We start from the raw sequence: 55,957 nt of genomic DNA, 5'->3' as shown, positions 1-55,957 counted from the left end.
TGGGTGGACAGGATCACCGCCGTGCCGGCCGCGGCCTGCTCGCGGATCAGCCCGCGCAAGGCCACCGCCTGCACCGGATCAAGCGCGTTCGCCGGCTCGTCCAGCACCAGCAGCTCGGGCCGGTGAAGCAGTGCGCAAGCCAGCCCCAGGCGCTGGCGCTGGCCCTGCGACAGCACGCCGGCCAGGCGGCGGGCCAGTGGCTGCAGGTCGAGACGGTCCAGCACGCGTTCGCGGGCGGCACGCAAGGTGCTGCCGTTCAGGCCGCGCAATCGGCCGTGCGCGTCGAGATGCTCGCTGACGCTGAGTTCTGCCCACACCGGCGCGCGTTCAGGCAACCAGCCGATGCGGCTGCGGGCCAGTTCCGGGTGTTCCAGGAAATCCTCACCACGCAACCGGATGCCACCGCTGTCGGGGCGCAGCGCGCCGGCGATCATCGACAAGGTGGTCGATTTGCCCGCCCCGTTGACGCCCAGCAAGCCCAGCACCTGACCGGCGTGCAGGGACAGATCGAGGCCCCGTACGGCGTGCCGGCCGGCGCGGCGGCGGCTGAGTCGGTCCAGTTGCAGGACGACGGGCGGCGAGGAGGGGATGATCGTGGTCATTGCGTGATTGTCACGGCGCCCCCACTGTTAAACAACAGGGCACGGATGCATGCAGGCTAACGGCCGGTTAGCTTTTTCCGCTTGACCGACTGGTATCATTGTGTTTCGCGCTGGCGCGCTGCCAGTCTCGCGCACGTTGCTCCGTCCACTTCCCGGTATTTTTTCCATGCTCGACGCGGTACTCAATTTCCTCAACGACGGCCTCACCGGCGCCAGTTGGGTGCAGAAGCTCGTTTACCTGCTGATCATGACCCAGCTCACCATCTTCACGGTGACGCTGTACCTGCATCGCAGCCAGACCCATCGCGGCGTGGATTTCCACCCGGCGCTGGCGCACTTCTTCCGTTTCTGGGGCTGGCTCACCACCGGCATGGTCACCCGCGAGTGGGTGGCGGTGCATCGCAAGCATCACGCCAAGGTCGAGACGGCGGAAGACCCGCACAGCCCGATGATCTACGGCATCAAGAAAGTGTTCTGGGACGGCGTCTCGCTGTACCGCGACGCCTGCGAGAACAAGCAGGACATGGTGCAGTACGGTCGCGGCACGCCGGACGACTGGGTCGAGCACAAGCTCTATGGCGCGCACCCGTACTGGGGCCCGGCGCTGATGCTGGTGATCAGCGTGGCGCTGTTCGGCGTGATCGGCGCCGCGATGTGGGCGCTGCAGATGGTGTGGATCCCGTTCTGGGCCGCCGGCTTCGTCAACGGCATCGGTCACTGGGCCGGCTACCGCAACTTCGAGAGCGCCGACACCGCGCGCAACCTGATCCCGTGGGCGTTCTGGATCGGCGGTGAGGAGCTGCACAACAACCACCACGCCTTCCCCAGCTCGGCCAAGTTCGCGCTGCGCAAGTGGGAATTCGACATCGGCTGGGCGGCCATCTGCGGCCTGCGTGCCGTGGGTCTGGCCAAGGTGCTGCGCGTGGCGCCGTCGCTGGACGTGCGCCCCAACGTGCGCCTGCCCGACGCCGACACCCTGAAGGCCGTGCTGACCCACCGTTTCCAGGCCATGACCGACTACTACCGCGGCGTGATCGTGCCCACCCTGCGCGAAGAAGCGACCCACGCCGGCGACAACATCAAATCCATGCCGCGCCGCATGCGTCGCGCCCTGGCCGACGGCGGCCGCTGGCTGGATCAGGACAGCAGCGCGAAACTGCAGGCCGTGCTGGCCCGCCGTCCCACCCTGCAAACCGTCTACGACTTCCGCAACCGCCTCGCGGCCCTGATGGAACAGCGCGGCGCCGACCAGGCGCTGAAGGGTCTGCAGCAATGGATCCACGAAGCCGAGGAGAGCGGCATCCGCGCCCTGCAGGACTTCGCCCAGCGGCTGAAGGGCTACACGGTCGCCAACGCCGCCTGAGCGCTACAGTCATGTTTCAGCAGAACCCGCCGTCTGGCGGGTTTTGTTTTTCCAGGGATCGCCAAGGGGGAAACGGATGGCCTTGCGTGTCGTACTGATCGGCGCCACCGGCGTGTTCGGTTCGCGCATCGCCAGCCAGTTGGTTGGTGACCCACGTTTTCATTTGACACTCGCCGGCCGAAGGAAGGCCAGCCTCGTGGCGTTGCGCGATACGTTGGGGGATGCGTCGGCGCAACTGGCCGTGCTCGACGTGACCGCGCCTGGCGTGGCAGGCGCGATCGCGGCGCTGCAACCACAACTGGTCATCCATGCCGCCGGTCCCTTCCAGCAGCAGGACTATCGTGTGGCTGAAGCCTGTCTGGCCTGCGACAGCGACTATATCGACCTGGCCGACGGACGGGATTTTGTCAGCGGAATTGGCCGTCTGGATGACCGCGCCAGGCAGGCGGGGCGCTTGCTGGTCAGTGGTGCGTCGACCGTGCCAGCGCTCAGCAGCGCCGTGGTGGACAGTTTGTTGCCGCGCTTCGCCACGCTTGAGGTTATCGAGCACGCGATCAGTCCGGGCAACCGCACGCCGCGCGGCGATGCCACGGTGGCGGCCATCCTGGGCTACTGCGGGCGGCCTCTGCAGCTGTGGCGCGATGGCCGCTGGCAACGCGGTCACGGCTGGATGCTGACGCGCCGTCCGGTTTTCCCGTTCGGCCCGCGCTGGGTCGGCTTGTGCGATGTGCCGGACCTGGCGTTGTTCCCGCTGCGCTATCGCGGCGTCCGTACGGTGATTTTCCGGGCCGGGCTGGAGTTGAGGCGCCTGCACTTCGGCACGCTGGCTGCCGCGTGGCTGGTGCGCCTGGGGTTGGTGCGCGATCTGGCCCGCCATGCCCGGGCGTTGCGTCGGGTCAGCGAATGGTTCCTGAGCGCGGGAAGCGACGTGGGCGGGATGCTGGTCGATCTGCGCGGGCGCGACCCGCAAGGGTTGCCGCTGCGGCTGCGCTGGTCGTTGCGCGCGGGGGCGGGTGACGGCCCGCAGATACCCGCTACCCCCGCCGTGGTGCTGGCGCGCAAGCTGGCCGATGGCGGTCTGTCGGCGCGCGGGGCGATGCCGTGCATGGGCCTTTTCACGCTGGAGGAGGCCTTGTCCGCGCTCGATGGCTTCGCCATCGAAACGCAACTGGAAAGGCTTACGGGCTGAAACGCGCGCGCTGCTCGGGCGTGGGTACGAAACAGCTGCGGCGCTGCCCGAAAATCCGGTAGCGATGGCGGGCGATGAAGCGGTAGGCCGGGTCGCTGATGCCGCGTGGCACGCTGCCCACGACATTGCCCAGCCAGCGCCAGCGCCGCTGGCCCAGGCCGCGAAGGACTCGCACGATCGCACGGGTATCGGTGTAGCCCCGGCCCTCGTCGACCAGCAGGAACGAAAGGGGCGAATCCGGGTTCAGCCCGTGCGCCGCCAGCAGCTCGCGGCCGTACGCCGATTGCATCGCGGCAAAGTGATAACGCCCCGCGCGGTCGTGCTTCAGCAGGAAGTTCACCCAGCGGCTGCACAACAGGCAGATGCCGTCGAACACGATCACGGGTGCAGCGGCCTGGGGAGCCATCAACTGACGGCCTGCGGAGCCGTTGGCTCCAGCCAGCCCTGGTAGGCCAGCAACTGGCCCAGCCACGGCAACCGCACGTCGACGCTGAAGTGGTAACGCCCGTCACGGACTCCGCTGCGCGAAAGTACGCGGCCGTGCAGGGCGCGCGGACAGGGCAGGCCGAAAATATGCAGGCTGCGCAGTTGCCAGTCGATGGCTTCGCCATCCCGGCGCAAGGCAAAACCCAGCCTGGCCGGTCCGAGGCGCTCATACAGAAAGGGCGAGCCGGTACGTCGTCCCAGGGTCGAACGCATCTGCCGATTGGCGAAACGGCGGGTCCAGACTTCGTTGCCGTTGTGGCGTTCGATGGTCAAGGCGAGTGCCTGCGCGCGGCCGGGCGGCGGCAAACCCAACAGGCGACGCAACCCGCGTGCAGCGAGATGGTTGTCGCCGGTGATGTCGGCGACACCATTCGCGTGCAGCACGGGCGATGCGCCATGCATGGCCTGCACGGCGGGTGGCAGTTGCCGCCAGCACGCGTCACCGAGCAAGTCGGGAAACAAGGCGGTCATCGGGGCTGCGCTCATCCGGCGATGATGCGAGGCTGGCGTCGGTCCGGCAAGCGGACAAAGAAAACCCGCCACGAGGGCGGGTTTTGGGTGTTTCACTGGATCCCAGCTTTCGCAGGGATGACGTTCCGGCAAAGGCGTTCGCGCGATGCGCGAACGCGCCGTCACGTCACTTGATCTTGCCTTCCTTGTAGATCACGTGCTTGCGCACCACCGGGTCGTACTTCTTGAACTCGAACTTTTCCGGCGTGTTCTTCTTGTTCTTCTTGGTGGTGTAGAAGTGGCCGGTACCGGCCGAGGAGATCATGCGGATCTTGTCTTGTGTCTTGTTAGCCATGGCTCAATCCTCAGACCTTTTCGCCGCGGGCGCGCATTTCGGCAATCACGGCTTCGATGCCATTCTTGTCGATCGTGCGCAACGCATGGTTGGAAACGCGCAGTTTGATCCAGCGATTCTCGCCGGGGACCCAGAAGCGGCGCTCATGCAGGTTGGGCAACCAGCGGCGACGGGTCTTGTTGTTGGCGTGCGAGACGTTGTTGCCGCTCTGCACACCCTTTCCGGTGACTTGACATACACGGGCCATGACGACCTCCGTTGAATGGCTTTTTTGAAGCCTGATTTGCCGCCCGTTGGCCAGGGCAGCATCGGCCCAGCGGCGCCTGGGCGCCCCGCGATGCTGGAGGTGGTGCTGTCGCGTGTCGTGAATCCGCATCGCGTGGCGGATGGCCCAAAGCATCAGGTCGACGTGGCGAGCCGCGTATTCTCCCAGAAAAACAGGGCAATGCGCAATCATCGGTGCGGAATGCGCGTGCGCGAGTGGGGGATGTATGGAACAATCAGCCCCTTTGAATCGACGCAAGCGCGTTCCAAGGGATTTCCGATGGCAGAAGTAGTCAACAACGGCCAGGCCAATGGCCAGGGCAGCCAGCCGCAACTGATGTTGCAGAAGATCTACGTGAAGGATGTCTCGTTCGAGGCGCCCAATGCGCCGCAGGTCTTCCAGGCCATGGGCGAGAACGAGCAGCTGCAGCCGCAGATCCAGCTCAACGTGGGCCAGAAGGCCACCGACCTGGGCAACGACCTGTACGAAGTGGCGCTCAGCCTCACCCTGACCTGCACGCTGGGCGATCGCACCGCGTACCTGGCCGAGGTGGAGCAGGCTGGCCTGTTCGGCATCGCCGGTTTCAGCGAGGAAGAGCACGCCGGCATCATCGGCAGCTACTGCCCGAACCTGTTGTTCCCGTACGCGCGCCAGGTGATTTCGTCGCTGGTGCTGGAAGGCGGCTTCCCGCCGTTCCTGTTGCAGCCGATCAACTTCGACGCGCTTTATGGTGAACAGCAGCGCCGCATGCAGGGCGGCGACGAGGCCCCGACCACGCTCAACAGCTGAGTCGAAAATGGCTGATCTCCCGACCATGGTCGTGCTCGGCGCCGGCTCCTGGGGCACCGCGCTGGCCGCGCTGAGTGCGCGCAACGGGGTGCCTACCCGCCTGTGGGGGCGCGATGCCGCCGCGCTGGCGGCGATCGCGCAAACCCATCGCAATCAGCGTTACCTGCCGGATGTGGAACTGCCGCCGGAACTGCGTTGCGAGAGCGACCTGGCTGCGGCCTTGCGTGGCGCGGACATCGTGTTGATCGCGGTGCCCAGCCACGCCTTCGCCTCCATGCTGGCCGAGGTGGCGCCGCTGCTGGATGCGGGCAGCGCGATCGCCTGGGCCACCAAGGGTTTCGAGCCGGGCACGGGTCGCTTCCTGCACGAGCTGGTGGCGGAACATTTGCCGGGCCGTGCCACCGCGGTGGTCACCGGTCCGTCGTTCGCACGTGAGGTGGCGGCTGGCCTGCCCAGTGCCGTCACCGTGCATTCGGAAGACGAGGCCTTCGCGCGGCAACTGGCCGGCCTGTTGCACGCGCCGAACCTGCGCGCGTATTCGGGCAGCGACGTGCTCGGTGGCGAGCTCGGCGGCGCCATGAAGAACGTGCTGGCCGTGGCCACCGGTATCGCCGACGGCATGGAGCTGGGCCTGAACGCCCGCGCCGGCCTGATCACCCGCGGCATGAACGAGATGCTGCGCCTGGGCATGGCCCTGGGTGCGCGCCCCGAAACGCTGATCGGCCTGTCCGGCCTGGGCGACCTGGTGCTGACCTGCACCGGCGACCTGTCGCGCAACCGCCGTCTCGGCCTGGCATTGGGCCGCGGCGTGGCGATCGACGAAGCCCTGCGCCAGATCGGCCAGGTGGTGGAAAGCATCCTCACCGCCGACGAAGTGAACCGCCTGGCACTCAAGCACGGGCTGGATCTTCCCATCAGCGCGGCCGTGCACGCCGTGCTGCACGGCGAGGTCACCCCGGTGGATGCGTTGCGCCGGCTGATGGCGCGCGAACAGAAAGCGGAATACCCGCCGGGCCTGTTCCGCACCCACTGATCAAACCGCGGCCAGCCGCCCACGTTAGCGCGAAAACGTGCCGCGTGCTCGCGCCGACCGAACCCTGTTTCCGGTGAGTGGCAAGTGTGCCGCCAATGCGCGGCGCGCCTGCTAAGCTCAATGTTTTGCTTGTCGCCATGGACCGCATGCGCATGCAGCAACCGGACGGGAAACAGCGCGCCGGCGGCGCGTCAGCCAACGCTGACGACACGCTTCCGTTAGCGTGGCGACGACTGCTGGCCAAGCCGCGCGTGGCGGCGGCCGACGAGCCGGTCGTGCTCGGCTTTTTCCTTGAAGTGATCCCGCAGGACAACGCCTCCTTCGCTTGCATGGATGCCGCGCCGGTGTTGCTCACCGTGGCCGAACACGGCCGATACGCGCGCCCGGTTCCATTGGACAGCCGCCATCTGGTGCAGGTGACGTTGGCGCCGCACGAACAGCGCCTGGCCGCCACCGTGCTGGGCCTGCCGCAGAGCGTGCGCAAGGGACGCAGCTATGCGCGGCTCAGCGGTCACGTGGGCGACACCCTGCTGGCCGAGATGCTGGATACCGCGCCCTGTTTCCTGGGCGGCCTGGGCGGTTTGCGGCTGTCGCGCAGCCGGCCGCATCCGCTCAACTGGCATTGGTCGATGGCGCCCGACGGCAGCCAGCGCCTGCTGCCGTTGCTGCCCAACAGCCAGCGGCTGCTGCGCATCGATGCCTTGTGGTACCTCGACGCCGAACATGCGGCGCTGGGTTTGCTGGACGCCGCGGCGGAGGAAACCCGCTGGCTGGAATTGCCGCCGCTGAAACCCGAGGACGGACATCGCCTGCGCGACCTGCTGCCGGCCAGCCGGCTGGCCACGCGGCTGCCGCCGCCGCAGGTTTTCGGCGAGATGCGCCGATCCGAACTGGCGCCGAAACCGGTATTGACCCTGCACGCACTGACCCGCCATGCGCGCCTGGCCGCCGGCACGCCGCCGCTGGCCTATGCGCGGCTGGCCTTCGACTACGCCGGCGAGCGGCTCCCCGGCCGCGGCGGCGAGCCGCTGGTGCGGCGCGTGCGCGACGGCCAGCTGGTCGAGATCACCCGCCGCCGCGCGGAAGAACTCTCCGCCATGGAGCAACTCGAACGCGCCGGGCTCACGCCGGGCGTGGATACCGAGGGCCTGCCCTGGGACGTGGCCGAAACCCTGCCCGAGGACGCCTGGCTGTTCCCCGGCACCGGCCACGCCGGCGCGCTGGAGGTCAACACGCCCGCGCGCTGGCTGGCGCTGCGACCCCGGCTGGAGGAGGAAAACTTCCAGCTGGAATACGCGCCCAGCTTCCCGTTCGAGGTGCTCGAAGGCCCGGTGCGCTGGTACGGCCAGGCGGTGGAAGACGCCGACGATCATGCCTTCGACCTGGAGGTCGGCATCGAACTGGACGGCGAGCGCCACAGCCTGCTGCCCGCCGTGGCGCAGGCGCTGGCCGAGCACCAGTTGAACCTCAGCCCCGCGCCGAACGAGCCGGAGGATGCGGTGTGGTACGCGCCGGTCGATGCCCGTCGTCGCGTGCCGGTGCGACTGAAGGAATTGCGCGGCCTGCTGGCGCCGCTGGCCGAATACCTGGAGAAACCGCGCCAGAAACTGCACCTGCCCAAGGTGCAGGCCGGCCGGCTGGAAGAGCTGGCCGCGGCGATGCCCGGTGGCGGCACGCTGGATGCGCCCGAGCCGCTGTTCGGTTTTGCCGCGCGCCTGCGCGATGCGGCCGAGCGCGCCAGCGATGTCGTGCCCGAAGGACTCACGGTGGAACTGCGCCCGTACCAGCGCGAGGGGCTGCGCTGGCTGAACGCGCTGGCCGAAGCCGGCGTGGGTGGCGTGCTGGCCGACGACATGGGCCTGGGCAAGACGTTGCAGCTGATCACCCACCTGCTGTCGCTGAAACAGCACGGCACGCTGACCCAGCCAGCGCTGGTGGTGGTGCCGACCAGCCTGATTCCGAACTGGCAATCGGAAATCGCCCGCTTCGCGCCGATGCTGCGCGTGCTCACCTTGCACGGGCCGCAACGCGCCGAGGAATTCACCCAGCTCGGCGACCAGGACATCGTGCTGACCAGCTACGCCTTGCTGCCGCGCGATGTGGTTGCGTTGAGAAAGCAGGCCTTCGCGCTGATCGTGCTGGACGAGGCCCAGCAGGTGAAAAACCCCCGCACCCAGGCGCGCCGCGCACTGCTGAGCCTGCGTGCACCGCGCTTCGTCTGCCTCACCGGCACGCCGCTGGAAAATCATCTGGGTGAACTGTGGTCGCAGATCGATCTCGCCGTGCCCGGCCTGCTGGGCGACGAGGGCGCGTTCCGCCGTCATTACCGCGTGCCGATCGAGAAACAGCGCGACGAGGAATGCCAGCAGCGGCTGAACCTGCGGCTGGCGCCGTTCATCCTGCGCCGCACCAAGGCGCAGGTGGCCACCGAGTTGCCGCCCAAGACCGAGATCACCCGCCGCGTGGTGATGGAAGGCCGCCAACGTGATTTGTATGAAGGCCTGCGCCTGGCGCTGACCGAGGAACTGCGCGAGGTGATCGCCCAGCGCGGCATCGCCCATTCCGGCATCGTGGTGCTGGATGCGCTGCTGAAGCTGCGGCAAGTCTGCTGCGACCCGCGGCTGGTGAAGCTGGAGGCGGCGCAGGGCGTGCACGAGTCGGCCAAGTTCGAGCTGCTGATGGATATGCTCCCCGCGCTGATCGACGAAGGCCGCAAGGTGCTGCTGTTCTCCCAGTTCACCGGCATGCTCAAGCTGATCGCCGCCGAGCTCGATCGCCGCCACATCCCCTACGTCACCCTCACCGGCGACACCCGCGACCGCGCCGAGCCGGTGCAGCGGTTCCAGAATGGTGAAGTGCCACTGTTCCTGCTTTCCCTGAAAGCCGGCGGCGTGGGCCTCAACCTCACGGCGGCCGACACCGTGATCCACTACGACCCGTGGTGGAACCCCGCCGCCGAAGCGCAGGCCAGCGACCGTGCGCACCGCATCGGCCAGGACAAGCCGGTGTTCGTGTTCCGCCTGATCACCAGTGGCACGGTGGAAGAGCGCATCGAGGAACTGAAAGCACGCAAGGCCGAGCTGGCCGACGCCGTGCTGGAAGGCGGTGGCACCCGCGAAAAGCTCAGTTTCGACCAGCTCGATCTGGATACGTTGCTGGCACCGGCGGGTTGAGCGTCGGGCCAACCTGGCGCGGGGCTACTTTTCGGGCAAATCGGCCTTGTATTGCTCCCGCAACGCGGGCGACGGTGCCTGGACGCGCTCAAGCACGCCGACTGTAACGGTGCCCTGCAATCCTTCGAAGAACCTCTCGGCCTCCTTGTGGATTTTCCGCGACAGGGAAAAGGCGCCCTGCGGAAGTGGCGTCAAACCGTCGATGTAAACCATGTTGCCGCCGACGGCCGCGCTACGGTCCAGCGGCTCCACTTCCCGCACGAAGCGGCGGGTTGCCCGGTCCCCGGCGACGCTGTCGCCATAGGTCTTGCGCAGCTTCAGGTAAATCTTCGAGGCTTCCGAAACGTCGCTTCGCGAACTGCCAAGCACGGCTGTCGTGTAGTCGCGCACGAAATCGCTGTTCTTGCGCTCCGCTGCCAGCGCCAGCCATGCGATGCCCAGCGGCCGATCGGCTGCGATGCCGGCGATGTCGCCATTGACGTAGGCCAGCCCGAGCGCGTGCTGCGCGTCCTTGTTGGCCCAATAGGCCGCTTCCTTGAGCATCTTGACGGCTTGATAAGGATGCTGGCGTTGCAGGTGATATCGCGCGCGGCAGGCGTAGTACTCGCCGGGGAGGAAGCGCTCCCAGCCGCTCATGCAATAGACGCGTTCCTGCGCTGGTGCCGTGGCTGGACCAGCCGCCGCGGAGGCTTTCTCCGCGCTGGCACTCCACGCCATCGATGGCATGCAAACCACCATGCCCAGGACCAGTACGCCGGACCAGTACCTTTTCATGGAACCTCCTTGTGACCTGCCCGAATGAGGCCTGCCAGGCCAAGCGGTCACGGCAAGGGGCGCCGTGACGCGTTTCATCCTACCTCGTCCGGAGAAGCCGCCGGCGGGGTGTGCGTGCTACCGGGTGGCGCCGTCGCGGTGCCCGGCAGGGCGCGGAGTCACGGTTGCGGCGGTACACGCGTGCGCAGCAACGCATCCACCGACTGCTGCCACTGCGGCGACCCGGGCTCCGATTGCGGCGCTTCCTGCCCCAGCTTGTGTTGCACGGCCTGGTTCCATTCGGCGGAGCCGTGATCGGGGCCGTGGCCGTTGTCGCTGATGGCCAGTGTGCGGTCGACCCACGCGTACCAGCCGGGCGAGCCCAGCGCGGCATTCGCCGGTGGGGTGTTGGCTGGCTGGGTTTGCTGTGCGGCGGTGGGCGCGTCGGCCGGCGGCGTGGGCGAGCACGCCGTCAGCAAGAGCAGCAGGGGAATACAGGCGACGAATCGGCGCATGGTCATTCCTGTGGCGGAGGGCGGCTTCGAAGCCTAACCGAGCGGCCTGCGCAGAGAATTAATTTTTCATCAGCAAGCCGTTGCCGGTTGCGGTGTTCAGTTGCGCGCCGCAACCTCGTCGATGTGCAGCAGCAGGTCGGCCGGGTCGTCGTACACGCGGAAGGCGCCCGACTCCTGCAGCTCGCCGCGGCCGTAGCCGCCGGACAGCACGCCCACGCCCAGCGAATGCGCGCGCTGGGCCGCCAGCATGTCCCACACGCTGTCGCCGATCACCAGCGACTGGTGGATGTCCACGCCCAGGCGGCGCGCCGCGGTCAGGAACAGGTCCGGGTCGGGCTTGGCATGGCGCACCTGGTCGCGGGTCACTACGTGCACCTTGGCCGGGTCGACGCCCAGCGCCTCCAGGTTGGCCGCGGCGGTCGCCATGCGTCCGCTGGTGGCGATGGCCCAGGGGATGTCCTGCGCGGTGAGGTAATCCAGCAGTTCGCGCGCGCCGGGCAGCGGGCGTATGGCGCTTGCCGCGTGTTGGCGGTTGTAGGCCTCGGCGTGCCACTTACGCAGTCGCGCGAGGCGCTCTTCGGTGATTTCCAGCCCGGTTTCGCGCAGCAGGATATTGGCGAACAGGCCGCCGCTCATGCCGATCTTGCGGTGGATGCGCCACACCGCCAGCTCCACGCCTTCGCGCTCCAGCGCTTCCTTCCAGGCCAGCACGTGCTGGTAGACGCTGTCGACCAGCGTACCGTCGAGATCGAACAGGAAAGCAGTGTCGCTGCGTGGCATCGGGGTTCTCCAGTGAGTAGTCGACGCCAGTATGACGGTCAGGCGATGAGCGCGGCGACAACAAGGCGCGTGCGATCGCGATTGGCCGTCCAGACGGGCCGATGGTCGCGGGTCGATGCCGGCCTCAGGCTTGCCATCAGCGTGGTTTCAGCGCATCCGGCGTGGTCCTGATAGCGCTGTCAATTTTGCCCGGGAGAAGCCCACAAGGCGTGCCCGGTTTCCTGCATCGCCAGCGCGGCGGCGCCCAGCAGGCCCGGTTCCGAATGGGTGATCGCCACCGTGGGCACCTGCTCCATGGTGTCGCGGAAGCGGCCCTTGGCCTCGAAGCGCTCGCGGAAGCCGCCATGCTGCAGCCACGGCAGCAGGCTCGGCAGTACGCCGCCGGTGAGGTAGACGCCGTCCCAGCCGCCCATGGTCAGTACCAGGTCGCCGGCCACGCTGCCGAAAATGCCGGCCAGCGTCTCCACCGTGCGCACGCACAGCGGGTCTTCGCCGGAGACGGCGCGGGCGGTGATGTTTTCCGGCGTCAGTTCCTCGACCGGCTGGCCTGCGATGTCGGCCAGTGCAAGGTAGAGGTTGACCAGGCCGTTGCCGCAGATCATGCGTTCGTTGGAGACGCGACCGAAGCGCTGGTTGAGCCGGTGCAGGATCTCCACGTCTTCGGCAGTGTGCGCCGCGAAGCCGGCGTGGCCGCCCTCGCTTTCCAGCACGCTGCAGCTGCCGTCACGCAGCAACAGTCCGCCCACGCCCAGACCGGTACCCGGCCCCATCACCACGAAGGTCTGCGAGGCATGACTGCCCAGCCGGGGCAGTGGCGGCGCACCCACGGTCACCAGGTCTTTCGGGGTCAGCAGGGTCACGGCCATGCTCTGGGCGGCGAAGTCGTTCACCAGCCGCACCGAGTTCATGTCCAGCTTGTCGCGCAGCAACTGCGCCGAAACCGCCCAGGGGTTGTTGGTGATCTGCACCGTCTCGCCGTCGGCGATGCGCCCGGCAGCGGCGATGATCGCGTGCTTCGCGCTGAAGCCGGTGTCGGCGAAATACTGCCGGATCGCCTCGGCCAGGGTGTCGAAATCCTTTACCCGGTAGCGGCGGATGCTGTCGGTCAGCAGCGGCGCGGTCAGATCGGTGTCCGCCAGTGCGAAACGCACGTTGGTACCACCGAGATCGGCGAGCAAGGTCGGGGTACGGCTGGGCTGACTCATGATCTTCCTGACGACGGGAAAACCCCTAGCGTGCACGTTGCGGCGGCTGTTCGTCCAGTGTTTTACCCAACCATACGTGGTGGAATGGGCCTTGAAGGCCTTCCAGTCGCCGTTTCAGGGGCGCCGTTTTGCGCCCTGGCGCTAAAATGGCGGTTATCGATTTCGCGAGCCCACACCCATGAATTTCCCCGCCGTCCGCATGCGCCGCATGCGTCGTGACCCCTTCTCCCGCGCCTTGATGCGCGAGCACACCTTGCTGCCCAGCGACCTGATCATGGTGGCGTTCGTGATCAACGGCGAAGGCCAGCGCGAAGCCGTGCCCTCGATGCCGGGCGTGGAGCGGCTGTCGATCGACGAATTGCTGAAACTGGCCGGCGAATGCGTGCGGTTGGGCATCCCCGCGCTGGCATTGTTCCCGTCGCCGGGCGCCGCGGTGAAAAGCGAGGACGCCGCCGAGGCGTGGAACCCGGATGGCCTGATGCAGCGCGCCACCCGTGCGCTGAAAGCTGCCTACCCCGATCTGGGCCTGATCGGCGACGTGGCGCTCGATCCGTACACCACGCACGGCCAGGACGGCCTGATCGATGCGGACGGCTACGTGATGAACGAGCCCACCGTCGAGGCGCTGGTGAAAATGGCGCTGGCGCAGGCCGAAGCCGGCATGGATTTCGTGGCGCCCTCGGACATGATGGATGGCCGCATCGGCACCATCCGCGACGCGCTGGAGGAAGCCGGCCACATCCACACCCGCATCCTGGCCTATTCGGCGAAATATGCCTCCGCGTTCTACGGCCCGTTCCGCGACGCGGTGGGTTCGTCGGCCAACCTGGGCAAGGGCAACAAACACACCTACCAGATGGACGTAGGCAACAGCGACGAGGCGCTGCGCGAGGTGGAGCTGGATATCAGCGAGGGTGCCGACGCGGTGATGGTGAAGCCGGGCATGCCTTACCTGGATGTGCTGCGCCGGGTTAAGGACGCTTTTGGCGTGCCCACGTTCGTCTATCAGGTCAGCGGCGAATACGCGATGTTGAAGGCGGCCTCGCAGAACGGCTGGCTGGACGAGAAGGCGGTGGTGCTGGAGTCGCTGACGGCGATGAAACGGGCGGGGGCTGATGCGATTCTGACGTACTACGCGATCGACGCGGCGCGGTGGTTGCGCGGGGAGTGAACTCCGCCCACTGGCACAATGGATCGCGAGCGGGAGCGCTTCAGTTTTATTTCTCAGGGAAGTTCATGGAATACACGATGGCCGAGATTTTCCAGCCATGATCGGTGCGGACCAGAAGCCAGGATTCGCTTCCGATGTTTTCTGGATTTCCATCGCTTTCGAAAACAAAATCGAAACGGTTGGGGTGAGGGGGACTTTCCGCGGCGCACTACATGCGGAAGGTCAGGGTTCGAATACTTCGACTTGAGCCATCGCATTGCGAGCATGGTGCGGCGCTAAGGCGCGCCGCCGCGCGGCCCGGTCAAGCGAATCTCGTACACATGCGGCCAGCGTTTGCCGGTGACGAACAGCCGGTCATGCGTGGCGTCGTAGGCGATGCCGTTGAGCACGTCGTTGGCGGGGTCGGGTGTGTCTTCGGGTCGCGGTGCCAATCCGCTCAGGTCGATCCAGCCGACCACCTTGCCGCTGGACGGGTCGATGCGGGCGATGCGCTGGGTCAGCCACACGTTGGCGTAGATCTGGCCGTTCACCCATTCCAGTTCGTTGAGGTTGGGCAGCGGATCGCCGTCGGCGGTGACGTCGATGCTGCCGACCTGCTGCAGGGTTTCCGGATCGAGCCGGCGCAGGGTGGGGGTGCCGTCGCTCATCAGCAGGTGCGTGCCGTCGCTGGTCAGTCCCCAGCCTTCGCCGGAGTAGCTGAAGCGCGCCAATGGTTTCAGCGTGGCCAGATCGAAGACGAAGCCTTGCTGGCCGCGCCAGGTGAGTTCGATCAGGCGATCCTTCCAGGCGACGATGCCTTCGCCGAAAAACCCCGGCCCCGGCGTGGCCTGCTGTTGCAGCACCTTGCCGCTTTGCAGGTCCACCTTGCGCACGAAGGATTGCCCCACGTTGCCGGTGCCTTCGTACAAATAGCCGTCCAGATAGAACAGGCCCTCGGTGTAGGCGTGGGTGTCGTGCGGCCACGTGTGCGTCACGGTGTAACCGTAAACCGGCACGTTGCCGGCGGCAGCCGTCGCGCCGACGAGCGAAGTGCCAAGCAAGGCGATAACCATGGCGAGTCGTTTCATGGCGCCATGATGCCGGAGCCGTGCGCCGCTGTGTCAGTGACGGGTCACCCCGGCCGGGGCGGCGCATGGAATAATCGAGGCTTGCGACGAAGCCGGGATACGCGTGGAAAGTCACCAATTTTTGCAGACGGCGGTGGTCTTTCTGCTGGCCACGGTCATTGCCGTGCCGTTGACCAAGCGGTTCCGGCTGGGCTCGGTGCTGGGCTATCTGCTGGCCGGCGTGGTGATCGGGCCGCCGTTGCTGGGGCTGGTCAGCGATACCGAGGGCGTGGCCACGATCTCCGAGTTCGGCGTGGTGCTGATGCTGTTCGTTATCGGCCTGGAGTTGTCGCCGCAGCGGCTGTGGGTGATGCGCCGCTCGGTGTTTGGCACCGGCTTGCTGCAGGTGGTGGCCACCAGCATGGCGATCGGCGCGGTGGCGTATTACCTGTTCGGCCTTACCGGCAAGGCGGCGGTGATCGTGGGCGGCAGCCTGGCGCTGTCCTCCACCGCGTTCGGCCTGCAGATCCTGGCCGAGCGCAAGGAGGCCGGCTCTGCCTACGGGCGCCAGGTTTTCTCGATCCTGCTGTTTCAGGATCTGGCCGCTATCCCGTTGATCGCCGCGGTGCCGTTGCTGGCCTCGTCGACGGCGCAGAGTTTCGACCTGCTGGCGATCGCGCGCACGGTGGCGGTGATCGTGGCAGTGGGCGTGGGTGGTCGCTACCTGTTGCGGCTGGTATTCCGTTTCGTGGCGCGCGCCGATTCGGTGGAGGTGTTTACCGCCACCGCCTTGCTGGTGGTGATGGGCGTGGCCTTTCTGATGGAGCTGGCGGGGTTGTCGGCCACGCTGGGCGCGTTCCTGGCCGGCATGCTGCTGGCGGATTCGGAATACCGGCACGAGATGGAATCCAACATCGAGCCGTTCAAAGGCCTGCTGCTGGGGCTGTTCTTCATCAGCGTGGGCATGTCGATGGACTTGTCGCTGCTGCTGAAACGGCCCGGGCTGATTTTCGGCCTGGTCGCGGCGTTGCTGGTGCTGAAGGGCCTGCTGCTGTGGCCGCTGGGTCGTTTGCTGGGCGGGCTCAACCGCTCGGACACGCTGCGCCTGGTGGTGCTGCTGGCCTGCGGCGGCGAATTTGCGTTCGTGGTGCTGCGCCTGGCGGCGGAGAAGCACCTGATCGCCGTGGCCCAGCGTGATGCCTTGGTGCTGACGATCACGCTGACCATGGCGCTGACGCCGCTATTGGTGGTGCTGGCGTCGCGGGGCCTGCAGCGTGGGCCGAAAAAGCCTTCGCGCGAGTTCGACGCGATCGATACCGATACGCCGCGGGTGATCATCGCCGGCTTCGGTCGCATGGGCCAGATCATCGCCCGCGTGCTGCGCGCGCAGGGCATTCCGTTCGTGGCGCTGGAGCATTCGGCCGAGCAGGTCGATGTCTCGCGCCGCTTCGGCACCATCAACCTGTTTTTCGGCGACCCCGCGCGGCCGGAGCTGTTGCGCGCGGCGCAGGCGGAAAAGGCCGAAGTGTTCGTGTTGGCCACCGACGACCCCGAAGCAAACCTGCGCACGGCGCGATTGGTGAAGCGGCAATACCCGCACCTGAAGATCATCGCCCGCGCGCGCAATCGCCAGCACGTGTTCCGGCTGATGGACATGGGCGTGGACGAGCCCATCCGCGAAACCTTCCATTCCAGCCTCAAGATGACCCTCAAGACGCTGGAGGCGCTGGGCCTGACGGATGAATTCGCGGTCGACCGGGTGGAGCGGTTTCGCCGCTACGACGAGGACCTGCTGAAAAAGCAGGCACTGGTCTACGACGACGAAACCAAGCTGATACAAAGCACCCGCGATGCGCTGGTCGACCTGCAGAAGCTGTTCGAAGCCGATGCGGAGCCGGGGGCGGAACGGGAGCGCGAGAAAGGCACGGTGCGGCCCGAGGAGTCCTGAGGGAAGGAGTCAATCAACGGCAGCGTTTAGCCGTCCAAAACGCTCTGCTTGCAGCATAAAGGCAAGAGCGCCCTCATCCGCCTGCGGCACCTTCTCCCGCGCAGCGGGAGAAGGGAAGACGGTGCTCAGTCGGCCGGTTGTGCCGGCTGGCGCAGGGTCTGTCGCACGCTGGGGATGGCGCTGGCGCGGGCGGCCAGTTCGTGGGCGATGTCGATGTAACCCAGTTGCCGCGCTACGTCGGCGGCGGTGCGGCCGAACGCGTCGGCCGCGTTGCGATCGGCGCCGCGTGACAGCAATACGCGGGCCGGCGGCAGCAGGGCGTGCATCGCGCAGGCATGCAGCGCGGTGACGCCGCGCTGGTCTGCATGCCCGGCGCGCGCGCCGGCTTCCAGCAGCACCGGCACCAGTGCGCCGATGTGGGTGGCGTCGCATTCGCTGCCCGGCCGCAACTGCGCGCCCAGCAGCAACAGCAGCGGCGTCATGCCTTCGTTGTCGGCGCGGTTGATGTCGGCGCCGTGCTTGAGCAGCACGTCGAACAGGCGCCGTGCCCGCAGGCTGTCGTTGTGCTCGAAACCGAACTGCGCCGCCGCATGCAAGGCGCCACGTCCGCGCGCATCGACGGCGCCGAGTTCGGCGCCCGCCTCCAGCAGCATTTCGACGATCTCCGGATAACCCATCGCGGCGGCCACCATCAACGCGGTCGCTTCGTTGGGCAGACGCTGGTCGACGGCCACGTCGCGTTGCAGCAGCAAATTGACCAGGACTTCGCGGCGCGCCGCCACGGCGGCGCCCAGCGGCGTTACGCCATTGCTGGCGGCCAGCGTGGCATCGGCACCGGCATCGAGCAGGTGGTTGGCGATGTCGCGATGGCCGGCGCCGCAGGCGTGCAGCAGCGCGGTGGCGCCGTGCGGGTCGGGCGTGTCTACGGCGAAGCCGAGTTCCAGCAGCCGCTGCACCGCGGCGGTGGCGCCGGCGGCTGCGGCCAGCGGCAGGTCGCCGGCGCGCAGCGGGCGTCGCGGCAGGCGCCAGTCGGCCCAGTTCAGCCAGCGCTCGATGGCGGGGTCTTCCAACGCCAGGCCCAGCGGGGTTTCGCCGTTGGCGTCGGCGGCCTCGGGGTTGCCGCCATGGGCGATCAGCAGGCGCACCAGCGGCAGGGCTTGCGGGCCGTGCTCGAGTGCGGCGAACAGCGGCGTGCGGCCTTCGCGGTCGCGGGTGTTCGGATCGCAACCGCGCGCCAGCAATGCTTGCAGTACGTCGGTTTGCGCGTTGACCACGGCGAGATGCAGCGGCGAACGTTCGCGCGCATCGGGGCCGAACGGGTCGGCGCCGCGCTCCAGCATTTCCAGCGGCAGCGCGTTGAAGTCGGTGCTGCCGTGCAACCGCACCAGGGCCTGCGCCAGCAGCCCGGCGCCGGCCGGGCTTGCGCCGGCCTGCAGCAATTCCCCGACCGCCTCGGCCGAACCCGGAAGCCGCTGCAGCAGGGCGTCGAACAGCCGCCGCCCCAGCGGTGAAAAAGCGGTTTCGGTCGGATCGCCGGCATCGGTTTCGGCGTCGTCCAGTTGCTGTGTGGGCAGGCGCGCTTCGGCGTCGAGGCCGTGATCCAGCAGCCAGCACCGCGCATGGCGCAGGCCGGGGGTGGCCAGTTGCAGATACAGCTGCGCCAGCTCGGCGGGCGGCCATTGGCGCACACGCTCGGCGAAGCCGGAAACCACGGCCCAATGGCCGAAGCGCAGCGCATCGAGCAGATGCGCCGGTGTGTCGGAACCCTCGGCCAGGGTGTCGTGGCTGAGGTTGGCGGGCAGCGGCGTTTCCGGGTCCAGCAGCGCCACCAGATCCCAGCGGCCGGCGGCGGTGGCATGGTCGAGCGCGCTGCGGCCGTCGCTGCCGGGGAGTTTGGGTTCGGCGCCGAGCGCCAGCAGCGCGCGGACGGTTTCGGCGTGGGCGTGCGGCGACTGGCAGGCCAGGGTCAGCGCGTCGCGCCCGTGTTCGTCGCGCTGGCGCGCGTCCGGTTGCGCCTCGGCCAGCAGTTGCACCACGCCACAGGCGCCGGCGCGGGCAGCTTCCATCAGCGCCGTGCTGCCGTGCTGGTCGACCAGGTTGACGTCGGCACCGGCAGCGCGCAGGGCGCGGGCGATCTGTTCGTGGCCTTCCGCGGCGGCGGCCTGCAGCGCGCTGCGATGGCGGGCATCGACCGCGTTGACCGCCGCGCGATGCTTGAGCAGCAGCTTCACCCCGGCCATGTCGTCGTCGGCGATGCCCGCCGCGGCGACCAGTGCCGGTTCGCCATCGGCGGGGGCGGGTTTGGCACCGTGTTCCAGCAGGAATTTGGCCAGCGGCCAGTTGGCGGCGCGGCAGGCGCCGGCCAGCGGGCTGATGCCGGCCTTGTTCAGCGCGTTGATCGGCGCGGCGGCATCCAGCAGCATTGCCGCGACACCGGGTTCGGCACTCAACGCGGCGCCATGCAGCGGCGTGTTGCCTTCGGCGTCGGTGACGGTCGGGCTGGCGCCATTGGCCAACAACGTGAGTACCGCCTCGGGCCGGCCGTGGCGGCTGTCGCGGGTGGCGGCCAGCAGCGGAGTCAGCCCGCCGGAGGCGCGATTGACGTCGGCGCCGCGGGTGATCAGCGCGCGCAGCAGGCGGGTGTCCGGCAGTAGCGCCGCCAGCATGAGCACGGGGCGCTGGTCGCGATCGGCGGGATCGGGCGCGGTATCCGGATCGGCACCGGCCTCGATCAGCGCCAGCGCCCGCTCGATGTCGCCGTCGCGGGTCGCCGCCAGCAAGGCCTGGGCCTGCTCGGGCGTGCCGGCGATGCGCTCCTGTTCGTTCAACGGCACCGGTGCCGGGCGCGGCGGATTTTCCACATCGTCCGCCAGCAGAGGCCGTTTGCGACCCTTGCCGCTGCGCGTGCAAAGCAGGGCACGCAAGGTGCGGTTGGCTACCACCAGGCAGCCCAGCGGCAGTACCACCACGCCATAGACGGCCAGTGCGGCGATGCGCAGCTCCGAGGGCAGCACGCCGTACAACCCGGTGAGCGCGATGGCCACGAACGCCATCACCAGCAGCGAAAAGGCCGCCGGCAGGAAGTGGCTGAAAAAACGCTCCTCGCTGGACAGGTGGCGACCGAACGCCAGGCTGCGCAAGGTGGCGGTGAAAATCCACGAGCCGTCGCTTTGTTGCGGGTAGGCGTCATCCCATACGAACACCAGCCCGAACGCCGGCCACAGCCGCCACAGCACCGCCAGCGCAATCACGCAGGTGGCCGCCAGCGCCAGCGCGGCGCTCAGCCCGTGTGACAGGTTCAGTTGCAGCATCGGCCACGCCACCAGCACGAACACCAGTGCGGTGTAGCCGGTGAACATCACCAGGTGCGCCGCGCCCCGGCGCAACACCGTCCGTACGAAGCGGGGTTCCGGGTCGAAGCCGATCGCGTGGCAGATGGCGGCCATCGTCAGCGCGTTGGCCAGCAGCAGCGGAATCAGCGTCAGCGGGTGGGTGGCCAGGCCGGCGGCGGCGACGGCGAGCAGCCCCGGAATGAACCAGGCAAGGGCATGCGGGAGGGGCGGGCGGCGTCGCGATTTGGGCAGGGTCATGCCGACAGTATAGAAACCGTGACGAATCCAGACGATAACCCAGCGTTAACGCGTGCGCGTGCGCTCCCGGCCGCGTATCCGCCGGTGATCTTCAATCGTCGCGGTCGCCGTGGAGTTCACGTCGGTAGGCCGGGTGGTTGGCGGCGGCCAGGGTTTCCTGCGGCGGCACCTGCAGATGCCAGCCCTGGGTGCGCAGGTGATCGAGTACCTGCAAGGTGTCCTCGTTCGGCAGCTTGCGCTGCTCGTCCAGTTGCACCTCCATCACGAAGCGCAATTCGCCCAGCAACAGCATCAGCGATTCGGGCAATACGTCGAACGCATCGCGCTCGGCCAGCCACACGTAGCTGTCGTGTTTGCGCAGGCTGGCGTAGACAAAACAGGGCATGGCGGGCATCCGGAAGGGGGTGCGGCGATTCTCCACGGTACCACCTGAACCTGCCAGCCTGGCCGTCTGCGACAGGCCCCGCCCCGTTTGCTCCGGAAACCGTGTTTGCGGGCCGTGGACATTGCTGCTGCCACACTTGCAACTGCTTGGCAGAGTGGGCAAAGTGCCCAAAGGTCGTTCAAACGATTGTATTAATTTATACAGAACTACCACCCCGAACCGGGCCCCGTACGAACAAAAGCAGGAGCAAGCGATGCAAACTTCATTCCGTATCCTTTCCGGCACCGCCCGGCCGCTCACGCTCGCCGCGTTGAGCCTGGCCATCGTGGGTGCTTTGGTTGCGCCCTCCAACGCCGATGCCAGCGCCTTCCAGTTGAAGGAAAACAGCGCCAAGGCCATGGGCCGCGCCTATGCCGGCTCGGCTACCGCTGGCGGCGACGTGTCGGTGGTGGTCAACAACCCCGCCGCGATGAGCGACCTCAAGGGCACCTATCTGCAGGCCGACGTCACCGCCATCAACTTCAGTACCAAGTTCAGCGGCACGGCGACCGACGTCATGGGACGCCCGATCGAGGGCGGCAACGGCGGCGATGGCGGCACCACGTTGCCGGTGCCGGCGTTGTTCTTCGCCACCCAGGTCAGCGACCGCATGCATCTGGGCTTCGGCTTCTCCGTGCCGTTCGGCTTCCAGACCGAATATGACCGCAACTGGAAGGGTCGCTACGGTGCGGTCAAATCCAAGTTCCAGTCGCTGGACGCCACCTTGTCCGCCTCGTTCGACGTCACCGACAACTTCAGCCTTGGCGCCAGCGTGATCGCGCAGAAGACCTCGGCCGAGTTGACCAGCGCCATCAATTACAACGCCGTAGGTCTGAGCATTCAGCAGGGCATTCCCGCGGCCGCCGCGGCGACGGCTGCGAAGCAGATCGCGCCGCTGATCGCCCAGGTCCAGGCGGCCGTGGCTGCCGGTGCGATGTCGCAGGCGCAGGCCTCGGCGCAGATCGCCGCGATCCAGGCCCAGGCCCAGCAGATGGCCACTGCCGCCGCGACCGCCGGCGCTGCAAATGTAGCGGCGGCCACCCCGCCGGGCGGCGACGGCTTCGCCCGCATCAAGGGCGACGACTGGGCCTACGGCTGGCAGTTGGGCGGCTACTGGAAGCTCAGCCCCAACGACAAGCTGGCGCTGAACTACCGCTCCAAGATCAGCCACACCCTGGAAGGCACCGGCAACTTCACCACCACCGCCGGCTACGACGCACTGCTCGCCAACCCGCAGCTGGCCGCCTCCATCCCGCCGTTCCAGCACACCACCGGCACCGCGGACTTCACCACCCCGGCCGTGGCCAGCGCCAGCTACTGGCATCAGGCCGAACGCTTCGGCCTCGGCATCGACCTGGCCTGGACCAAGTGGAGCGCGTTCCAGGATCTGACCGTGAACTACGGCAACAGCCAGCCGTCGACGACCGAGCACTACAACTGGCGCAACACCTGGTATGCGTCCGTGGGCGGCGACTACAACGTCAACGACAAGCTGACCGTGCGCGCCGGCGTTGCCGTCGACAGCACGCCGACGTATCTGGCCACCCGCAGCGCGCGCGTGCCTGACTCCACCCGCAAGCTGGCCACGGTGGGCCTGAGCTACCAGGCCAGCGACAACTTCGAGATCAACGCCTCGTACGCGCACATCTTCGTCAACAACGCGCACGTCGATACCATCGATTCCACCGGCAACCGGCTGGCGGGCAATTTCGAGGACTACGGCAACCTGCTCGGCGTGTCGGCCACGTACAAGTTCTGATTCCCCGACAAACCCGAGTCACGACCCAAGCCTCCCCGTGCGAACGGGGAGGCTTTTCGTTTCATGGGTCGCGCTCGCGATGTGGCGTCATGAGGCCGCCGCCAGGCGTCCTCGTACGCTATCCGTGCATGGCGCGCGTCCAATGTGCGCACGTAGACAACTCGGCTATACTGCGCGTCCGCCGCCATGCGCCTTGCATGGAACGGCCGGCCATCAATGCATGCGTCCGTAGCTCAGCTGGATAGAGTACCGCCCTCCGAAGGCGGTGGTCGTGGGTTCGAATCCCGCCGGGCGCACCACCTTGACTCTTTCCGCTTGCGCGATCGGCCATGCCGATGACCTTGCGCCGTTACCTGCGCCAGCCGGCGCCGCTCACGCCTCGAGCTGATAATCCGCCAGCCACTCGGCAACGGCCGGCCCCTTCATGGGGCGGCTGAACAGGTAACCCTGCAGCGCATCGCAACCCATGTCGATCAGGAGCTGCGCCTGCTCGGCGGTTTCGACGCCTTCGGCGATCACCGTCATGCGCAATTGATGGCCGATTGCCACCACGGTATGGGCGATGGCGACGCTGCTGGCGTCCCGCGGGATGTCGCAGACGAAGGACTTGTCGATCTTCAGCTTGTCGACATGGAACTGGCGCAGGTAGGACAGGCTGGAATAGCCGGTGCCGAAATCGTCGAAGGAAAGATGCACGCCCAGTGCGGACAGCTGCTGCATCGAGTGCAGTGCGCGGTCGACGTTTTCCAGCAGGGCGCTTTCGGTCAACTCCAGTTCCAGCCGGTCGGCCGGCAAGCCATGGCGGCGCAGCGTTTCAGCCACCTGTTCGGCGAAGTTGCCGCGCTGGATCTGTTGCGCCGACACGTTCACCGCCACGAAGAAATCGCCCAGGCCGGCATCCATCCACGCGCGCGACTGGGCGCAGGCGTGATCGAGTACCCAGCCGCCAAGCTCTGGCATCAGGCCCAGGCCTTCGGCCACCGGAATGAAACGTTCGGGCATCACCAGGCCCATCTCGGGGCTGTTCCAGCGCAACAGCGCCTCGAAACCGATCACGGCGCGATCGCTGCTGCGGATTTCCGGCTGGTACACCAGATGCAGCTCGTCATGCTGCATCGCATGGCGCAGGCGGATGCCCAGCATGCGGCGGTCTTCCATGCGGCGCATGTCGTCGGTCGAGTATTCGCAGACCAGATCGCGCCCCAGTTGCTTCGCGCGCGACATGGAGGCTTCGGCGCGGCGCAGCAGGTCGTTGATGTCGTGCACGCGGCCGGGATACGTGGCCACGCCCACGCTGATGGTGACCCGCACCTCGCCATCGCCCAGCGTCACCGGCTCGGCCACCGCGCGGCGCAGTTGCTCGGCCAGCACCGTCGCCTCCTCGCGGTCGATGTAGGGCAGGGCGACCACGAACTCGTTGCCGGTAAAGCGGGCCACGCGGCCGCGCGTTCCGACATGGGCGCTCAGGCGCTGCGCCAGCTCCGCGATGACCCGGTCGCCCACTTCGTAGCCCATCGCCTCGTTGACGGCGTGGAAGCGATCGATGTCGGCGAACACCAGGCTGAAGGGTTCGTCCGCCCGCTGCTCGGCGTGCTCCTGCAGCATCGTCTCGATGACCGGAAAGCGGGCCAGGCCGGTGGCCACGTCGTGGGTGGCCGCATAGGCCAGCCGCGCCTCGGTGTCGCGATGCTCGGTGATGTCGCTGAGGATGCCGATGTAATGCGAGGTTTCGCCGCCGGGTTCGCGCACCGGTGCGAAATAAAGCTGGTTCCAGAATGGCGTGCCGTCCTTGCGCTGGTCGCGCAGCACCGTGTTGCAGTCGCGTTGTTCGGCCAGCGCCCGGCGGACCATCGCGCGCTCGCTTTCGCTGCTGTCCTCGAAACCCAGCTGGCGACAGCTCTGGCCGATCACTTCCGCGGCGTTGTAGCCGGTGATGTGTTCGAATGCGTGGTTGATGAAGGTCACCGGCGCGCCCGGCTCGCGCGCGTCGGCAATCACCACGCCGTTGCCGGTGGACTGGATGGCGCGTTCAAGCAGCCGCAGCTGCGCCTCGACGCGGCGGCGCTCGGTGATGTCCTGCAGGTGCGCCAGCACCGCGTTGACGCGGTGGTAGGTCAATGGATGAAACAGGCCCTCGACCTGCAACTGCCGGCCATCGCTGTGCTGGATGTCCCAGGGTTGTGCGGTGGCGGAAAACAGCTCGCCGCTCTCCAGGTCGGCCAGGAAGCGGGCGCGGTCCTCCGGGGCCAATACGGAGTCGATGTTCTGCCCGAACAGGTGCAGGGGCGACCAGCCGTATTGCACATGCGCGGCGGCGTTCGCGTTGAGGATGGCGTGGGTGTTGCGGTCGAACACCAGCAGTGGCACCGGGCTCTGCTCGAACAGCAGCCGGTGCTGCGCCTCGCTGTCGCGCAGCGCCTCCATGAAATGCATGCGATCGACGGCGTAGCGGATGCTGCGGTCCAGCCGCTCGGCATCGATCGTTCCCTTCACCAGGTAGTCGCTGGCGCCGGCCTCCATCGCGGCCACGTCCACCGCGTGGTTGCCGCGCCCGGTCAGCACGATGAACGCGCGCGACAGGCCTTCGCGGCTTACCGCTTCGATCAGGTCCAGCCCGCTGGACGGCCCCAGCAGGTAGTCCACCAGGTAGACGTCGTGCGCGCCCTTGCGCAATTCCTCCAGGCCCTGTTGCGGCGTGGCGCACCAGTCGAACGCGTAGTGGCTGCCGGGGGCATCGTTGAGCAGGTCGCGGATGAGGACGAAATCGTCCTCATCGTCATCGACCACGAGAACCCGCAGCGGCGCCGCGTTCATTCGCCGCTCCCCTGTTTCTCGGTGGGGAGCTGCACGATGTCGGTCCAGTAGCGTTCCAGCGAACGCAGCACCGCGATCAGCTCCTCGAAGCGGCTTGGCTTGGTCACGAACGAGTTGGCGCCAAGCTGGTAGCTGGCCAGGATGTCGAGCCGGGCGCGCGACGTGGTGAGGATGATCACCGGCAGGTGTTTCAGCCCGTCGTGTTCGCGTATCGCATGCAAGGCCTCGCGGCCGTCCATGCGCGGCATGTTGAGATCAAGCAGCAACAGGTCGGGGAGTTCGCCGTCGGGTGCGTCGATCAGCGCATTCAGGCGCGCCATCAGCTCCACGCCGTCCGGTACGAATTCCAGTTCCACCTCGACACCGCTGTCGCGAAACGCGTCGCGCATCAGCACGCGGTCGTCGGCATCGTCCTCGGCCATGAGGATGGACAGCGCGGCACGGGCTTGACTCATGAATCCACTCCCAGAAACTTTCCGTCGATGAAGGAGGCATCCTGCGGATCGGCCGGTTCTGGCGTGCTGGCCGACCCGGGCAGCATGACGATGAAGCTGGCCCCCTGTCCAGCCTGCGCCTCGGCGCGTACCGAGCCGCCGTGGCGCTCCACGATACGCCGCACGATGGCCAGGCCGATGCCGGTGCCTTCATAGACGTTGCGCGGGTGCAGGCGCTGGAACGGGGCGAAGATGCGCTCGGCGTAACTGCTCTCGAAGCCGATGCCGTTGTCGGTTATGCGCAATTCCCAGCGCGCGGCGCCCGGGGCGTCGGCATTTTCGATCCGGGTAGCGGTGATGTTGATGTGGCAGGGGCGGTCGGCGGCGCGGAATTTCAGCGCATTGGCCAGCAGGTTCTGCAGCAGCTGGCGCATCTGGGTCGGGTCGGCCTGGATCACCGGCAACGTGCCCACCTCGATCACCGCCTGCGCCTCGGCGATGCGCGTTTCCAGGTCGTCCATGACGGCGCTGAGGGTGGTCGAAAGGTCGACGGCGCTGACCGCCACGTTGCGCGTGGCCACGCGGGAGTAGGCCAGCAGGTCGTCGATCAGCGCCTGCATCCGGTGGGCGGCGTGGCCCATGCGTTGCAGGTAATCGCTGGATGACTCGTCCAGCGTGGCTGACAGCCGCGACAGCAGGCGATCGGAAAACGACTGGATCTTGCGCAGCGGCTCCTGCAAGTCATGCGAGGCGACATAGGCGAAATCCTGCAGCTCTCGGTTGCGGATGCGCAAGTCGTCCATCGCCCGTGCGAGCGCCATGTCCGCCTGCTGGCGCGCCGTCACGTCGCGCGCGGCACCGTAGAGCAGGCCATCGGCCGCGCTGATCGACACCCACTCCAGCCAGCGGTAGCTGCCGTCGGCGCAGCGCATCCGGGTCAGCAGGCCGTTGATCGATTTCACGCCATCGAGCTGGCGCTGGATCGCCAGTTGCGTGGGCGCCTTGTCCAGCGGATGCAGCAGGTCGATGAAGGGAATGGCCAGCATGTCCGCTTCGTCCAGGCCCAGCAGTCGGGCGTAGGCCGGGTTGGCCTGAAGGAACATGCCGCTGAGCGGATCGGCGATGCAGAACACCTCTTGCGACATCTCGAAGAACTGGTTGCGCTGCTGCAGCACGCGCCGGGCTGCCTTGACCCCGCCGATGTCGCGGAACGCCATCACCGCACCGGCCAGCTGGTTGCGGATGATCAGCGGGGTGGCGAGGTAGGCCACGTCCAGCACGCTGCCGTCGGTCAGCTTGAACGCGGCGTCATCGTCGGAGGCATGGGCCACGCCGCCGAGTATTTTCTGCAGCGTGCCGCGCATGTTGTCGGGGAGTTCGTCGCCGGTCGGCAACCGTTCGGCCGACAGCTTCAGCGTGCGCGACGCGGTGCGGTTGAGGAAGGTCGGCTGGCCATCGGCATCGACCGCCACCAGGCCTTCACCCACGCTTTCGGCGATCGCGTAGATCAGCGCCAGCTGGCTGGCCTGCGCCTGTTGCGCGTGGCGCAGTTCGCGGTGGTCCTGCAGCACGGCGAAGACACCGCGCGGTTCGCCCTGCACGATGATCGGGATGTTGACCAGATGTGCCGCGAAGCGCTGCTCGTTCGCGTCCAGCGCGGCCACGTCCAGGCGTGCGGATTCGCCGCGCGTGGCGTTGTCCAGCGCCGCTTGCACGCGCGCGCCGTCGACCGGCGCAAAACTGTGCACGAAGGCCAGCCGTTGCGGCCGGTCCAGCCCCAGCAAGGCATTGGCCGCCGGGTTGCGGCGTATCACCCTGCCATCCAGGTCCAGCGCCAGCACGCCGTCGGGGTGATGCTCGAACAGCGAGCGGAAACGCTGCTCGCTCTCGCTCAGCCGGGTGAACGCGTCGGCGTGCTCGATCGCCACGCCGGTCAACGCCGCCAGCGTGTCGATGCCGCTCATCTCCGCGGCGGACGGATCGTGCGTTGCGTTGTAGTACACCGCGAACGTGCCCAGCACGGAACCATCGCGGGCCAGTACCGGCGTCGACCAGCACGCGCGCAGGTCGTGCGCCAGGGCCAACGCGGCGTAATCGCGCCACAGCGGATCGGTGGCGATGTCGGTCACCACCACGCGCTCGCCGCGCCACGCCGCGGTGCCGCAGGAGCCGGCCGCCGGACCGATCGGGGAGCCGTCGATGCCGTGGCGGAAACCAGCCGGCAGCCCGGGCGCGGCACCGTGGTGCAAGCGGCCGTCGCGCAACAGCAGGATCGAGCAGGTCGCGTCGTGGTGCGCCGTTTCGTACGCGGCCACGATTGATTCCAGCACCTGCGGCAATGCGTGGCCGCGAGCGATTGCGGTGAGGATCTGCCGCTGGCGCTGCTCCAGATCCTCCGCGCGATGGAGCTCAGTGTGGTCGCGGCCGACCACGTACATGCAGTGCGATTGCTCCGACCACACGGCCGACCACTGCATGTACAGCACCTGCCCGTTGTGGCTCACGATGCGGTTGCGGAAGTTGGGGTTGGGTACGCCTTGCTGTACTTGGGCGGCGGCCGCGGCGGTGTTCTCGCGATCGTCCGGATGCACGACCTCCGTGAGCGGCTTGCCCAGCAGCGACTCCGGCGCGAACCCCCAGCGCCGCTGCGCCGCGGCGCTGAGTTGCAGGAAACGGCCCTCGCGATCCAGCACGCAGATCACGTCCGGCGCGCTGTCCATCATCAATCGCGACGCCTCCAGCGCGCGCTCCAGTTCGCGGCCCTGTTCGCTCAGCCGTGCACTGTCGGCCTCCGCCCGTTGCGTGCGTTCGCGCGCCAGTGCCGACAGCCGCAAGGCAACCGCCAGCAGGCCGCCAAGGGCAAAGCCCAGTAGCAACACCAGCTGCGGTATGCGGCCGTGCTCGCCGCCCGTGCCGGGGTAGACGCTCACGCTCAACCACTGGCCGTACAGCTGCAGATCCATGCTGGCGGGAGCCTGCGCCGCGCCGTGGTCACCCTGCGCGTACAGCGTCTGGCCATGCTGGGTGATCAGCAGGCCGTGCAACCCGGGCATGGCGTCCAGCAGGCTCGGAAACAGCCGATCGAACTGGAACGCCCCCACGACGTAGCCCTGTGTCGCGTTGTCGGCGCGCACCGGCACCACGATCAACTGGCCCTGCCTGCCGTTGAGCAGCGTCAGTGGCGCGCTGAGCACGGCGCCTTCGCCGGCGTCGACCTGGTCGAAGATGCGCGCGGGCGCAAACAGCTGGCCGTCGGATCGAGCGGCGGATGTGGATGGCCGTACCAGCGTCTGTCGCATCACGTGGCCAGCGTCGGCGTAGCCCATCGCGCGCAGGCCCATCATGTCGCGGAGATAGTTCGTGGCATCCCGCGCAAAAAGCTGCTCGCGCATGGGGGCAGGCATGCCGGCCAGGCGCGACGCCAGCCGTTCGAAGGCCTCCATCCGCGAACTCATGCCTTCGTGCAGCAGGTTGGCGACGTTGTCGCGGCGGCTTTGCAGCGCATCCCATTCCAGCCGGCTTTGCTGCTGTTCCAGCGACCGCCACAACAGCAGCGACGACGCCACCGTCAGCAGGCAGATGACCGCCGGGAAAACCACGGTGCGGTAGTGGTGTTGCGATGGCGGACGCGGATTGCTGGCGGCCAGCCCGATACCCAGCAGCAACATGCCCAGAGCCACCGGTAGCGACATTGGCGTATGCGGGCCGAGCGTACGCATGCCCGGCAGCGCGAAGATGTAACCCACCAGCGTCAGTACGCCGGCCAGCGAAATCAGCAGGCCGCAGGCCCAGGTGGCGCTCCACCAGGCAGGGTTTCGCCGGGCGAACAGCGCGCACGTCAACCCGCCGATGGCCAGCAGCAACGACAACGCGGTGTTGGGTGCCAGTCGGCCGGGAATGGCGTTCTCGGCCTGGATCGCCTGCTGCCGCCACAGCAGTTCACCGACGATGTCGACCCGGTCCAGGTACTCCGCCAGCAAGGGTGACACCGCCAGCGGGATGCACAGCAGGCCCAGGCACCACGCCGCCAACGTGCGCCCACTGCCAAGCAGCCACAGGGCATGGCCCAGCAGCACGAAGGCCAGCGCCGTGTTGAACGCCATCGGCACCAGGAACGTTCCGCCCTGCACCAGCGCGGTGGCCTGCACCATCCAGCCCAGCAAACCCATCCAGCCCATGCCCGACAACGCGGCCGGCGCGATGGCCGCAGGCCGCGCGGGTTCCTCCAGCAACGAAGCGAACAGCCATCCGGTGCAACTGAGCGCCAGCGTCTGCAGCGCGCTGAGCAACAGGCTCATGGCCGTGTGTGGTTCGCTCCACGCCCGCAGCAGGTAGGCCAGTCCCGCAAAAACCGCAGCCATGGCGATGCCGCGTGCCGCTGCACGCAGGGTGGTGGAAGTGGTGGCGGTGGCACAGATGGCAGCCGGCACGACCAGCAGCGTGATGTACCAGAGCGGCAGCCTGGCTTCGGGTACATGCCCGGCCCTGATCAGCAGCGCCGCCCACGCCGTGGCACACAGGGCGAGCACCAGCCCGCCACGCCTCTGCCCGCGCGCCGTCGACCAGGCCGACAAGGCCAGCACGGCCAGCAACGCATCCAGCGCCACGCGTTCCATCGAAAAGGATCCGGCGAGCGTCGCGCCGCAGGCATCCAGCAGCGCGAGCGCGGGCACCAGCAGTGCGCCGGTCACCGGAAACCGCAAATGCCGCCTGGCGTCAGCCATGTCATCCCCCTGATGACTCCATCATGCCGCCCGCAACGCCGCAAGGCACACCCTGCTGGTGCAACGGCAGCGATGAACCCCGGAAAGTCGCCCCTGAATCCACCTGTCCTCGCCTGCGACATGCAGTAAAACACGCCCGCGTCGGTACGGGAACATCGACGTGAAAGACCTCGCCGGGGGTGTTCTTGTCGCCGGGATGCGACATGTAAGCGCTTTTGTAGCTGCATCATGACTTGGCGAGCCAACACGCTTGCCCTACATTCCACATTGCCGAGAGGGGTTTTCGCGGCAAACCCACCATCCATCATCGAATACACGGAATTAATCCATGGCCAAGACGACGAACAAGACGAAGGGCGCAGCACCCAAAGCAGTGGCCAAACCTGCCGCTGCTCCGAAACCGATCAAGGAACCGTTGAACAAGTCCGGGCTGCTCGCGCACCTGGTCGAGAGCAGCGGCGTGGCTGCGAAAGATGTGCGCGCTGTGCTGGCTGCGCTGGAAGGCGCCGTCACCGCCTCCGTCAACAAGAAGGGTGCTGGCGAGTTCACCTTGCCGGGGCTGCTGAAGGTCACCGCCGTCAAGGTGCCGGCCAAGCCGAAGCGCAAGGGCATCAACCCGTTCACCAAGCAGGAGCAGGTGTTTGCCGCCAAGCCTGCCTCGGTCAAGATCAAGGTGCGTCCGCTGAAGAAGCTGAAAGACGCCGCTGCCTGACGTCGGACCCTGGATGCGGCGTGCGTGATGCCGCCGCATCCGATTCGTTCCTCCCGTCGTGGGGGAAACGATTCGGAGGCACAAACAACCTCCCTCATGGTGCATCGTTTCAAACATGTGCGCGCAAAAATTTCCGTGCGGTAGCGCACAATTTCGTCGAATCACCCCGAAATTAATCTAGACTCGGACTTGACCCGGCGCCGACGCGATGGCGTGGCCGGGGTTCAGGGACGGGGGCTTCGATGCGTTTGCTGCGCGGCATGCTTGAACGAACGCCGGTTCCGGAGGGCCAAACCACGGCCAGCTCCGGTGACGGCGGCTCGCTGTTTCCGGTCCGCTACCGACAGCGCCTGGTTGCCGAACTGAAGCTGGATGCGGCGACCGCAAGGGGGCTGATGCGCGCCCTGCTCGATGCCTGCCGCACGTCGGACGAAAGCACGCAGATTGCCTGCCTGCAGGATTTCGCCGATGGTTTCCGGCGCACGGCGCTGATCAAGGACGTGCAGTTTTATCCGTACCTGCGTTGTGCGCTCGAGCACGACACGATGGCGATGGTCCACTTCAACGAAGTGCAGGCCGACGTGCGGCGCCACGTGCTGCGCATCGAGGCGATCCTGGTGGAATATCTCGGCGCCCCGTGGGATGCCACCTGCCGCCGCCGTTTCGTACCCGATGTGGCGCGCGCGGCAAGCCTGCTGGGCCGGCTGTTGCGACAGGAGGAGTCGACCCTGTTTCCGCTGTACCTGCCGCCCGATCAATACCGCTATCTCGGTGGCTCGGTGCCGCGGGAGAACGGCGGACGAGCCGGCTGACCCGGCGCGGTCAGGGTTTGGCGATCTCGAAATCGCGTTGGATCACCGGCGCACCGTCGAGGAAGATCTCGATCCGGTATTTCCCCTCGGGCCACAGATCGGGATTGTGCAGCGTGAACGTGGTGGTGGCCGGGCCGTCGGCGGCGATCGACTGGCTGATGCTGCTGATCAACTGGCCGTCGCCCTCCAGATAGCGCCAGCGCGCGTTGAGCGTGGACTTGGCGGTCTGGCCACGCGTATCCACACTGGCATACAGCGTTTTCGCGTCCGGCGCGAAGCGCGTACCCGGCGCGGTGATCTTGTGGGCGTCATCGACGCTCGTACCCAGCGTGAGCTGCATCACCTTGATCGCCGCGGCGGCGGCGACGCTTGCCGCCGGTGCGGGCGTCGCCGCCGTGGAGGACACCGGCGCGGGAACCACCCGCGCCACGCTGGCGGGTGCTTGCACCGTGCGGGCAGGTGCCGGTGCCGGCGCGGCTGGCGGCGTGTCGGGTTTGCCGCAGCCGCCCAGTGCCAGCAGCCACAGTGCCTGGCATGCGATGGTTGCCGCCCGGAAACGGGCCCGATCGTTCTTCATTGCCGCACCGTCCGCAGGTTGGGTGGAGTGACCGGCGTGTTGCTGCGGAACGGGTTGATATCCAGCCCGCCGCGTCGCGTGTAGCGCGCGTACACGCTCAGTTGCTGCGGTTCGCAGCGCCGGCTGAGGTCGACGAAGATGCGCTCCACGCAATGCTCGTGGAACTCGTTGTGATTGCGGAACGACACCAGGTAACGCAGCAACCCCGCGTGGTCGATCGGCGCGCCGCGGTAGGCGATCTGCACGCTGCCCCAGTCCGGCTGGCCCGTCACCGGGCAGTTCGAGCGCAGCAGATGCGACACCAGTGTCTCGGCCACCGGCGTGAGGCTGCGATCGGCATGCAGGAAATCGGCGTTCGGCGGACCGTAATCGTCGATATCGATGGCCTGGTCGTCCAGCAAATGGCCGTCCATATCGTTGACCGGGTAGACCGCCGCGCGGGCGTCGCCCAGCTGCACGCCGACCACCGCACCGGCGACGGACGAGAGGTCACGCACCAGCGTACGGGTGAGGGTGGACGCGTCCGCGATGCGCTCGCCGGCGAAACCGTTCAAGTACAGCTTGAAGGATTTCGATTCGATCAGCTGCGGCGACGTCGCCGGCACACGGAATTCGGCCAGCGCAACCACCGGTTTGCCGCGCGGGTCCAGCCACGACAATTCGTACGCGTTCCAGATATCCACGCCGTGGAACGGCAAGGGTTCGGCCAGGCCCAACTCCGCCCGGTTGCTGTCGCGCGGGATGGGAAACAGCAGCGCGGGGTCGTAGCGGTCGGCGTACGGCGTTTCCTTGCCCAGCGGGGAGTGTTCGGGAGAATTCATGCCGGGAAGTCTATTGATACGCGACGCAGGTGTCTCGTCGCCCCGTGGCTGCGGTTCAGCCGCGTCGCAGCAGCAGGTCGAGCAGGCGGCGGAACCGTTCGCCATAGGGCGGATTGAACAAGCCGGCACCGTTGAACCGCGCCTGGTGAAAAACCGGCTTCAGGTGCGAGAACGTGCGGAACCCCGCTTCGCCGTGATAACCGCCCATGCCCGATGCGCCCACGCCGCCAAATGGCAAGCCGTGCTGGGCGATGTGGTACAGCGTGTCGTTGACCGAAACGCCGCCGGCGGTCGTGCGCGACAGCACGCGCTCGATCAGCGCCTTGTCGCTCTCGAACAGGTATAGCGCCAGTGGATGCGGGCGCGCCGCCACACTGGCGATGGCCTGGTCGATGGTGTCGTAGGGCAGCAGCGGCAGCAGCGGGCCGAAGATCTCCTCGCGCATCACCGCCATGCTGTCGTCGACCCGGCTGAGCAGTTGCGGCGGCAGCAGCCGGTGCGTGGCATCCGCTGCGGCGTCGCCCAGCGGATGCACGTGGGCACCACGGCCGCGGGCATCATCGAGCAGGGCGGTCAGTCGTTGGTACTGGCGGTCGGACGCGATGCTGGCGTACTGCCCGTTCTGCGCCAGTTGCGGATACATCCGCGCCATCACGCGCCGTGCCTCGGTCACGAAGTCGTCCATGCGATCGCGCGGCAACAGCACGTAATCCGGTGCGATGCAGGTCTGCCCGGCATTGACCAGCTTGCCGAACACGATGCGTTCCACCGCGTGCTCGAAGCGCGCGCCCGGGCCGATGATCGCCGGTGATTTTCCGCCCAGCTCCAGCGTCACCGGGGTGAGATTGGCCGCCGCCGTGCGCATCACCTGATGCCCGACCGCGGTGGAGCCGGTGAACAGCAGGTGGTCGAACGGCAGCGCGGAAAACGCCTGCGCCACGTCCGCCGCGCCGGTGACCACGACCACGTCGTCGGCATGGAAATGCCGCGCCACCAACGCGGCGAACAGGGCCGAGAAGCGCGGGGTGAATTCGCTCATCTTCAACATCACGCGGTTGCCCGCGGCCAGCGCGTCGACCAGCGGCCCCACCGCCAGGTACAGCGGGTAGTTCCACGGCACGATGATGCCCACCACGCCCCGCGGCTGTGGTCGCAGTTCGATGCGCGCGGGCAGGAACAGCGCGCCGGCCAGGCGTCGTCGTGGTGTCATCCAGCGCCGCCCGTGGCGCAGCGCATGGCTGATCGCCGAGAGGCTGGGGAACAACTCCAGCAGGTCGGTTTCCTGCGTCGGCCGGCGGCCGAAATCGGCGTCGATGGCGGCCGCCAGCTCCGCGCGATGGTCGCGCAGCAGCGCTCGCAGCGCGCGCAGCCGGCCCGCTCGCACCGACCATGCCGGCAGGGGATTGCCGCTTTGCGCGTGACGCATGCGCTGCAGCGTTTCGTTCAATGCGACGGGATCGGTCAAGGCATTTCCGCAGTGCTGGTGGCCATTCGTGGCGCGGCGTTTCGATGACGCCCGCGCCGCGAATGTTCGCCTCCTTTCTATCACGCCATCGTCGCGAGCCGGGTGATTCGTCGCCCCGCCGCGGGGTGTCAGACGTTGACCATGTGCATGCCCGCGTCGGTGTAACGCCGGCCGGCCACCGCTCCGGGCGAGAACACCGCGTCGATCGCGGCCAGTTCGTCGGCGCGCAGCTGCACCTGCAGCGCGCCCAGGTTCTCGTCCAGCCGGCTGCGCTTGCGGGTGCCGGGAATCGCCAGCACGTCGTCGCCCTGCGCCAGCACCCAGGCCAGCGCCAGCTGCGCTGGCGAGCAACCCTTGTCGGCGGCCAGTGCCTTCACCTTCTCGACCAGTTGCAGGTTGCGGTCGAAGTTGTCGCCCATGAAACGCGGGCTGTTGCGGCGGTAATCGTTGGCCTCGAAATCGTCGGGGGTGCGGATCGCGCCGGTGAGAAAGCCGCGGCCCAGCGGCGAATAGGCCACCAGGCTGACGCCGAGCTTGCGACAGGCGGCGAGCATGCCGTTTTCCTGCGGGTCGCGCGTCCACAACGAGAACTCGCTTTGCAGCGCGGCAATCGGATGCACCTTGCAGGCACGCTCCAATGTCGCACCGGACGCTTCGCTCATGCCCAGGTAACGCACCTTGCCCGCGGTCACCAGCTCAGCCATCGCGCCCACGGTGTCCTCGATCGGCACGCTCGGGTCGACGCGGTGCTGGTAGTACAGATCGATGGTGTCGATGCCCAGCCGCTTCAGGCTGGCGTCGCAGGCGGCGCGCACGTACTCGGGCCGGCCGTCGATACCGCGTGCCTGCGGATTGCCCGGGTCGAGCACGATGCCGAACTTGGTGGCGACGAAAGCCTGCTCGCGGCGACCCTTGATCGCCTTGCCCACCAGCACCTCGTTGGTGTGCGGGCCGTACATGTCGGCGGTGTCGAGCAGGTTGAAGCCGCGCTCCAGCGCGTGGTGGATGGTGGCGATCGATTCGGCGTCGTCATGCGCGCCATAGAACGCGCTCATGCCCATGCAGCCGAGGCCGAGGGCGGAAACTTGCGGGCCGTTGCGGCCGAGGGTGCGGGTCTGCATGGCGGGGCTCCGTGGTGGAAGGTGGACGCATGATGCGCCGCCCCGTTGGCCGGATAAATGGTCAATAATGGACATCACCATTCCAAAACAACCAACAATCGCCATGGACCGTCTCGAAGCCATGCGGCTGTATACGCGCATCGTGGAACTGGGCAGCTTCACCGCCGCGGCGGATGACCTCAACCTGCCGCGCGCCACCGTCACCCACGCGATCAAGCGGCTGGAGACGCGCCTCGGCGCGCAGCTGCTCCAGCGCACCACCCGCAGCGTGCGCACCACCCGCGACGGCGAAACCTATTACGGACACTGCCGACGCCTGCTGGCCGACATGGACGAGGTCGAGGCGGATTTTCGCGAGGCCGCGACACAGCCCAAGGGTCGGTTGCGGATCGATCTCCCCGCATCGCTGGGGTGGTTGCTGGTGATCCCTGCCTTGCCCACTTTCTTCGCACGCTTTCCGCAGATCGAGCTGGACATCGGCACCGGCGACCGCTTCGTGGATCTGGTGCGCGAAGGCGTGGATTGCGTGCTGCGCATCGGCCATCTGGGTGATTCGGGCATGGTCGGCCGACGGGTGGGGATGCTGCAGCAGGCCACCGTGGCCAGCGCCGGTTACGTGCGCCGGCACGGCCTGCCCGAGTCACTGGCCGCACTGCAGGATGGGCATGTCGCGGTGAACTGGGTTTCGCCCAACACCCGCCGCGCCGAGCCGCTGGAGTTCATGGTCGGCCGACGGCGTCGCGAGGTCACGCTGCCCGGTTGTGTCAGCGTCAGCGGCATGGATGCCTACCTCGGCTGCTGCGAAGCGGGCCTGGGCATCGCCCAGATGACGCGCCAACGCATCGCGGAGGGGTTCAAGACGGGCCGGCTTCGCGAGATCCTGCCGGCGTATCCGCCGCCATCGCTGCCCATCACCGTGTTGTATCCGCAGCAGCGGCAGATGCCGGCGCGCCTGCGGGTCTTCATCGACTGGCTGGTGGAGCTGACCGCCGCGCAGTGCTGAGAGTCTTGTCGTCCATCCGGGCCTGCGGCACGTATCTGGACCACCACGGCGCGAGGCTCGGAAAACCCCTACGTTTCGCTGCGGGTTCGCCGATTGTTGCGCCCCGTGCACCTGTCCATCATCCATCGAGGATTTCGCCGCCAATCCAACCCGGCGCAATCTTTTCATCTGCAGCAAGACCGAAGTCGGCCTGCGCCCGGGTGTTCCGTTTCGGCGGTGCAAGGTCGCCCTGGTCCGTACCCGTTTCGTCGCTGTGGCCGCCACCATTCATGGAGGAAGCAAATCAATGAGTATCAAGTCGATCGTATTCATGTCGTCGCTGGCGCTGTTCGCCAGCTATGCTCCGGCGGGCTTTTGCGCCGGTGCGCCGAAGGCCGCCGATGTTATCGGAACGCCGGCACCGGGCAGCAAGTTCGCCAAGATCCAGGTGGGCATGCATTCGAAGCAGATCATGGACTTGATCGGTCCGCCGACCGACCAGAAGGTGTACATGACCGGAAAAGCCTGGATTCCCTTCCACTTCGGTGGCGACAACTCGCGCACCGAGTACCACTACAAGGGTGAGGGCGTGCTGACCTTCTCCAACGGTGGCATGGGCAACATCGGTTCCATGAAACTCATCCGGATCAAGGTCGATACCCAGGAATCCGGTTACATCCAGTGACAGCCCGCTGCGTCACTGCCCGGGCCGTCCGGGCAGCAAACGGCCCGGCGGGTTGAAGCCGGCGCGCAAGGCGCACCGTTTTTCCCGCCGGACCGCCACCGGGGCGGCAGGTGCGTTCAGCGGCGGCCGGTGCAGGTAAGCATTCGCGCAAGGCGGACCGCTGACTTCGACGTTCCCCGGAGCACCGCCGCGTTTGACGGATGGACCTTTGGCACGGGGGGCATCGGTGGGCAATGCGCTAGCATCCTGCGGTCAGGTGTGCGCGCGGATCGTGGCGCGCATGCCATCCGTCTGTGGAGGAATGCATGCATTCGATGATCGGCAAGCCACGCCTGCTTGGCGCGGTGGTGATGGGGTTGTTGTCGGGCGGCGTTGCCGCGCAGGGGCGCACACTGGGCGCGAGCGACTACGCGCAGGCGGAGCGGTTCATGAGCTACAACACCGTGCCGCTGGTCGATCACGCGGTGACCGAGGTCCATTGGCTGGACGACGCTCACTTCTGGTACGTGGACCACGACGCCAAGGGCGATCATTTCGTGCGGATGGATGCGGCCAGCGGCAAGACCGTGCCCTTGTTCGACCAGGCAAAACTGGCCACTGCACTGAGCGACGCCGGCGGCAAGCCGGTCGATGCGAAGAAGCTGCCGGTGACCGGCTACGAGGCGAGGACGGACGGCCGCATCGACATCGTCGTGCGCAAGAAGCATTACGTGTGCGACCTGACCGCCGCCACGGCCAGCTGCGTCGATCGCGCCACGTTGGTAAAAACCGGTGACGAACCGGGCGCGCTGTCGCCAGACAAGAAGAGCGAAGCGTTCATCCGCGACTGGAACCTGTGGCTGCGCGACGTCGCCACCGGCGAAGAGACCCAGCTCACCACCGACGGCGTGGAGAACTTCGGCTACGCCACCGACAACGCCGGTTGGAAACACACTGACAAGGCCATCGTCGAGTGGTCGCCCGATTCGAAGCAGATCGCCACCTTCCAGCAGGATCAGCGCAAGACCGGCGACATGTACCTGATCAAGACCAGGGTCGGCCATCCCGAACTGGAAAAGTGGAAGTATCCGCTGGTGGGCGACAAGGACGTGACGATGATCGAGCGCGTGATCATCGACGTCGCCGCGAAAAAGATCACACGTTTGCAGATGCCGCCGGACCAGCACCGCTCCACCCTGTGCGACGACGTCAGCTGCGGCCCCGACGGCGGCTGGGACGACGTGAAATGGGCGCCCGACGGCAAGACCCTGGCCTTCGTCTCCACCTCGCGCGACCACAAGCACGAATGGTTCCGCATCGCCGACGTGCGCACCGGCAAGGTGCGCACCGTGTTCGAGGAAAAGGTGCCGACGTATTACGAGAGCGGCAACGGCGCGGTGAACTGGCGCTACCTGCCGGAGACAAACGAGGCGATCTGGTTCAGCGAGCGCAACAACTGGGGCAACCTGTATCTCTACGACCTCACCGACGGCAAGCTCAAGCACGCGATCACCGCCGGCGAGGGCAATGTCACCGAGGTGCTCAAGCTCGATCCGAAAACCCGCACCGTGTGGTTTCGCGGCGTGGGCCGCACGGCGGGCGTGAACCCGTATTACCAGCAGTTCTTCAAGGTCAGCCTGGATGGCGGCAAGCCCGTGTTGTTGACCCCGGAGGCGGCCGACCACACGGTGACGCTGTCGCCGGATGGAAGTCTGTTTGTCGATGCCTGGTCCACCCCCGCCGTGCCGCCAATCACCGCCCTGCGAAGCACGGTGGATGGTCGTACCGTGGCGCCCATCGCCACCGCCGACATCTCGCGCCTGAAGGCTGCCGGTTGGGTGCCGCCGGTTCCGTTCACGGTGAAGGCGCGCGACGGCAAGACCGACCTGTACGGCATGATGTTCAAGCCGACGAACTTCGATGCGTCGAAGAAATATCCGATCATCGACTACATCTATCCCGGCCCGCAGACCGGCTCGGTGCGCGGCCGCAGCTTCCTGGCCGCACGCAGCGATCACCAGGCGATGGCCGAGCTGGGCTTCATCGTGGTGGCCATCGACGGCATGGGTACACCGTGGCGCTCCAAGGCATTCCACGACGCGTACTTCGAGCACATCGAGGACAACACGCTGCCCGACCAGGTCACCGCACTCAAGCAGCTGGGCAAGGCGCATTCGTGGATCGACCTCGATCGCGTGGGCGTGTGGGGCCATTCCGGTGGCGGCAATGCCACCGCCGGCGCGATGTTCCATTACCCCGATTTCTTCAAGGTCGGCTGGGCCGAAAGCGGCAACCACGACAACCGTAATTACGAGGACGACTGGGCCGAGAAATGGCAGGGCCTGCTGATCACCGACAAGGACGGCAAGACCAACTACGACGCCCAGGCCAACCAGAGCTTCGCGAAGAATCTCAAGGGCCGCCTGATGCTGGTGCACGGCACCATGGACGACAACGTGCCGCCATCCAACACCTTGCTGGTGGTCGATGCGCTGATCAAGGCGAACAAGGATTTCGATCTGCTGATGATCCCCAACGCCCGCCACGGCTACGCCGAATCCACCCCGTACGCCACCCGCCGACGCTGGGACTATTTCGTGCAGTACCTCGCCGGCAATACGCCACCGAGGGAGTACGAATTGAAGGCGTGGCCGTGGAAGTGAGCGCCAGGGCCGGTTCCTCCCCTGCGCAGCAGCGGGAGGCCAGGACGGAGTAACGCTCTTCACCTCGACTTGGTGAAGAGCGCCCCCCAGCACTCCCGTGTGCGCAGCGGAGGGAGCAAGACGATGCGCGATCGAGGGCATCCAGCCACGCGGAGCCGCGCCGCACGTGGGTCAGCTCATGGCCCAGCGCCAGCGACGCGTCTCCCTCGCTCAACGTCTTACCGGCCGCAGCCCGGGGCGCGTGCCCACGTCAGTTTCCGCGGTCAACCTGTCGAAGGTCATGCAGCGGGTTACGGTGTCGTCATTCGGGTCGCCTGGGTGAAGATCACCTGCCATCGGCCATCGCGCTCGCGCCAGATGTCGGCGAAACGCAGGCGCGCCTTGAATGGCTTGCCATCGCTGCTGCCCTCCAGCGTGGCCACGCCGCCGAGCACGGCGCCGCCGGGCCAGTAGCGCACTACCTCCTGTTCGACCGTGAACGGTTTCAGCGAATAGCCGGGGGCGGTGTAGTCGCGGATGAAGTCCGCCTTGTTCTCGACCCGGGCGCGGCTGTTGAACAGCACGTAGTCGTCGGCGAGCAGGCGGCGCAACGCCACGCCATCGCCTTCGACCTGGGCGCGATCGAACGCGGCGACCGCGCGGGCCAGCGCGCGCGGCAACGAGGCGTGCGGCGCGGTTGCCGCGGCGGGTGCGATACCAAGCATCATCGCGAGCAGGGTGGCGGACAGTTTCATGGTGGCCTCCGTCGAAAACCCGGCGACAGGCCGGGCGCGGGCTCCAACGCTAGGGCCCCAGCCGGCGTCCGGCTATCAAATTCTTGCCCGTGCGGACCAGCGCCGACGGACGCAGGGTCTCGCGCGCGGCGCGCGGGGTCAGTCCGACGTGTCGGCGGAAGGTCGCGCCGAAGTGGCTCTGATGGCTGAAGCCCAGTTCGCTGGCCAGTGCGGCGAGATTGTCCGCGCCGTGGGCGAGCCGGTCGAGCGCGAGCGCGATGCGCAAGCGCGTGCGGTAGGCGACCAGGCTGCTGCCGCAGGCGCGGCGAAACAGGCGGGAAAGGTGGAACGGCGAGCAACCGGCATGGGTGGCGAGCTCGGCCAGGCCGGCGGCAGTGGTCGGATCGGCCAGCAGCACTTCCTGCACCTGACGAAGCCGACGCCGGATGGCGGGAGACAGCGGTGCGATGCTCGCCGTCGCATCGTGCCGAAGCACCGCGGTGCACAGTGTGGCAGCCGCTTCCTCTATCCGCAGACGATCGCGCTCATCGTGGGCGAGCGCCGCGTGGAGCGCACGATGCCGGTACTGGTCGATAGCCTCCACGGGCCGCGCCGCGTCGGCCGATCCGCGCAGGCGTTGACCAAACAGCGCCTCCTCGTGCGCGGGCGCCACCTCGAAACAACTGCCGGCGTCGCCGCCCTCGAACGGATGCGAGATGCGGTAACTGTCGCCGGCGCGGTAGAGCAGGGCGGTGGCGGGGTCGCCCAGGTATTCCGCCCCGCGCAGGTGATAACCGAAGCCGCCGCGCCGCAGCAGCATCAGGTGGGTGTGTTCGTCGCCGCGTTCGCCGCCGCAACCACCGCGGGGATGGCTGCAGTCGATGTCGGTGATCCGCAGCAGCGGACTGTCGAATAGCACGGTGAGATGGGAGGCGCCCATGGCTCGCTCGTTCGCGGCGGGGCGCCCAGCGTCTCAAAACGCCATGTCGAACGCCACCTCGCCCTGCACACCCACCTGATACGCCGAGACGCGGCGCTCGAAGAAGTTGGCCAGCTCCTGCACGTCCTGCAGGTCCATGAAGTCGAACGGGTTCTTCGCGCCGTATTTCTTCGGCATGTCGAGCTGGGCGAAGCGCTGGTCGGCGCAGTACTCGAGGTACTGACGCATGTCCTTCACCGACATGCCGGCCACGCCGCCGGACAGCACGTCTTCGGCGAACTGGGTTTCGCAGGCGATCGCCTCTTCCATCATCTGCTCGACCTGGGCGCGCATGTCCGCGTCGAACAGGTCCGGCTCCTGTTCGCGCACGGTGCGTACCACGTCGAAGGCGAACGCCATGTGGCAGCTCTCGTCGCGGAACACCCAGTTGGTACCGGCCGCCAAACCGTGCAGCAAACCACGTGAACGCAGGTAGTACACATAGGCGAACGCAGCGTAGAAGAACAGCCCTTCGATGCAGGCGGCGAAGCAGATCAGGTTGAGCAGAAACTGGCGCCGATGCGCGCGCGTCTCCAGCCGGCGCAGGCCCTGGATCGAGTCGATCCACTTGAAGCAGAACGCGCCTTTCTGCCGGATCGAGGGGATCGTCTCGATCGCCGCAAACGCGGCGTTGCGCTCGGCCGGATCGGGGATATAGGTGTCCAGCAGGGTGAGGTAAAACTGCACGTGCAGTGCTTCTTCGTACAACTGCCGCGAGAGATACATGCGCGCTTCCGGCGCGTTGATGTGCTGGTACAGGTTCAACACCAGGTTGTTCGACACGATGGTGTCGCCGGTGGCGAAGAACGCCACCAGGCGCCGGATCAGATGGCGGTCGGCAGCGGACATCTTCGTGTCCAGATCCCGCGTGTCCATCGAGAAATCCACTTCCTCCACGGTCCAGGTGTTCTTGATCGCGTTGCGATACATCTCGTAGAAGCCGGGGTAGCGCATCGGGCGCAGGGTGAGTTCGAAACCCGGGTCGAGGATGTGGTTGTTCGGATGGGTCATGGTTGTGCCTCGGCATATGTTGAATCCTTCTCCCTTGGGAGAAGGTGCCCTGAAGGGGCAGATGAGGGTTCGGGGTTGCGCCAAGGTTCGTGCAAGCCCGAACGCGCTCCCCAACCTCTCTCCCGAAGGGAGAGGGGCTTATAGCTTGCGTGCGTAGTCGTCGTGCACGAAGCGGCTGACATAGGTGGAAAGCCCCAGGCCGGCTTGCGCCAGCTTTTGCATGTTCGCGATGTGTTCGCGGCCGGTGGCCTTGGCGGTGTACTCGTAAATATCGCCATTGACGAAACGGACGCGGATGAAACCGTCACCGCACTCGTAGGCGGTGACGCCGGAGTGGCCGTCGAGATTCCGGTAACGCTTCATCGCGACACCTCGTTGCGCTACTGGCAGGCTTCGCAATACTCCGGGTTCTCCAGTGAACAAAACACCGCGGCGGTGGCCTGCGCCTGGTCGGGCGCTGCCGAGACCGTGGTCTTGGCGATCCTGGTGGCCGGGCGTGAGCGCAGGTAATACGTGGTCTTGATGCCGGCCTTCCACGCGTACATGTACATCGAGCTCAACTGGCCGATGTTCGGGTTTTCCATGAACAGGTTCAGCGACTGGCTTTGGTCGATGTATGCGCCGCGTGCGGCGGCCAGTTCGATCAGTGCTTTCTGCGGCAGTTCCCACACGGTGCGGTAGATTGCGCGCAGGCGTTCGGGGATGGCGTTGATGTTCTGGATCGAACCCTCGGCCAGCTTGATCGCGTCGCGTACTTCGGGTGTCCACAGACCCAGCGCTTTCAACTCGTCGGCGAGGTAGCGGTTTACCTGCAGGAAATCGCCCGACAGCGTCTCGCGCTTGAACAGGTTGCTGACCTGCGGCTCGATGCATTCGTAGCAGCCGGCGATGGACGCAATGGTGGCGGTGGGCGCGATCGCGATCAGTAGCGAATTGCGCAGGCCGTGCTGTTTGATCTTTTCGCGCAAGGCGTCCCAGCGCGCCATGTTATGCGGGGTGATGTTTGGCCAATGGTCGAACTGCAATTCGCCATTTGCGGCGCGGCTTTCGGCGAAGCCGGGATGCATGCCTTCGCCCTCGGCCAGTTCGCACGACTGGGACAGCGCATTGAAATAGATTTCCTCCGCGATGCGGGTCGACAGTGCCAGTGCCTCGGCCGAGTCGAACGGCAGGCGCAGTTTGAAGAACACGTCCTGCAAGCCCATTACGCCGAGGCCGACGGGCCGCCACTTCATGTTCGCCGTGCGCGCCGTGGCGATCGGGTAGTAGTTCAGGTCGATCACGCGATTGAGCTGGCGCACGGCGGTGCGCACGGTGGCGGCGAGCTGGTCGTAATCGAACACGCCATCGACGACGTGGCGCGCCAGGTTCACCGAGCCCAGGTTGCACACCGCCGTCTCGTTCACCGAGCTGACTTCGAGAATCTCGGTGCACAGGTTGGATAGGTGGATCACGTTCCCCGTTTTGGCCGTCTGATTGCTGGTGGCGTTGCAGCGGTCCTTGAACGTCATCCAGCCGTTGCCGGTCTGCGCCAGCGTGCGCATCATGCGCGCGTAGAGTTCGCGTGCCTTCACCGTTTTCACCGCGAGGCCAGCGGCCTCGGCTTGGGCGTACGCGGCGTCGAACGTCTCGCCCCAGTTGTCGACGAAGTGCGGTACCACCTTCGGGTCGAACAGCGACCAGTCGCCGTCGCTCTCGACCCGGCGCATGAATTCGTCAGGGATCCAGTTGGCGATGTTGAGGTTGTGCGCGCGGCGGGCGTCGTCGCCGGTGTTGTCGCGCAGCTCCAGGAAATCCTCGATGTCGGCGTGCCACGTTTCCAGATACACGCAGGCCGCACCCTTGCGCTTGCCGCCCTGGTTCACCGCGGCGACGGACGCGTCCAGCGTCTTCAGCCAGGGCAATAGGCCATTGGAGTGACCGTTGGTGCCGCGGATCAGCGAGCCGCGCGAACGCACCCGCGAATAGGCCAGGCCGATGCCGCCGGCAAACTTCGACAGCTTCGCCACATCGGCGTACTTGTCGTAGATCGACTCCAGCGAATCGACCGGTGAGTCGAGCAGGTAGCACGAGCTGAGCTGCTCGTGGCAGGTGCCGGCGTTGAACAGGGTGGGCGAGCTGGCGATGTATTCCAGCGACGACAGCAGCCGGTACAGCTCCAGCGTCTCGCCGATTTCGTTGCCGCCCAGCGCGCAGGCGATGCGCATGAAGAAATGCTGCGGCGTCTCGATCACCAGCCGCAGTTGCGGATGGCGCAGCAGGTAGCGGTCGTACACGGTGCGCAGGCCGAAATACTCGAAGCGGCGCGTGGCCAACGGGTCGATCGCGTCGTTCAACTTGCGTGCGTTGGTGGCCACGAAATCGCGCAGGCGGTCGTTGAGGATGCCCAGCTCGGCGCCGCGCGCAATCGACTGCGAGAAGCTCTGGATCTCCTGGCCGCTGACCTCCTTGTCGATGTAGGCGCCGAGCAGGCGCGCGGCGAGCTGGCCGTATTCGGGTTCTTCGGCGGTCAGTGAGGCGGCGGTGCGGATCGACAGCTGGTCCAGCTCCTGCGTGGTGGCGCCGTCGTACAGGCCACCGATGGTCTTCAGCGCCACGCGCAGTGGATCGACCCCGTGCAGGCCTTCGGCGCTGCGCGTCACGGCGCGCACGATCTTGTTGACGTCGACGGCTTCCTGGCCGCCGTTGCGCTTGGTGACGTGCATCGACGCCGCGCTGTGCGGCGGGGTCAGGGTGAACGCGGTTTCGGGGAGGGCGACAGGGGGTTCGGCGGGCGCGATGGCGCGCTCGCGTTCGGCGGTATCGAGGGCTTGCATGGGCAGGTGGCTCCGGCATGGACATCAAACACCTGCTCCCGCGCGCAGGGCCTGAAGCGATGGATACCGGGGGAGCCGCACGCGGCCCCGACAAAGGCCCGCGCCACGACGTGTTTCCCCGCGGAAACCGTCACTACGCACCGGGACATGTTCGCCCCGATGTGCCGGCAGGTCTTCGGACTTGCGGACGAGGATCACGACGATCCACCTACTTGCCCCCGCTTCCCGGCCGCAGAGGGCCAGTGCATGTGGAGGTGTTCGTTTCCGCTTTACCGCTGCGGGGCAGTTCCGGATTTACACCGGATTCCCTTTTAAGCCCGACCGATGTTGGGTCGGCCGGGCACCGACGCACACAACATATCGGGTACGTTGGGCATGGTCAACCCAATAACTTGTGTGTGCCCCAAAACCGGGTTTTCAGCGCGGAGGTGTCGTCATGGGTGACGTGAGCGGGTGTCCGCGCGTGGGTTTCGCCCTGCGCAAGCCGCTTACAGCGCGTCGTGGTCCATCTCGCCGGTGCGGATGCGGGTGACCTGATCCAACTGGCTGACGAAGATCTTGCCGTCGCCGATCTTGCCGGTGCGGGCGGCCTGCTGGATGGCTTCCAGCACGCGGTCGACCTGGTCGTCGGTCACCGCCACCTCCAGCTTGATCTTGGGCAGGAAATCGACCACGTACTCGGCGCCGCGATACAGCTCGGTATGCCCTTTCTGGCGGCCGAAGCCCTTCACCTCGGTGACGGTGACGCCCTGCACGCCGACTTCCGCCAGCGCCTCGCGCACGTCGTCCAGCTTGAACGGCTTGATGATGGCCACGACCAGCTTCATGGAATTTCCTCGGTATGGGGGCACGCGCGGTGCATGACGCCCATTCTGCCTTCGCACGCGGGCGCTGTCGCCTTGCCGGTGCCGTGTAGGACAATCCCTACACATCCCGACGGAGCATCCTGATGGCGTACCCGAATTCCGTTCACCTAATATTTACCTCGACGAGTGCGAGGCGCTGTCCATGATGGATAGGCAGGATATCGATCAGATTGCCCTGCGGCTTGTGTCGTTGGTACCGCCAGGACTGGCACAGGCGCATCAGGATTTGCGAGCCAACTTCCAGGATGTTCTGGCGCAGGGACTGCGCCGCCTCGACCTGGTCACCCGCGAGGAATTCGACGTCCAGACCCAGGTTCTGGCGCGCACACGCGCGAAAATCGACGAACTCGAGCAACGCGTGGCCGAATTGGAGGCTGCCGTCGCCCACCGCGGGACACCGTAACACCCAGCTCCCGGGAGCCGCCCCCGATCCGTCACCTCACCCCGAGAACGATCGGGGGCGGTTATTTATCAACGGATGGAGTCGCCCGGCGTGCCTGTCAGCGATCGTTCCCAGCGCCGACCCGTGTCTGCATGAGCCTCGCCGTTACCCTCAGCCGTGCCCAGGAAGGGATCGCCGCGCCGCAGGTCATGGTCGAGGTGCATCTCTCCGGTGGCTTGCCGTCTACCAATATCGTGGGTTTGCCCGAGGCCGCGGTGCGCGAAGCCCGTGACCGCGTACGCGTGGCGATCCAGAATACGGCCTTCGAATATCCTGGCCGCCGCGTCACGGTGAACCTGGCGCCGGCCGAGCTGCCCAAGGATGGCGGCCGCTTTGACCTGGCGATCGCGCTGGGCATTCTTGCGGCCAGCGGACAGGTGCCGCGCGACAAGCTGGATGACTGCGAATTCCTGGGCGAGCTGGCCTTGACCGGCGCGCTGCGCCGCGTCTCGGGTGTGCTGCCGGCCTTGCTGCGCGCGCGTGCGCGTGGTCGCCGGGTGCTGGTGCCTTACGAAAACTCCGCCGAAGCCGCGCTGGTGCCGGATGTGGATGTGCGGGTGGCGCGTACATTGGCCGAGGTGTGCAGCTGGCTGCGCGGGGCGGAAGAGCTTTCCGCACCGGTCGCCACGCCCAGCACCGGTGGCGCCGATGACGGCCCCGATCTCCGCGACGTGCGCGGTCAATTGCAGGCGCGCCGGGCGCTGGAGATCACCGCCGTGGGCGGCCATCACCTGTTGCTGATGGGCCCGCCGGGCACCGGCAAGACGATGTTGGCCGAGCGCCTGCCCGGCATCATGCCGCCGCTGTCCGAATCCGAGGCGCTGGAAACCTGCGCGGTGGCGTCGGTGTCGGGGCAGGTCATCGATCTGGCGCGCTGGCGCCGGCGGCCGTTCCGGGCGCCGCATCACACCGCATCGGCGGTGGCGCTGGTGGGCGGCGGGTCGTATCCGCGGCCGGGCGAGATTTCGCTGGCGCACAACGGCGTGCTGTTTCTGGACGAGCTGCCCGAGTTCAGCCGGCAGGTGCTGGAGGTGCTGCGCGAGCCGATGGAGTCGGGCCAGATCCTGATTTCGCGCGCCGCGCGCCAGTCGATGTTTCCCGCCCAGTTTCAGCTGGTGGGTGCAATGAACCCGTGCCCTTGCGGCTACGCGGGGGACCCCACGCAACGCTGTCACTGCACGCCGGACCAGATCCAGCGCTACCGCTCGCGCATTTCCGGGCCGTTGCTCGATCGCATCGACCTCTGCGTCGAGGTGCCGCAGGTGCCGCTGGCTGATCTGGGCGGGCCGCGTTCCGGGAATGACGAGGACTCCGCCACGGTGCGCGCGCGAGTGCTGGCCGCGCGGCGGCAATCGCTGATGCGGGCGGGTCGGCCCAACGCGGAGATCAGCGTGCGCGAGCTGGAGCGTGACTGCGCACTGGGGCCCCCGGAACGGCGCTGGTTCGAGACCGCACTGGAGCGTTTGGGCCTGTCGGCCCGCGCCTATCACCGCGTGCTGCGGGTGGCGCGCACCATTGCCGATCTGGACGGTGGCACCGCCCTGCTTGAACGCGAGCACCTGGCCGAGGCGCTGCAATATCGGCGGGTCCAGAGCCCGGGCCGCTAGCGCGACAATCTGCCGCTGTCTGGACGCGCCGGCCGGCGCATGGTTCGATGGCGCCCTGATATTTCCAAGGAATGCGATGACTATCGAGCTCGGCTTGATGCTCGCCGGCATGCTGATGATCGGCTTCCTGGCGCAATGGCTGGCCTGGCGGGTGCGGCTGCCGGCGATCCTGTTTCTGCTGCTTGCGGGCATCATCCTGGGGCCGGCCACCGGCGTGCTGAACCCGGACAAGCTGCTGGGCGACCTGCTGTTCCCGATCGTGTCGCTGGCGGTGGCGCTGATCCTGTTCGAAGGCAGCCTCACCCTGCGTTTCAACGAGTTGCCGGGCATAGGCAACGCGGTGCGCGGGCTGGTCAGCTATGGCGCGGTCGCCGCGTTGCTGCTGCTGGCGCTGGCCGCGCACTTGGTGGCGGGGCTGAGCTGGCCGATCGCGCTGCTGTTCGGCGCGCTGGCCTGCGTCACCGGCCCCACCGTGATCGCGCCGATGCTGCGCACGCTGCGTCCGAACGCGCGCATCGCCAACACGCTGCGCTGGGAAGGCATCGTGATCGATCCGCTGGGCGCGCTGTTCGCAGTGCTGATCTACGAGGCCATCGTGTCGCAGCAGGAGGGCCACACGCTGGGCATCTTCGTGGCCACGATTCTCTGCGGCGCGGTGATCGGCGGGCTGGCCGCCATGGTGATCGGCTTCCTGCTGCGGCGGCAGATGATTCCCGAGTACCTGCAGAATTACGCCGTGCTGGCGACGGTGCCGCTGGCCTTCAGCGTCTCCAATGCGCTGACCCACGAATCCGGCCTGCTGGCGGTCACCATCATGGGCATCGCGCTGGGCAACATGCGCAACGTGCACATGGACGACATCCTCGACTTCAAGGAAAGCCTCACCACGGTATTGGTGTCGCTGCTGTTCATTCTGCTGGCGGCGCGTCTGCATTGGCCGCTACCCGACGGCATGCTGGGCGCGGGCATCGCCCTGTTCGTCATCGCGCAATTGCTGGTGCGACCGGTGACGGTGGCCCTGTCCAGCATGGGCAGCAGCCTGACCTGGCGTGAGCGGGCGCTGATCAGTTGGGTGGCGCCGCGCGGGATCGTGGCGGCATCGGTATCGGCGTTGTTCGCGCTGCGGCTGGACGCGCTGGGCGTGCCCGGCGCCGACGCCCTGGTGCCGCTGGTGTTCACCCTGATCATCGGCACGGTGGTGCTGCAAAGCGCCACCGCGCGGCCATTGGCGTTGTGGCTGAAAGTGGCCGAGCCGGAGCCGCGCGGCGTGCTGATCTTCGGCTCCGATCATGTGGCGCGCGCGATCGGTACGTCACTGAAGGACGCTGGCTTCCGCGTGGTACTGGCCGACGATGACTGGGATGGCATCCGCCAGGCGCGGATGGACGGGCTCAGCACATTCTTCGGCAACCCCGCCTCGCCGCACGCGGAGCGCCATCTGGATCTTGCCGGCATCGGCCGCATGCTGGGCATGAGCACCAACCGCGAGCGCAACTCGCTGGCCTGCGTGTATTACCGGCAGGAATTCGGGCGCGACAAGGTCTATCGCCTGCGCAACCTGACACCGCAGGAAAGCACCGAGCGCGCAGCGTTCTCCGGCGGTTTGCTGTCGCCACCACTGTTCGACGAGAACATGACTCATGGCCGCTTCGGCGAGATGCTGGCCAACGGCTGGCGCGTGAAGTCCACCCGGCTCACCGCCACCTTCGACTGGCCGCATTTCATCGAGCAATACGGCTCCGATACGGTGCTGATGTTCGGCGTCGAGGAAAAGGGTGTGCTGCGGGTGGCCTCCTCCAAGCGCGAGCTGGAGCCGCGGCCAGGCTGGACCGTGATCGCGCTGGTGCCGCCCAACAGAGGCGAGTGATCGGCAGCGGGTGCGAACGACGGTCCGAACCATCGAACGCATGACCATCTCTCATTAGCCCCGTTCACGCCCACGATCGGGCTACGGTTCGCCTTCGCAGAATACGGCGCGCTCCGACATCGCGCCGGACCCGTATCCGGTATAACGCATCGATGCGTCCCGCCAGGGAAGATCCCGCCATGTCCGTTCTGTCGTTCGAGGATTGCGCCGGCGTGCGTCGTACCGTCAACGCCACCATCGACCCAGCAGGGAGTGCTCATGTCTGATCGAACGTCCTCCTTCCGCGCCTTCCTCTGCGCCGCCACACTGTTGCTGATGACAGGATGCCACCCCGCCATGTCGACCCAGTCCGATTCCAGCAGCGCGCAAACATCGGGCTCATCCATGTTCCCGCTGCGCTTCGTGAAGCACGATTTCCAGGTGTTCTGCTACAACACCATCCGCTGTCACGTGATCTACAACGACTTCAACTTCAAGGCGGAGGAACGGCCTTCGCCGCCGCCGCCCTCGGCGGATTACAGGGACCACTGGCCGTTCGCCTCCTATCTGGGCATCCGGAATTTTCCGCCGCCGGCCGAGGTGAACTGGACGTCGCTGGATGGCGTGGCGCACACAGCCAAGGTGGATATCGGAGCTATCTTCAAGGACGAGCGTGTGTTGTACAACGTGCCCGATGCCGAAATCCCCGATCGCTCCTGGGGAGGTGAGCCAGGCATTCTGCTCGAAGTGAACGACCGCACGATCAGCGTCTACATGAAGGCATTCATTGCCACCAAGACCGAACAGATTCCGGGCAATAAATACAGTGATGCCCGGGATGACGTGATCCTGGCCTGGACACATACGTACTGAAGGGAGCGCTGTCATGGAGCACGACCGGAAGGACCCGGATGGCATTCTCGGTGATGGAGTACGCGCCGATCCTGCCGCGTCGCGATTGCCGATTTACACCGAGGGCCGGGCGCAACTGGCCGCGTTCGAGGAGCCGATCCTGATCCATGCGGACCATCCGCATGAGCGTCTCTTCATTGCCGCGCTGGATGGCACCGGCAATGACGCCATCCACGATCCCGAGCATGCGACGAATGTTGCGCTTATCGCTCGACAGGTGGAACAAGCCGGTAATGCGAGGATTGGCTTCGGTTATGTTCCCGGGCCGGGCACGCAGCAACATGGATTCTTCTCACCTGCGCTGGACAACATGCGCGGCAACACCGTCGATGAGCGGGCCGAGGAGATGTACAAGAAGTTCATCAACCAGGCTTGGAAATGGAAGCAGGAAGACCCAGCCGCAGAGATCCGCGTCGCCAGCGTCAGCTTCAGCCGAGGTAGCGAAGAAGCCGCTCTGTTTGCGCGATTGGTCGAGGAGCGCGGCATTCAGGATCCCGCCGGTGCGCGTTACACCTACGATTCCCATCACCAGATCAAGCATGTCGAATACACCAGGCCACCATTGGTGCCGCCTCATCAGGTAGCGCAGGCGGTGGCCATGTTCGATCCGGTGGGCACCGGTAGTGCGATGACGATGGATCGGCGGCTGCCGCCGTCGGTGATATCCGGCATCCAGTTCATCGCAATGGACGAGCACCGCGGCCTGTTCAAGTCCGACCGCATCATCGATCCGGGCATCTCGTCGGACGGGCGCTTTGCCGGGATCTACGTGCCCGGCGCGCATTCGGATGTCGGCGGCAGTTACCACCGTGATGGTTTGTCGATTCGCACCGGCAACTTTACGATCGATTACCTCAACGGCCTGAGCGACACGCCGTTTCTGGCCAAGTCTTCAGAGCCCGACGATCCGCGTCTGAACGTGGTCCACCATTCGCAGGAAGGCTTGCTGCTGTATCGCCTGTGGCCCAAGATCGACCGGCTCCAGCCGGGAGGCTACAACGAGCGGGAAGTGCCCAGGCATGCGATGGGGCAGGTGCCCGATGCGTACAACGCCGAGCCACGCAATGAAACGCTGAGCCGGCAATTCGAACGACAAGCCATGCCCGACGGCCCGGTGCCGGGTGCATTGCAGATGCCGCACGACACCACGCGCAGCGAACTCGACCAGTGGATCGACCGCATGTATCTGGCCTCGCAGAACCCGGACAACACCGCGTGGGATCGGGCGCAGCATCAGGCGGCGCACGCCTATCTGGGTACAGCGGACGGCCAGCAATTCCAGCAGCAGGCCGACAGCCTGAACGCGACGTGGGACGTGTCATTGCTGGCGCAACAACAAGCCGCGCAGCAGATGTTGCCGCAGGCACAGGGATTCAGTCGTTAGACCAGCCAAGGACGTGGCCATGGATAGTTCCGCTGATGATGTCGAGACGGTGCGGCAGGCATTGATCCGATTGATGGCGATTGCCGATCGTCTGGAGTCACGCAACGCGCACACCGTGCTAAGGATCGAAGCGGCAACCGCTGCGCTCGAGCAAGGTGTGAGCCGTCTGGATGCGGGTGGCGAGCGGTTCGCGGAGCGCGCACTGCAGGTGATCGGAAACAACGCACAGCAAGCGGTAGCCCAAGGCGCCGGACAAGCCGTGGACGAGCTGCGGCAGCGGTTGCAGCAAAGTGCCAACAGCGCCCAGGCGGCTGCCCGGGCGATGGATGAACAGCGCAGGGGATTGACCAGCGCGCGGCGCAGCCTGGTCTGGAACGCGGCAGTCGCCTTGCTGCTCGGCTCCCTGTTGGCCATGGGCTCGGCGGCGTGGACCATCCACCGCAGCGCGCAGCAACTGGCGCAACTGCATTTCGGTCAGGACATCCTGCGGGCGACGCAGCGTGGCGCAATCAACCGTTGCGGCGATTCGCTGTGCGCACGAGTCGGCAGGAAACCGGCACGCTTCGGCAAGGACGGCCAGTATGTGTTGCTGGGCGACTGAGCCCGCTCACTCCGTATTGCGGTGCTTGCCCCGGTATGGCTTGAACAACGCGCGGATCGCGGGCATGTCCACGTCCACGTCGCCGCTGGCGTGCACCAGTGGGCCCAGCGTGAAGGTTTTCGTGGGGTAGTCCAGGAACAGGGTCTGGATCGGCACGTTGGCGCCGTGGGCGATGCGCAGGAAGCCCTGCTTCCAGCGCCGCACCGGCTTGCGCGTGCCCTCGGGCGTGATGCCCAGCCACATCCGCTCGCGCTCGGCGAAACGCTGCACCATCTGCGCGGGCACGTTGGCGGCGGCGCGGCGGTCGATGCCGATCATGCCCAGCGGTCGCAGGATGATGCCGAAGGGGCCGTTCAGCACTTCGCGCTTGATCATGATGCTGATGTCCACGCCCAGCGCCACCTTCATCACCAGCCCCCAAACGCCATCCCAGTACGACGAATGCGGCGCACCGATGAGGATCAGCTTGGGCAGGTTCGGCAGTTCGCCCAGCAACCGCCAGCCGCTGAGGCGCAGGATCACGCGCGCCAGCCAGGGCCAGAACCGGCTGTTGAGGCGTGGCGCCAGCGGCGGGGTGGGTGGCAACATCGGTGCGTTCATTCGGAGCTCCATTCGCGCGAACGCGTCTGCTTGATCTTGCCGCGCTGCTGTTTGCCAGCCAGACGGCGTTCTTTGGAGGCGCGTGTGGGGCGGGTGGCCACGCGTTTCTTGGGTGGCCGCAACACGCTGCGAATCAGCTCGGCCAGCCGTTCACGCACGTCGTCGCGGTTGCGCACCTGGTCGCGAAAACGCCGACCCTGGATCACCAATACGCCCTCGGCGGTGAGCCGGCGGTCGCGCCGCGCCAACAGCCGTTCGCGCACTTCGTCCGGCAGCGAGGGCGAGTTGATGACATCGAACCGCAACTCCACCGCGCTTTCGGTGCGATTCACATGCTGCCCGCCGGGACCATCGGCACGCAGGAAACGTTCGACGAGTTCGGATTCGGGTAGCGAGAGGGTGGGGCTGACAGTCAGCATGCGGCAAGTTTAGGGGGAAGCGTTGCGCGGAGCGAGGCGCGCTCGATCCGCTCGCCGCCGCCGCGCGGCTACGCTCGGGATGAGCGGCGCGGGAATGTTCTAGTGGCCGGAGACGCTGGCATTCTGTGGCAACGACCATTCGAACCGTGCCAGCAACGATGCAAACGCGTCGTCCAGCGGCGCTTCCAGCGTCATCGGCGCGCCGCTCAGCGGGTGATGGAAATCGAGCCGCCACGCATGCAGCAGCATCCGATGACAGCCGAAATATTGCTTGTACAGGCGATTGTGATCGCCGCGTCCGTGCTGGCAGTCGCCGATGACCGGGTGATGGATATGCGCCAGGTGTTTGCGGATCTGACGGAAGCGGCCGCTTTCCGGTTCGGCCAACAAGAAGGCGTAGCGTTGCTGCGGATAGCGACCCAGTGCAATTGGTACCTCGATCGTGGCCAGTTGGCGGTAGCGCGTGCGTGCCTCGCGTCGCGGCCCGGTTTCGCGTGAGCCGGGCAGCGGGTAATCGATCACGCCTTCAGCTGGTTCCGGCCAGCCGCGCACTACAACCAGGTATTGCTTGTGCACCGTGCGGCCCATGAACTGCTCGCCCAGCGCAGCCGCGATCTCCTTGTTGCGCGCCACCAGCAGCACGCCGCTGGTGGCGCGGTCGAGTCGGTGCGCCAGGTACACGCTGTCGCCGATCTGCTCGCGCAATTCATCGACGAGAAACGTGTCGGCATTGCCGACCATCTTCGAACGGTGCACGGCCAGGTTCGCGGGCTTGTTCACCGCGATCAGCGCATCGTCCTGATGGAGAATTTCAAGCATGTCGATTGGCCAGGAAGATTCGGGTCATGTGGGAGTGACTTCAGTCGCGATGCTCTTGCTTGTGGCTCCAGAGCAAGAGCATCGCGACTGAAGCCGCTCCCACAAAAAACCGCTTCCGCAGGTGGTGATGACAAGCGCTCAGCGCGAGCGCGGCCAGCCAATCGCGAAGGCCAGCAAGCCGGCTGCGCCGGTGCCCAGCGGCGGCCAAACTCCGTGCTGCGGCGCCAAGGTCCACAGCAGCGCCGAGCCGATCAGCA

Annotated in this window: 49 protein-coding genes, 1 tRNA gene and 1 riboswitch (2 of these 51 cut by a window edge); of the genes, 20 read left to right on the top strand and 30 right to left on the bottom strand. The window is 66.7% G+C overall.

The genetic code is table 11. The annotated features are described in order from the left end of the window. Window positions 1–602: the 5' portion of an ABC transporter ATP-binding protein gene (locus ASD68_RS14340; protein ID WP_056607947.1), read on the bottom strand. It extends 160 nt beyond the left edge of the window; only the first 602 of its 762 coding nucleotides appear in the window; the start codon lies at window positions 600–602; its stop codon lies off the left edge, out of view. Window positions 603–768: 166 nt separating this feature from the next. Here ASD68_RS14340 and ASD68_RS14335 point away from each other — a divergent pair, with 166 nt between their 5' ends. Then, on the top strand, window positions 769–1,965 hold the full coding sequence (locus ASD68_RS14335; protein ID WP_056084485.1) for a fatty acid desaturase: 1,197 nt from the start codon (window positions 769–771) through the stop codon (window positions 1,963–1,965). Between the two features lie 76 nt (window positions 1,966–2,041). Continuing rightward, window positions 2,042–3,154 carry a saccharopine dehydrogenase NADP-binding domain-containing protein gene (locus ASD68_RS14330; RefSeq protein ID WP_056607945.1) on the top strand — a complete coding sequence of 371 codons (1,113 nt, stop codon included), beginning with the start codon at window positions 2,042–2,044 and terminating at the stop codon, window positions 3,152–3,154. Here the strand turns inward: ASD68_RS14330 and ASD68_RS14325 are convergent. The 4 genes from ASD68_RS14325 to rpmB all read right to left on the bottom strand — a co-directional run bounded on the left by ASD68_RS14325 (window position 3,144) and on the right by rpmB (window position 4,692). Then, window positions 3,144–3,560, bottom strand: coding sequence for a thiol-disulfide oxidoreductase DCC family protein (locus ASD68_RS14325; RefSeq protein ID WP_056607943.1), 417 nt, complete (start codon window positions 3,558–3,560; stop codon window positions 3,144–3,146). The two genes, ASD68_RS14330 and ASD68_RS14325, sit on opposite strands and share 11 nt — an antisense overlap. Then, window positions 3,560–4,111 carry a DUF4166 domain-containing protein gene (locus ASD68_RS14320; protein WP_056607941.1) on the bottom strand — a complete coding sequence of 184 codons (552 nt, stop codon included), beginning with the start codon at window positions 4,109–4,111 and terminating at the stop codon, window positions 3,560–3,562. Before ASD68_RS14320 ends, ASD68_RS14325 begins: the two co-directional genes overlap by 1 nt. Window positions 4,112–4,277: 166 nt before the next feature. Further along, window positions 4,278–4,445, bottom strand: coding sequence for a 50S ribosomal protein L33 (rpmG, locus tag ASD68_RS14315; protein ID WP_056084493.1), 168 nt, complete (start codon window positions 4,443–4,445; stop codon window positions 4,278–4,280). Window positions 4,446–4,455: 10 nt separating this feature from the next. Further along, window positions 4,456–4,692, bottom strand: coding sequence for a 50S ribosomal protein L28 (gene rpmB / locus ASD68_RS14310; protein WP_007081352.1), 237 nt, complete (start codon window positions 4,690–4,692; stop codon window positions 4,456–4,458). A 297-nt stretch (window positions 4,693–4,989) separates the two neighbouring features. Between rpmB and secB the strand changes: the two genes are divergently transcribed. From secB to ASD68_RS14295, 3 genes are all read left to right on the top strand, one after another. After that, window positions 4,990–5,499: a protein-export chaperone SecB gene (gene secB, locus ASD68_RS14305; RefSeq protein WP_056085141.1), complete on the top strand. Its 510-nt coding sequence runs from the start codon at window positions 4,990–4,992 to the stop codon at window positions 5,497–5,499. Window positions 5,500–5,506: 7 nt separating this feature from the next. After that, window positions 5,507–6,532 carry an NAD(P)H-dependent glycerol-3-phosphate dehydrogenase gene (locus tag ASD68_RS14300; protein ID WP_056607938.1) on the top strand — a complete coding sequence of 342 codons (1,026 nt, stop codon included), beginning with the start codon at window positions 5,507–5,509 and terminating at the stop codon, window positions 6,530–6,532. Window positions 6,533–6,684: 152 nt separating this feature from the next. Beyond that, window positions 6,685–9,705, top strand: a complete 3,021-nt coding sequence (locus ASD68_RS14295) for a DEAD/DEAH box helicase (RefSeq protein WP_056608100.1) — start codon at window positions 6,685–6,687, stop codon at window positions 9,703–9,705. Between the two features lie 24 nt (window positions 9,706–9,729). Here the strand turns inward: ASD68_RS14295 and ASD68_RS14290 are convergent, their stop codons facing one another. From ASD68_RS14290 to glk, 4 genes are all read right to left on the bottom strand, one after another. Continuing rightward, window positions 9,730–10,431, bottom strand: a complete 702-nt coding sequence (locus ASD68_RS14290) for a hypothetical protein (RefSeq protein WP_156458428.1) — start codon at window positions 10,429–10,431, stop codon at window positions 9,730–9,732. Window positions 10,432–10,637: 206 nt separating this feature from the next. Next, window positions 10,638–10,973 (bottom strand): hypothetical protein, encoded by a 336-nt coding sequence (locus tag ASD68_RS14285; RefSeq protein WP_056608098.1) that lies wholly within the window; start codon window positions 10,971–10,973, stop codon window positions 10,638–10,640. Between the two features lie 96 nt (window positions 10,974–11,069). Continuing rightward, window positions 11,070–11,753 (bottom strand): HAD family hydrolase, encoded by a 684-nt coding sequence (locus ASD68_RS14280; RefSeq protein ID WP_056084503.1) that lies wholly within the window; start codon window positions 11,751–11,753, stop codon window positions 11,070–11,072. A 179-nt stretch (window positions 11,754–11,932) separates the two neighbouring features. Then, window positions 11,933–12,958, bottom strand: coding sequence for a glucokinase (gene glk / locus ASD68_RS14275; protein WP_056607934.1), 1,026 nt, complete (start codon window positions 12,956–12,958; stop codon window positions 11,933–11,935). Window positions 12,959–13,136: 178 nt separating this feature from the next. On the opposite strand from glk, the gene hemB reads away from it, so the two are divergent. Further along, window positions 13,137–14,129 (top strand): porphobilinogen synthase, encoded by a 993-nt coding sequence (hemB, locus tag ASD68_RS14270; protein WP_056607932.1) that lies wholly within the window; start codon window positions 13,137–13,139, stop codon window positions 14,127–14,129. Window positions 14,130–14,404: 275 nt separating this feature from the next. Here hemB and ASD68_RS14265 read toward each other — a convergent pair whose 3' ends face one another. Continuing rightward, window positions 14,405–15,196 carry a glutaminyl-peptide cyclotransferase gene (locus ASD68_RS14265; protein ID WP_056607931.1) on the bottom strand — a complete coding sequence of 264 codons (792 nt, stop codon included), beginning with the start codon at window positions 15,194–15,196 and terminating at the stop codon, window positions 14,405–14,407. Between the two features lie 103 nt (window positions 15,197–15,299). Here ASD68_RS14265 and ASD68_RS14260 point away from each other — a divergent pair, with 103 nt between their 5' ends. Next, a complete protein-coding gene (locus ASD68_RS14260; RefSeq protein ID WP_056607929.1) occupies window positions 15,300–17,123 on the top strand; it encodes a monovalent cation:proton antiporter-2 (CPA2) family protein in 1,824 nt (607 codons plus the stop codon). Window positions 17,124–17,248: 125 nt separating this feature from the next. Here the strand turns inward: ASD68_RS14260 and ASD68_RS14255 are convergent, their stop codons facing one another. After that, complete coding sequence (locus tag ASD68_RS14255; RefSeq protein WP_056607927.1) at window positions 17,249–20,713, bottom strand: ankyrin repeat domain-containing protein; 3,465 nt, start codon at window positions 20,711–20,713, stop codon at window positions 17,249–17,251. Between the two features lie 91 nt (window positions 20,714–20,804). Continuing rightward, on the bottom strand, window positions 20,805–21,098 hold the full coding sequence (locus ASD68_RS14250; RefSeq protein ID WP_040670630.1) for a YcgL domain-containing protein: 294 nt from the start codon (window positions 21,096–21,098) through the stop codon (window positions 20,805–20,807). A gap of 253 nt (window positions 21,099–21,351) precedes the next feature. Here ASD68_RS14250 and ASD68_RS14245 point away from each other — a divergent pair, with 253 nt between their 5' ends. Then, on the top strand, window positions 21,352–22,896 hold the full coding sequence (locus ASD68_RS14245) for an outer membrane protein transport protein (protein ID WP_056607925.1): 1,545 nt from the start codon (window positions 21,352–21,354) through the stop codon (window positions 22,894–22,896). A gap of 222 nt (window positions 22,897–23,118) precedes the next feature. Then, window positions 23,119–23,195: transfer RNA gene (locus ASD68_RS14240), tRNA-Arg, on the top strand. A gap of 73 nt (window positions 23,196–23,268) precedes the next feature. Here the strand turns inward: ASD68_RS14240 and ASD68_RS14235 are convergent. The 3 genes from ASD68_RS14235 to ASD68_RS14225 are packed head-to-tail and all read right to left on the bottom strand — an operon-like array spanning window position 23,269 to window position 30,868. Continuing rightward, on the bottom strand, window positions 23,269–25,710 hold the full coding sequence (locus ASD68_RS14235; protein WP_056607922.1) for an EAL domain-containing protein: 2,442 nt from the start codon (window positions 25,708–25,710) through the stop codon (window positions 23,269–23,271). Further along, window positions 25,707–26,165, bottom strand: a complete 459-nt coding sequence (locus tag ASD68_RS14230; RefSeq protein WP_056084539.1) for a response regulator — start codon at window positions 26,163–26,165, stop codon at window positions 25,707–25,709. The genes ASD68_RS14235 and ASD68_RS14230 overlap by 4 nt, the downstream gene beginning before the upstream one ends. Next, window positions 26,162–30,868, bottom strand: a complete 4,707-nt coding sequence (locus ASD68_RS14225; RefSeq protein ID WP_056607921.1) for a PAS domain S-box protein — start codon at window positions 30,866–30,868, stop codon at window positions 26,162–26,164. Before ASD68_RS14225 ends, ASD68_RS14230 begins: the two co-directional genes overlap by 4 nt. Before the next feature lie 328 nt (window positions 30,869–31,196). Here ASD68_RS14225 and ASD68_RS14220 point away from each other — a divergent pair, with 328 nt between their 5' ends. Beyond that, the gene (locus ASD68_RS14220; RefSeq protein WP_007081333.1) at window positions 31,197–31,580 is read left to right on the top strand and encodes an HU family DNA-binding protein; all 384 of its coding nucleotides are present in this window, start codon (window positions 31,197–31,199) and stop codon (window positions 31,578–31,580) included. A gap of 242 nt (window positions 31,581–31,822) precedes the next feature. Then, window positions 31,823–32,392 carry a hypothetical protein gene (locus ASD68_RS14215; protein ID WP_056607919.1) on the top strand — a complete coding sequence of 190 codons (570 nt, stop codon included), beginning with the start codon at window positions 31,823–31,825 and terminating at the stop codon, window positions 32,390–32,392. Between the two features lie 10 nt (window positions 32,393–32,402). Here the strand turns inward: ASD68_RS14215 and ASD68_RS14210 are convergent, their stop codons facing one another. The 4 genes from ASD68_RS14210 to ASD68_RS14195 form a co-directional block, all read right to left on the bottom strand. Further along, a complete protein-coding gene (locus tag ASD68_RS14210) occupies window positions 32,403–32,969 on the bottom strand; it encodes a hypothetical protein (protein ID WP_056607916.1) in 567 nt (188 codons plus the stop codon). Continuing rightward, a complete protein-coding gene (queF, locus tag ASD68_RS14205) occupies window positions 32,966–33,790 on the bottom strand; it encodes an NADPH-dependent 7-cyano-7-deazaguanine reductase QueF (protein WP_056607914.1) in 825 nt (274 codons plus the stop codon). Before queF ends, ASD68_RS14210 begins: the two co-directional genes overlap by 4 nt. Window positions 33,791–33,845: 55 nt before the next feature. After that, complete coding sequence (locus ASD68_RS14200; RefSeq protein WP_082546084.1) at window positions 33,846–35,255, bottom strand: coniferyl aldehyde dehydrogenase; 1,410 nt, start codon at window positions 35,253–35,255, stop codon at window positions 33,846–33,848. A gap of 128 nt (window positions 35,256–35,383) precedes the next feature. Next, window positions 35,384–36,376: an aldo/keto reductase gene (locus tag ASD68_RS14195; protein ID WP_056607912.1), complete on the bottom strand. Its 993-nt coding sequence runs from the start codon at window positions 36,374–36,376 to the stop codon at window positions 35,384–35,386. 103 nt (window positions 36,377–36,479) lie between these two features. Between ASD68_RS14195 and ASD68_RS14190 the strand changes: the two genes are divergently transcribed. After that, on the top strand, window positions 36,480–37,379 hold the full coding sequence (locus tag ASD68_RS14190) for a LysR family transcriptional regulator (RefSeq protein WP_056607910.1): 900 nt from the start codon (window positions 36,480–36,482) through the stop codon (window positions 37,377–37,379). Between the two features lie 118 nt (window positions 37,380–37,497). On the opposite strand, the gene ASD68_RS17340 is transcribed toward ASD68_RS14190, so the two are convergent. Beyond that, window positions 37,498–37,650, bottom strand: coding sequence for a hypothetical protein (locus ASD68_RS17340; protein ID WP_156458427.1), 153 nt, complete (start codon window positions 37,648–37,650; stop codon window positions 37,498–37,500). A 15-nt stretch (window positions 37,651–37,665) separates the two neighbouring features. Here ASD68_RS17340 and ASD68_RS14185 point away from each other — a divergent pair, with 15 nt between their 5' ends. Beyond that, window positions 37,666–38,043 carry a hypothetical protein gene (locus ASD68_RS14185; RefSeq protein ID WP_056084559.1) on the top strand — a complete coding sequence of 126 codons (378 nt, stop codon included), beginning with the start codon at window positions 37,666–37,668 and terminating at the stop codon, window positions 38,041–38,043. 305 nt (window positions 38,044–38,348) lie between these two features. Beyond that, a complete protein-coding gene (locus tag ASD68_RS14180; RefSeq protein WP_056607908.1) occupies window positions 38,349–40,685 on the top strand; it encodes a S9 family peptidase in 2,337 nt (778 codons plus the stop codon). Between the two features lie 290 nt (window positions 40,686–40,975). On the opposite strand, the gene ASD68_RS14175 is transcribed toward ASD68_RS14180, so the two are convergent. The 6 genes from ASD68_RS14175 to glnK form a co-directional block, all read right to left on the bottom strand. After that, the gene (locus ASD68_RS14175; RefSeq protein ID WP_056607906.1) at window positions 40,976–41,419 is read right to left on the bottom strand and encodes a nuclear transport factor 2 family protein; all 444 of its coding nucleotides are present in this window, start codon (window positions 41,417–41,419) and stop codon (window positions 40,976–40,978) included. A 49-nt stretch (window positions 41,420–41,468) separates the two neighbouring features. Further along, a complete protein-coding gene (locus tag ASD68_RS14170; RefSeq protein WP_056607904.1) occupies window positions 41,469–42,338 on the bottom strand; it encodes an AraC family transcriptional regulator in 870 nt (289 codons plus the stop codon). Window positions 42,339–42,371: 33 nt separating this feature from the next. Then, window positions 42,372–43,388 (bottom strand): ribonucleotide-diphosphate reductase subunit beta, encoded by a 1,017-nt coding sequence (locus ASD68_RS14165; protein ID WP_056084564.1) that lies wholly within the window; start codon window positions 43,386–43,388, stop codon window positions 42,372–42,374. 138 nt (window positions 43,389–43,526) lie between these two features. Then, window positions 43,527–43,751 carry a hypothetical protein gene (locus ASD68_RS14160; protein ID WP_056607902.1) on the bottom strand — a complete coding sequence of 75 codons (225 nt, stop codon included), beginning with the start codon at window positions 43,749–43,751 and terminating at the stop codon, window positions 43,527–43,529. A gap of 17 nt (window positions 43,752–43,768) precedes the next feature. Continuing rightward, window positions 43,769–46,204 carry a ribonucleoside-diphosphate reductase subunit alpha gene (locus ASD68_RS14155; RefSeq protein WP_056607900.1) on the bottom strand — a complete coding sequence of 812 codons (2,436 nt, stop codon included), beginning with the start codon at window positions 46,202–46,204 and terminating at the stop codon, window positions 43,769–43,771. A gap of 148 nt (window positions 46,205–46,352) precedes the next feature. Further along, window positions 46,353–46,567, bottom strand: a riboswitch (cobalamin riboswitch). A gap of 125 nt (window positions 46,568–46,692) precedes the next feature. After that, entirely contained in the window at window positions 46,693–47,031 is a 339-nt protein-coding gene (gene glnK, locus ASD68_RS14150; protein WP_056084571.1) for a P-II family nitrogen regulator, read from the bottom strand. A 181-nt stretch (window positions 47,032–47,212) separates the two neighbouring features. Here glnK and ASD68_RS14145 point away from each other — a divergent pair, with 181 nt between their 5' ends. The 6 genes from ASD68_RS14145 (at window position 47,213) to ASD68_RS14120 (ending at window position 53,862) form a co-directional block, all read left to right on the top strand. Further along, on the top strand, window positions 47,213–47,473 hold the full coding sequence (locus tag ASD68_RS14145; RefSeq protein WP_007081320.1) for an accessory factor UbiK family protein: 261 nt from the start codon (window positions 47,213–47,215) through the stop codon (window positions 47,471–47,473). Between the two features lie 131 nt (window positions 47,474–47,604). Then, the gene (locus ASD68_RS14140; protein ID WP_056084574.1) at window positions 47,605–49,119 is read left to right on the top strand and encodes a YifB family Mg chelatase-like AAA ATPase; all 1,515 of its coding nucleotides are present in this window, start codon (window positions 47,605–47,607) and stop codon (window positions 49,117–49,119) included. Between the two features lie 76 nt (window positions 49,120–49,195). Then, complete coding sequence (locus ASD68_RS14135) at window positions 49,196–50,986, top strand: sodium:proton antiporter (RefSeq protein WP_056607897.1); 1,791 nt, start codon at window positions 49,196–49,198, stop codon at window positions 50,984–50,986. A 336-nt stretch (window positions 50,987–51,322) separates the two neighbouring features. Further along, window positions 51,323–51,838, top strand: a complete 516-nt coding sequence (locus tag ASD68_RS14130; RefSeq protein ID WP_056607895.1) for a hypothetical protein — start codon at window positions 51,323–51,325, stop codon at window positions 51,836–51,838. Between the two features lie 13 nt (window positions 51,839–51,851). Further along, on the top strand, window positions 51,852–53,261 hold the full coding sequence (locus ASD68_RS14125; protein ID WP_082546083.1) for a DUF2235 domain-containing protein: 1,410 nt from the start codon (window positions 51,852–51,854) through the stop codon (window positions 53,259–53,261). 19 nt (window positions 53,262–53,280) lie between these two features. After that, complete coding sequence (locus tag ASD68_RS14120; RefSeq protein WP_056607891.1) at window positions 53,281–53,862, top strand: hypothetical protein; 582 nt, start codon at window positions 53,281–53,283, stop codon at window positions 53,860–53,862. A gap of 6 nt (window positions 53,863–53,868) precedes the next feature. Here the strand turns inward: ASD68_RS14120 and ASD68_RS14115 are convergent, their stop codons facing one another. From ASD68_RS14115 to ubiB, 4 genes are all read right to left on the bottom strand, one after another. Beyond that, a complete protein-coding gene (locus ASD68_RS14115) occupies window positions 53,869–54,462 on the bottom strand; it encodes a 1-acyl-sn-glycerol-3-phosphate acyltransferase (RefSeq protein WP_056607889.1) in 594 nt (197 codons plus the stop codon). Further along, window positions 54,459–54,881 (bottom strand): alternative ribosome rescue aminoacyl-tRNA hydrolase ArfB, encoded by a 423-nt coding sequence (gene arfB / locus ASD68_RS14110; RefSeq protein ID WP_056607887.1) that lies wholly within the window; start codon window positions 54,879–54,881, stop codon window positions 54,459–54,461. Before arfB ends, ASD68_RS14115 begins: the two co-directional genes overlap by 4 nt. 99 nt (window positions 54,882–54,980) lie before the next feature. Continuing rightward, the gene (locus ASD68_RS14105; protein WP_056607885.1) at window positions 54,981–55,700 is read right to left on the bottom strand and encodes a pseudouridine synthase; all 720 of its coding nucleotides are present in this window, start codon (window positions 55,698–55,700) and stop codon (window positions 54,981–54,983) included. A 138-nt stretch (window positions 55,701–55,838) separates the two neighbouring features. Further along, window positions 55,839–55,957, bottom strand: partial view of a ubiquinone biosynthesis regulatory protein kinase UbiB gene (gene ubiB / locus ASD68_RS14100; protein ID WP_056607883.1) — the end only. Its footprint extends 1,531 nt past the window's final position; the window shows 119 of its 1,650 coding nt (coding positions 1,532–1,650); the start codon falls outside the window, past its right edge — the gene reads right to left on this strand; the stop codon is at window positions 55,839–55,841.

Source organism: Rhodanobacter sp. Root627, assembly GCF_001427835.1.
In the GTDB taxonomy this organism is placed as follows: Bacteria; Pseudomonadota; Gammaproteobacteria; order Xanthomonadales; family Rhodanobacteraceae; genus Rhodanobacter; species Rhodanobacter ginsenosidimutans.
Note: the sequence above shows the minus strand (reverse complement) of the source record. Positions and strands in the feature narration are given on the sequence as shown.

Excerpts from the sequence above, each read along its gene's own strand:
- ASD68_RS14335 (WP_056084485.1), top strand. The coding sequence starts at position 769 with ATGCTCGACGCGGTACTCAATTTCCTCAACGACGGCCTCACCGGCGCC.
- ASD68_RS14330 (WP_056607945.1), top strand. The coding sequence starts at position 2,042 with ATGGCCTTGCGTGTCGTACTGATCGGCGCCACCGGCGTGTTCGGTTCG.
- ASD68_RS14325 (WP_056607943.1), bottom strand. The coding sequence starts at position 3,560 with ATGGCTCCCCAGGCCGCTGCACCCGTGATCGTGTTCGACGGCATCTGC.
- ASD68_RS14320 (WP_056607941.1), bottom strand. The coding sequence starts at position 4,111 with ATGACCGCCTTGTTTCCCGACTTGCTCGGTGACGCGTGCTGGCGGCAA.
- rpmG (WP_056084493.1), bottom strand. The coding sequence starts at position 4,445 with ATGGCTAACAAGACACAAGACAAGATCCGCATGATCTCCTCGGCCGGT.
- rpmB (WP_007081352.1), bottom strand. The coding sequence starts at position 4,692 with ATGGCCCGTGTATGTCAAGTCACCGGAAAGGGTGTGCAGAGCGGCAAC.
- secB (WP_056085141.1), top strand. The coding sequence starts at position 4,990 with ATGGCAGAAGTAGTCAACAACGGCCAGGCCAATGGCCAGGGCAGCCAG.
- ASD68_RS14300 (WP_056607938.1), top strand. The coding sequence starts at position 5,507 with ATGGCTGATCTCCCGACCATGGTCGTGCTCGGCGCCGGCTCCTGGGGC.
- ASD68_RS14295 (WP_056608100.1), top strand. The coding sequence starts at position 6,685 with ATGCAGCAACCGGACGGGAAACAGCGCGCCGGCGGCGCGTCAGCCAAC.
- ASD68_RS14290 (WP_156458428.1), bottom strand. The coding sequence starts at position 10,431 with ATGCCATCGATGGCGTGGAGTGCCAGCGCGGAGAAAGCCTCCGCGGCG.
- ASD68_RS14285 (WP_056608098.1), bottom strand. The coding sequence starts at position 10,973 with ATGCGCCGATTCGTCGCCTGTATTCCCCTGCTGCTCTTGCTGACGGCG.
- ASD68_RS14280 (WP_056084503.1), bottom strand. The coding sequence starts at position 11,753 with ATGCCACGCAGCGACACTGCTTTCCTGTTCGATCTCGACGGTACGCTG.
- glk (WP_056607934.1), bottom strand. The coding sequence starts at position 12,958 with ATGAGTCAGCCCAGCCGTACCCCGACCTTGCTCGCCGATCTCGGTGGT.
- hemB (WP_056607932.1), top strand. The coding sequence starts at position 13,137 with ATGAATTTCCCCGCCGTCCGCATGCGCCGCATGCGTCGTGACCCCTTC.
- ASD68_RS14265 (WP_056607931.1), bottom strand. The coding sequence starts at position 15,196 with ATGAAACGACTCGCCATGGTTATCGCCTTGCTTGGCACTTCGCTCGTC.
- ASD68_RS14255 (WP_056607927.1), bottom strand. The coding sequence starts at position 20,713 with ATGACCCTGCCCAAATCGCGACGCCGCCCGCCCCTCCCGCATGCCCTT.
- ASD68_RS14250 (WP_040670630.1), bottom strand. The coding sequence starts at position 21,098 with ATGCCCTGTTTTGTCTACGCCAGCCTGCGCAAACACGACAGCTACGTG.
- ASD68_RS14245 (WP_056607925.1), top strand. The coding sequence starts at position 21,352 with ATGCAAACTTCATTCCGTATCCTTTCCGGCACCGCCCGGCCGCTCACG.
- ASD68_RS14235 (WP_056607922.1), bottom strand. The coding sequence starts at position 25,710 with ATGAACGCGGCGCCGCTGCGGGTTCTCGTGGTCGATGACGATGAGGAC.
- ASD68_RS14230 (WP_056084539.1), bottom strand. The coding sequence starts at position 26,165 with ATGAGTCAAGCCCGTGCCGCGCTGTCCATCCTCATGGCCGAGGACGAT.
- ASD68_RS14225 (WP_056607921.1), bottom strand. The coding sequence starts at position 30,868 with ATGGCTGACGCCAGGCGGCATTTGCGGTTTCCGGTGACCGGCGCACTG.
- ASD68_RS14220 (WP_007081333.1), top strand. The coding sequence starts at position 31,197 with ATGGCCAAGACGACGAACAAGACGAAGGGCGCAGCACCCAAAGCAGTG.
- ASD68_RS14215 (WP_056607919.1), top strand. The coding sequence starts at position 31,823 with ATGCGTTTGCTGCGCGGCATGCTTGAACGAACGCCGGTTCCGGAGGGC.
- ASD68_RS14210 (WP_056607916.1), bottom strand. The coding sequence starts at position 32,969 with ATGAAGAACGATCGGGCCCGTTTCCGGGCGGCAACCATCGCATGCCAG.
- queF (WP_056607914.1), bottom strand. The coding sequence starts at position 33,790 with ATGAATTCTCCCGAACACTCCCCGCTGGGCAAGGAAACGCCGTACGCC.
- ASD68_RS14195 (WP_056607912.1), bottom strand. The coding sequence starts at position 36,376 with ATGCAGACCCGCACCCTCGGCCGCAACGGCCCGCAAGTTTCCGCCCTC.
- ASD68_RS14190 (WP_056607910.1), top strand. The coding sequence starts at position 36,480 with ATGGACCGTCTCGAAGCCATGCGGCTGTATACGCGCATCGTGGAACTG.
- ASD68_RS17340 (WP_156458427.1), bottom strand. The coding sequence starts at position 37,650 with ATGAATGGTGGCGGCCACAGCGACGAAACGGGTACGGACCAGGGCGAC.
- ASD68_RS14185 (WP_056084559.1), top strand. The coding sequence starts at position 37,666 with ATGAGTATCAAGTCGATCGTATTCATGTCGTCGCTGGCGCTGTTCGCC.
- ASD68_RS14180 (WP_056607908.1), top strand. The coding sequence starts at position 38,349 with ATGCATTCGATGATCGGCAAGCCACGCCTGCTTGGCGCGGTGGTGATG.
- ASD68_RS14175 (WP_056607906.1), bottom strand. The coding sequence starts at position 41,419 with ATGAAACTGTCCGCCACCCTGCTCGCGATGATGCTTGGTATCGCACCC.
- ASD68_RS14170 (WP_056607904.1), bottom strand. The coding sequence starts at position 42,338 with ATGGGCGCCTCCCATCTCACCGTGCTATTCGACAGTCCGCTGCTGCGG.
- ASD68_RS14165 (WP_056084564.1), bottom strand. The coding sequence starts at position 43,388 with ATGACCCATCCGAACAACCACATCCTCGACCCGGGTTTCGAACTCACC.
- ASD68_RS14160 (WP_056607902.1), bottom strand. The coding sequence starts at position 43,751 with ATGAAGCGTTACCGGAATCTCGACGGCCACTCCGGCGTCACCGCCTAC.
- ASD68_RS14155 (WP_056607900.1), bottom strand. The coding sequence starts at position 46,204 with ATGCAAGCCCTCGATACCGCCGAACGCGAGCGCGCCATCGCGCCCGCC.
- glnK (WP_056084571.1), bottom strand. The coding sequence starts at position 47,031 with ATGAAGCTGGTCGTGGCCATCATCAAGCCGTTCAAGCTGGACGACGTG.
- ASD68_RS14145 (WP_007081320.1), top strand. The coding sequence starts at position 47,213 with ATGATGGATAGGCAGGATATCGATCAGATTGCCCTGCGGCTTGTGTCG.
- ASD68_RS14140 (WP_056084574.1), top strand. The coding sequence starts at position 47,605 with ATGAGCCTCGCCGTTACCCTCAGCCGTGCCCAGGAAGGGATCGCCGCG.
- ASD68_RS14135 (WP_056607897.1), top strand. The coding sequence starts at position 49,196 with ATGACTATCGAGCTCGGCTTGATGCTCGCCGGCATGCTGATGATCGGC.
- ASD68_RS14130 (WP_056607895.1), top strand. The coding sequence starts at position 51,323 with ATGTCGACCCAGTCCGATTCCAGCAGCGCGCAAACATCGGGCTCATCC.
- ASD68_RS14125 (WP_082546083.1), top strand. The coding sequence starts at position 51,852 with ATGGAGCACGACCGGAAGGACCCGGATGGCATTCTCGGTGATGGAGTA.
- ASD68_RS14120 (WP_056607891.1), top strand. The coding sequence starts at position 53,281 with ATGGATAGTTCCGCTGATGATGTCGAGACGGTGCGGCAGGCATTGATC.
- ASD68_RS14115 (WP_056607889.1), bottom strand. The coding sequence starts at position 54,462 with ATGAACGCACCGATGTTGCCACCCACCCCGCCGCTGGCGCCACGCCTC.
- arfB (WP_056607887.1), bottom strand. The coding sequence starts at position 54,881 with ATGCTGACTGTCAGCCCCACCCTCTCGCTACCCGAATCCGAACTCGTC.
- ASD68_RS14105 (WP_056607885.1), bottom strand. The coding sequence starts at position 55,700 with ATGCTTGAAATTCTCCATCAGGACGATGCGCTGATCGCGGTGAACAAG.